The organism is Asticcacaulis sp. P2_C5 (assembly GCF_056404555.1).
In genome coordinates this window covers 461,058-516,267 of record NZ_JBFUDU010000003.1, presented here as the reverse complement: position 1 = coordinate 516,267, position 55,210 = coordinate 461,058, and the positions used below count along the sequence as shown (strand labels likewise).

The window sequence follows — 55,210 nt, the reverse complement described above, 5'->3', positions numbered from 1 at the left end:
AAACTTATCGTGCCCGAAAATATCACCCTGATGAAATTGCCACCCTATTCGCCAGAGCTAAATCCTCAGGAAAATGTCTGGCAGTATCTACGACAGAACTATCTCGCCAATCGGGTCTATGAAAATTACGAAGCCATTGTCGAAGCTTGTTGCAACGCATGGAAGGCTCTCATGGAACAGCCAGAACGCATTCGATCAATCGGAACAAGGGAATATGCACAGGTCAGAGTTTAACGCCGTTGGTATTACACAAACCCACGGAACGGCTCAAAGAGGTTCAGCGACGTCTTGCAAAATTACTGGGGCATTGCCTAACTGAGATTGAGGGAGAGTTGGGCATAGACGAAAACTGTGCGCTTGCGCACGGGTTCCATTCAAAGCGCTCTATTATAACGAATGCGCGCCGCCATCGCAGACGCCACCATTTGTTGAACGTAGATCTCAAAGATTTTTTTGGCTGTGTTAACTTCGGTCGCGTTCAGGGATACTTCCATAAGAATAGGTATTTCCAGTTGGAAAAGCCCCTGGCAACTATCATTTCGCAAATTGCGTGCTTCCAAGGACGTTTGCCACAAGGCAGTCCGTGTTCGCCCGTTATCACAAACTTGATTTGCCAGGTCATGGACGTGCACTTGGGTAAGCTTGCTGCAAAGAACGGTTGCACATACACGCGCTATGCCGACGACCTTTCGTTTTCAACGAACAAAATGCACTTTCCCGCGGCTTTGGCAGTGGCCAGCACTGAAAACCCCAATCAATGGATCATAGGGGATGAACTACGCTCCCGCACTTACCGGTCGGGTTTTGAATTTCAGCATACCAAAACTAGGATGCAATACCGCGACAGCCGTCAAACGGCCACAGGGCTGATCGTCAACGAAAAGCTCGGAATACCGTCAGAGTACTACAAAACAACAAGAGCAATGTGTAACCAGCTATTTGTCAAAGGCACCTATTATCTGCCCGACGATAAAGCTCGTGCGGGGCGACAGGCAAAAAATGGTATGCCGCAGCTTCGGGGCCGGCTTGCGCATATCTTCCATATAAAAGGTCTGGAGACAGACTACAAAAAATACCCTCACGACAAACGCCCTGGTCACGCCCGAGAGTATAAAAAATTCTTGGATTTCATTGGGTTCTACCGGCTTGAGCTTCCAACAATAATTTGCGAAGGCAAGACCGACCCGATTTACATTCAGAATGCCATCAAAGCCAAGGCGGCCAAATATCCGGAACTTGTGTCGCCAGTCCAAAAGGGCATTAGCGTCAATTTACGTTTCTTCGGCTATTCCAAGACGACTGCCGCTGTGCAAAGTCTGTCAGGCGGTGCAGGGGAACTGGCTCAGTTTATCACGCAGTATGCGTCATCGCTGAAGCCTTTTAAAGTTCCAGGCAAAGAGCACCCAGTGATCATTGTTATCGACAATGATGGGGCCTCAAAGCCGATTTTTAGCGCTATCAAATCTGCCGCGAAACTCCCGGCTACCCCTGACGGCAGTGCGCCGTACTACCATGTCTGCGAGAACTTGTATGTTGTGCCAATCCCGAAGATTGCTGGAAAAGACACTGCCATCGAGGATCTATTCGACGCAGCCGCGCTCTCGATGGATCTGAATGGAAAAACTTTCCATGCCCTAGGCACGGGATTGATACCAAGGTTCATATTGGAAAAGCGTTATTCGCTGAGCACATTGTGCAAAAACGCCGAGCAGTAATAAATTTTGACGGGTTCGACCCGGTAATTGACGCCATAATTGCGGTGCAGACACACTACTCGGCGACAGTTGCCGCGGCGACAGCGGCGAAGGCCGTGCCATAATGTTAAATTGCAAGCCTCAGTCCAGCAATACGTCTGCTTGCTGCGCGAAGCTATTGATCTGGCAGAAAGTTATTATGCGGGGGCGGGAATCGAGGACGTGATACGGAATCCCCAAACGTACGGGGCTTTTTTTTGAAACGAGTATTAATACGTTCAAAGACATTGGTCTTGCTGATATCGCCGTTCAATAACAATCCGAACGACTAACCCAGCCGCGTGGCGTTCGGAAAAGGTATATTGATCCGCCGTCGCCGATATTCAGTTTCCCCTTGTCCGTCGAATTGATCTGAAGGCAAAACTCAGCTTCGTCCGGCCAGCGGCTGTCCTGGATCCAGTTTGGCCAGCCACCCAGCTTTACCGGGCAGGTTTCGTACAGCGCTTCGGCTTGCACCGCATATTGGCTTTCAAAAAACCAAACCTCTTCGTCGGATTGGGCAACGCTATCCGGGATTTCAAGCGCGATATCGTCCCAGACCGGTTGATCCGAAACCGGCCCATGCCACAGAATTGGAAAGGAAGGCCGGTCCTTGTTTACCTGAGGCGGCGGGCCGATGGGCACAAGGCCGTCGAGCGAGGCATAGGTGCGGATAGCAAAGCCGGTTCCGGACGCGTCATAGTCGCCGAACACGGCTTTCACGTCGATCCAGATACTGAACAGCGCAATGCCTTCAAGGAAGGCGGGGGTGTCCGGCAATTCATCGGTCCGAATCTGCACGAGGGGACGCATCGGCCGGCCCGTGCCCTGGCAAACAGGAATTGCCTCGCCGGGCAGGCCCCAAAACTGTCCGCCCCAGCGACTTGTCGGCGGATGGTCGGGCGATGGCGTTTGGCCGCCGATTTCGCCGAATATGGCCGGTTTGACCATCTGATCCAGACGATCGCATGCGGCTTGCATTTCGGCTTCCGTCGGCGGGGGCATTGTGGGCCTTCTGCCACCGATGAACGATCTCAGCCAGTTCAGAAACCCCATCTGCCACCCCATTGCGTCGAGTATCCAGTGTGGCAGGAACGGGCTTTGATGTCGACCTTGGCAGAAGCCCCCACATGCCAGCCTTTGGCCTGCGGCTCGGGTCATTTCGCCGCCTCGGCCTCGGCGACGATCCAAACGGTTGAAGCGCGTTCTTTGGAACGATCCGGCGACCGGCGTAATGCGCCACGCCGACGCCGGATACGATATCGCCCTGACCTGCGCGCGGGGGAAGGGGTTGGACCTGCCGGGGATAGTGTGAGGCGGCGCTGAACGAAATCCCGATTACGACAAGGAACCGGAGTGAGCATCTATTTTGTGCCGTTCGAATCAAAGTTTTATGGGTTTGGTTTGCGAGCAAACCGATTTTTCGCTTCTTAGCCACTAGGAAATGAAAATACGCGTCGTATGTCCCACCCGGTTGTGCATATAATATTGATTTCTATAAGTTGCATATAAGTGCAATTTCTGATGTAAGCTTTAGCCGGTTAATATGCGTTAAACATAAATCATTCGCATTTCCAGCCCCTGAGAATAAGCACAGCATCGCTTGTGATCATCTTCAAAATCAGAGGTCTGGCGCGAATCTCAAGGTGGGTGAGAGCGAACATGCCGACGATCAAGATTGGTGATGGAGTAGCGATAGACACCGGGCAAGCATTAAACATTTCTATCGGCCCCCGTCCGCGTATCGGCAGGCGAGCCACTAATATTGAGGCGCCGGATCCGTTAATTGACAAAGTGCTGTCGGATGCAGAATTCCAGATTGCAAGTGACATCCAGCTAACTTCGGGCAAGGCCACTACGTCAGGGGCAAGGCGGCTAACCCGACAGGCTGCTCCAGCCACCATTACCGTCGATGTCGATGACAGTCAGGACGCTGTCTTACTGATTGAAGGTGACGGAGGCGTTGTCTATTGGCAGTCGCCCGATGAATCATCGGTTGCCGCTACAACGCGTGGTGCCACGACCTTACGTTTTACGCTCCCCACCGATCTGCCAAGTAGACCTGGCCGACGCCGAAGCGTTCTCGGCGGCGCAGTAATTGGCTGGCTTTTTGGCTCGGTTCGGGTGCGAGTTCTACGTTTTGTCGCTCAGGCGACGATAAGTCTAGCCGTCAATCACATTGAAGGCCACCTAACTCCTGGGTTGGTTGATATGTCCGGTCCGCCGGGCACATGGAAAGCACCTTTTCGCCCGAATGGGCCGTTTAATCAGCCGCTAAATGTGCTTTTGATGGTGCACGGCACTTTTTCAACTACGGCAGGCAGCTTCAGCCACCTTGCCGCCGTTCGCGAGGGACAAGCCTTTCTGGAAGGTGTCCGACAGCACTATGATATGGTCATCGGTTTCGACCATCCGACATTGGCGGCTGATCCTGAAGCAAATGCCGAGGCATTATTGGCGGCCTTAAGTTTTCTTCCCAACAGCACACGTATCGATGCAGTTGCGTACAGCCGTGGCGGACTTGTTTTGCGGGTTTTCACCGAAAAGCTAGCAAAGGATCGATTCGTTTTCGGCAAATGCATCTTTGTCGGATGTACTAATGGCGGGACGGTCCTGGCCGATCCAAAACACTGGTACGATTTTGTCAACCGTTACACCAATGCCTTGTTGGCAGCAGCACGTGCCTTGACAATTTTAACAGGAATGGCGATGGGCGCCGAAGTCATCGCTCTTCGAACATTGGCGGAATTTGTCAAATTATTGCCTAGGCTGGCAATCGAGGAGAACAGGGTTCCGGGACTACAGGCCATGATGCCTGAAAGTCGCTGCGTGAAAGAACTCGATCGTGGTGGCGGCAATGGGCGCGACTACTATGTGATTGCTTCGGATTATGAACCACGTCTGGACCTGTCACGCGGCGTAAGTCATGAATTGGTGCAATATCTAGTCAATTCGGTTGCCGACGATCTGCTGGCCGAAGCGAACGATCTTGTTGTCCATACCGCCTCGATGGCACAGTTTGGGCCGCAACTTGTTCTGCAGCCGGAACGCATCGAGACTCTAGATCGAGACCTCTCTGTATACCACACGATATATTTCCAGACGCCGCAAGTAGCAAAAAAGCTTTATCTATGGCTTATACTTCATGATTTAACCCTCGGCGTTATTCCTAATATTGGGAGGTCGAGGGTGCCAAGAAGTATAAATTTTAATGAAAACTTAGGCGAAAATCGTGATCTGAGCCAACCTGGGGTCCGCACTCGGCCAACACGTGGACGGCGGTCGCGTATATCGGACGAAGGCGGACCGATGGAATTACTAGAATCCTTGCCTCCGATAGAAGCCACCATGGGCGTGCCAGAGTCCTCACCTTTGGAAGAAACAACAGCCGGAGCGTCGGTCGGCTGTCATTTTGCAGCGGAGATTGCGGCGTCGATTGCGTTAGAAGCGGCTGCACCATTGTTCGTCACTATATCAGACTCCCGGATAACAATAGTGTCAGGTCGAGGGGCCGCTACTACTATTACAGCGATACCGGTCGAGCCGACAGAGGCACTTGGAATTGAGGTCATCGCTCTCAAGAACTGTCAGGTCGCTTATGACGGCGAGAAACCCGACTGGCAAAGTAGCGTCCGGCGCGATGTTCAAATCCCCAAAGCTTCGATATCTTATCGCTTTCTGGTGAAGGGTAGCGTGCCCGGCGAGGCAATCTTGCAGATTGAGATACTACAAGCCGGGCGTCCCTTGACATCCTTACGGCTGTCACCGGTCTTTGTCGATGGATCACAGGACAAGCTCGTGGCTTCTAAGTCGATTGTTCTGACGCCGTCATCTGATGCTCCGGCAATCATGCGTATATTTGAAATCCACCAGCCGGACGGAACACTCAAGATTCGCTATGATCTTGCCTGTGCCGATCCTGAAATCGCCGTTTGTCAGGAGATAACACTGGCCGCAGGCTTCGATATCGGCGCCTTCGTAGGTGATTTCTACGCTCGCCTCGAGGACGCCTATGCACTCGGCGAGAACAACTATCAGACTTTCGTGCGTAATCTAGCCGATTACTCAGTCGACAAGACAAATGGTTTAGTGCCCGAAAAGGTTCGCAAGGCGTTGTGGGAGAACCGTAAACAAATAAAAGCTGTTCAGGTTATTTCCGACAGCCCACACATTCCCTGGGAGTTGCTTTACATCGACGATCCAACGGCAGACACGGACGATAATAAGGGCTTCCTATGCGAGTGGGGGCTCGTGCGGTGGATGTATAATGCCCGCTGGCCCGACGCGAAAATGCAGTTACGCGGTGACCGCATACGCTACGTTATTCCCGACTATCTCAATGACAATCATGATTTGCCCGGTGCCGATCGGGAACGTGAAATGCTTGTGAGCCGTTTTAGGGCCGCTGCGGAGGTGGAGGCCAACAGCGAAGCCGTGCGGAATTTTCTAAAGTCGGAGGCCCGAGGTTGCGATCTATTACATTTTGCCTGTCACGGCGAGGCGCAGCAAAAAGCCGTATTGATATCGCAATTGATCCTCCGCGAAGGTGAGGAAGCTAACGGCGAGACTTTCGACGATACCCTGACCTTCGAAACCGTAAAAAGGCATGCCCGATTCGCCGATGACGGCTATGGGATGGTCTTCATCAATGCGTGCCAAACAGGGAGGGGCGGCAAGGGCATTTCAGGCGTTGCTGGCTTTGCCGAAGCTTTCTTGCGTCCTGCTTCTGGAAAGGGTGTCGATGCCTTTGTCGGGGCTCTTTGGTCTGTCGATGATACACTTGCGCTTAATTTCGCTACCGAATTTTACGATCGCCTTATCGCCGGGAGTACGCTCGCGGAAGCTTCGCAAGCCGCGCGCGCTGTTTGCCATGCGAAGGGTGATTTCACATGGCTAGCTTACTCGGTTTACGGAAATCCGTTCGCACGCCTTGAAAGATTTGATCGTGAGGACATCCTATGAAGGTTCTATATGTCGCGTCCCAGGCGCCTGAGGGAGAAAGCCTTGAACTTGAAAGAGAAATAACTGCGCTCCAGGCGCGCTTACCATCTACCATTGTGGAGGCCGCGCAATTTACGTTTTTGCCCGACGTAAAGCTTGAAGACTTCGTGCTCGAGATTTCCAAGTATCGACCAGACGTGCTCCATATCTCTGTTCATGGATCGAAAGGAGGACTGTGGTTCGGCACTAGCGACGGGCGGGCCGTCGAACTTCTCGCATGCGATTTGAAAGAGATACTCCCGCCCAATCATCGCCCTAAGCTGATACTGCTAAATGCCTGCGATTCCGATAAAATTGCAGAATATTTGGGCCAATTCGGCATGGTAGCTATGGGAACCACAGCGCCGATTACCAATCAAGCCGCCATCACTGGCGCTACCACCCTTTATGATCGCTTGCTGCGTGGCAGTACAATCCGATCAGCTTTTCTCGCGACTGATGCCTTCGTACGGACGCTGGAGGAAGGTAAACTTGCCTTCAGGATGTTCAGCGCGGATCCTGAATTGCCAAACGCTATACTGTATCATGTTCCGCAGATAGTGGCCAAACTCCCTTCGGATCAGTCAACTTTCAATAAAAAGGGCGATGCAGTGCGCATCTATATTGGGCTCAACGGTTGCCCTCCTAGCGCCGGCCAAGTCGTCTTTTTTACGGACGATCCAAGCTTCATAAAAGACGACGAAGATTTGGAGAATGGCCTGACGGAAGTTATTCGCGACCAGCCCCGCCGAGGAGAGGTCTGGACGGAAACGACGTGGGAGGTTGACGGAGATTCCCGCGTTGCAGCATGCGGCCTAACTGGATCTGGAGAGACCTTTGCAGCCTGTTCGTCAATTGCGGATGCATTGGAACGTTATGTGCAGATCACCGAAGCACCCCAACCCTATCTGGATGCCCTGCCGGCAGTGACGAAGTTTTTGCGGGATAGAGATGGATCAGGCCTGCGCGACTGGAAGCCTTACCAGCCTCGGACGCCCGGTTTGCCTCCAGGTCAATCGGTACGCCCTCGCATAAGAAAATAGCGGAAAAATTGGAAACATTGGTGACACCTCTGTTCTGGCAATTCGATTGCGTTGCATGTCCCGTTATTGAAACGAGTCTTAAAAGGGTCCCGTAAAAAAAGGCACTTCAATAGCTGTCCGAACGGCTGGCCCAGCCGCGCGAGGTTCGGAAAAGGTAAAACGATCCGTCGTCGCCAATATTCAGTTTCCCCTTGTCCGTCGAATTGATCTCAAGGCAAAACTCGGCTTCGTTTGGCCAGCGACCGTCCTGAATCCAGTTTGGCCAACCACCCAGCTTTACGGGACAGGTTTTACGCGTCAGCTTGCGCCGCATACTGGCTATCAAAAAGCCAAACCTCTTCCGGATTACGCGACGCTATCTGGGATTTCGAAGGCGATATTGTCCCAGCCCGGTTGATCCGGCACCGGGCCACGCCACAGGGTTGGAAAGGCGGGCCGAGCATTGCTCACCAAAGAGTCGCGCCGACGAGATTGTTTACGCCACGGCGTCTACCGTCCGCTTGGCAGTCGGGCTGCTGCCGGCGGAGGCGATGATGACTAGGCCGATGGCCAGCCACTGCCAAAGCGTCAGCCGTTCGTGCAGCATGACCAGGGCCGCCAGGGCGGCGACCGCCGGCTCCAGGCTCATCATCAGGCTGAAGGTCTTGGCCGGAATATGATTCAGGGCCAGCATTTCCAGCGTATAGGGAATAGCACCCGACAGGACCGCCACGCCGAAGCCTAGCAGCAGGTAATGCGGCTGCCAGAGAACGCTGTTCACGGCGCCGAGCAAGGCGCCGTACAGGAGCACCAGTATCCAGTCCTGGCGGTTCTGCGGCCTGCCCTTCCACGGTTGGAAAAGGGCAAACAGGACAAGGGTCGAGAAGCCTTGGCGCATGGCGGTGACGCCTTCGGCGCCCAGGGCGGGAAACAGTTGCTTGGCGAAAGACGCGCCGACCTGCACCGAAACGATCGAGATCAGCACAGCAATGCCGACAATAACTTTCCGGCTCGGGCGCCATGCGAACGTTCGCCTGGCGCCCGAGCCGGAAATTAGACCGCCATTATAACGGGTTGGCTATGCGAAACGAAGTTCGGCGAAACCAAACGTGCTGCACACCTTGCCGGATTGCGCTCTGGCTACTTTAGTTCTTGTAATGCCGCTTGCCGTTGTCATCCACCCAGTAACTATTGCCATTGCCATCGCTGTAAAGTTCACGCTTCTTGCCCTGCTCGACAACGTATCCGATTACGGCGCCCGCGACGGCTCCGACCGCTGCGCTCTTGACGACGTCATTGCCGGTCGCAGCGCCTACGGCAGCACCGCCGACGCCCCCGATAAGCGCCCCGGTGCCAATGCCGTCGGTTGCACAACCGCTCAGCAACACGGCGGAGGCCAAGACTAATATGGCGATTTTCATAGCGTATCCCTTTTCGTCAGAAGCCGAGCGTAAGGTGCTTTGGGCACCCGCCTGGTCGCTTGACTATAGCCAACGGGAGCTCTTTTTCTGATCGGGAATTGCCTGCGAATTGTAAATATAAGGCAATGGCCTGCAGCAAGAAAGTCGTCGGGTGGACACGCAGTGGGCCGAGATAACGGGTGCCTGCCGACGGCTCAGGGCAAGTAAAAGTCGCATCCCCGCGTTTGCCTGTTATGTGCTGTCCTTCATGGAGAACGACATAAGCTTGGCACCGTGTCCGGTTTTACTGGACTTCCTCAGACTTAAGTTTACTCCGCCACGGCGTCCACCGTCCGCTTGGCGGTCAGGCTGCTGCCGGCCGAGGCGATGATGACCAGGCCGATCGCCAGCCACTGCCAAAGGGTCAGCAGTTCATGCAGCATAAGCAGGGCCGCCAGTGCGGCAACCGCCGGCTCCAGGCTCATCATCAGGCTGAAGGTCTTGGCCGGAATGTGCTTCAGGGCCAGCATTTCCAACGTATAGGGAATGGCACCCGACAGGACCGCCACGCCCAAGCCCAGCAGCAGGTAATGCGGCTGCCACAAGACGCTGCCGGCGACGGCAATACCGATCGGCACGGTGAAGATGCTGGAAAAGGCCATGCCGAGCGCCACGGCCTTGCCGCCGTTCATCCGGTCGCTGATCTTCTGGCCCAGGATGATATAGACGCCCCAGCACACGGCCGCGATGGCGGCATACAGCAGCCCCATTGGGTCGAGTCCACCCGGACCGGGCTTCAGCGGCAGCAGGATCAACAGGCCAGCCACGGCGCACAGGACCCAGATAAAGTCCGTCCATTTGCGCGATGACAGGATGGCGACCGTCAGGGGGCCGGTGAATTCAAGCGCCACAGCGATACCCAGGGGCAGGCGCGCCACGGCCATGTAAAAGGTCAGGTTCATGACGCCGAGCAAGGTGCCGTACAGCAGCACCAGGAGCCAGTCCTTACGGCTCTGCGGCCCACCCTTCCACGGTTGGAAAAGGGCGAACAGGACAAGGGTCGAGAAGCCCTGGCGCATGGCGGTGACGCCTTCGGCGCCCAGGGCGGGGAACAGCTGCTTGGCGAAGGACGCACCGACCTGGACCGAAACGATCGAGATCAGGACGGCGATGGTCGACAGGGTGCCGACGGGTATCCGGGTTTTGGAAAGCATAGACATGACAAGGCTCCGGGTTGCGTCGTCTTGTCTTGACCGGGTACGGCGCACCTCGTCCGGAGATCATCTGGCGGCAAAATAGCCATTTCCCGCCGTGAGCTCAATACCGCAGTGCAAAAATCGGATTGGTCTTATTGAACATGACCAAGGGCAGTGCCAAGGTAAGAAAAACAGACAGGGAAACGACCATGATCCGCCGCCTCGCCGCTGCAACCCTCGCCCTTGCCATGCTCGCAAACCCCGTCTTCGCCAAGGAAAAGCCGGCGCCCGTCGTTATCGGCTACCTGCCGACCTTCAAGGATTTCCGCCCTGCCCTGGCCAGCGTCAATATGCGCCAGCTGACCCATATCAATATCGCCTTCGTCAACCCCGATCCGCAGGGCCGGATCGTCAATGGCGATGTCCTGGCCTGTTCCGACAATGCAACGGGCGGCATGGTGCCGGCCCAGGACATCCGCGATATCGTCAAAAAGGCCCATGACAACGGCGTCAAGGTCCTGGTCTCATTAGGCGGCGGCCAGATCCCGACCTGCTCCGGATCGTGGGTCGACCTGCTGAGCCCGGAAAAGCGCGGACAATTGGTCGCCAATCTGCTGCAATTTGCCGACGACTTCGAACTCGACGGAATCGATGTCGATCTCGAATGGGACGTGCTGACAGCGATCGACCGTGCCGGCGAATACGTGCCGTTCGCGGCCGAGCTGGCAACCGGCCTGCACGCCCGCGGCAAGCTGCTGACCTGCGCTACGGCTTCGAACGAAGACGGCATGATTCCGACCGGCTCCATCGCCAGTTTCGACTATATCAATATCATGTCCTATGACGGCGTCGGACCGACCTGGGGCCACGCCGGCGACGAACATTCCACCCTGCAGATGGCCAAGGACGATATCGCTGTGTGGCGGGCGCGCGGAGCGTCAAAGGACAAGATCGTGCTGGGCGTGCCCTTCTACGGTCATGGCTTCGGCGACTACGCGCAGTGGAACGACTATCGCCAAATCCTGGTGCGATTCGGTGCCCAGGCTTCGGAGAGCGATGTCCAGGGCACGCGCTGCCCTGGCTGTTCCTACGTCACCTATAATGGCCGCCCAACCCTGCGCGCCAAGGCCAGGCTGGCAGCGAAGAAGACTGCCGGGATCATGATCTGGGAGCTGACGGAAGATGCTGCGGCGCCGGACAGCCTGCTTGAAGTCGTCCATGATAGCCTGACCAATCCGTAACTGTAACCTGCACAAACATGCAGCATTTTATATGATTTATTAGACGGACCCTTCGGAAATTTTTGCGAATTTGGCCGCCTCTTGCAAGATTTGACATAAACGTCAAATTCACGTTTGACCCTTAATGTGAAATTTAGTACGTTGAAAATCAACAACAAGAGAAACGCCACAATGCCCGCCGCCGTTTGCACTGCCGCATTTCAGGGAAAAATGCTGCACTTTTTGACCGCAGCATTTCCGTGTCGGCGCTTCGCTTGTCCGTACCCCAGGTCCATATAAAAATATAAGACGAAAAGGCATTTGGCCATGCGCAATCCCCTGTTCGATTACACCTTGCGTCTCGGTGACGACGCCCTCATTCTCGGTCAAAAGCTGAGCCAGTGGTGCGGCCACGCCCCCTGCCTGGAGGTCGATCTGGGCCTGTCGAGCCTGGCGCTCGACCTGGTAGGCCAGGGCACGGACTGGCTGCAACTGGCGGCCCGGATCAGCGATGACGGCCGCGACGCCGACACCCTGGCCTTCCGCCGCGACGCCAATGACTTCCGCAACTGCCGCCTGGTGGCGCAGCCGAACGGCGATTTCGCCCAGACCCTGGCGCGGCAGTTCCTGTTTTCCAACTGGCAACTGGTCCTGCTGGAAGCCTTGCGCGGATCGTCCGACAAGATGGTCGCTGAAATCGCCTCACGCGCTGCCCGCGACGTCGCCTATCATGTCGACTTTGCCCGCGACTGGATGATCCGGCTGGGCGACGGCGCTTGCCTTAGCCACACCCGCCTGGTCAAGAGCCTGGACGATATGGCGTGCTATATCGACGAACTGTTCGTCATGGACGATGTCGATGAGATGCTGCTCGACAAGGGGATCGCTGTCGACAAGGCGCGCCTGCGCGAAGAGTATGACGCCCGCATCATGGCCGTGCTTCAGGACGCCGGCCTGACCGCGCCGCGGCCGCAATATGCGCCGAGCCAGGCTAACGAAATGCAGTTCAATTCACGCGAAGGCGACCGCCGCTGGGGGTTTTAGGACGGCTTGCCGGGTAATCCCGCTAGCTCTGCGCTATCGTGAATAGACATCACGAAATCCCGAAAAGGCAGTCCTCCACCGTAGCCCGCAGGGCGTTACGGGGGAGGACTGCTTTTTTAATAAGACCCGAAGCATAGCGCACACCAACAGCTTGGCGGGTGGCTGGGTGTTGGTGTATAACCACCGTCCGGGGGATGCGGACAGCGGGGGGAACAATGACGAAAAAGCGTAAAAGCCCAAAGGCATGGATCGCCGGAGGCCTGGCCCTGCTGGTCGGGTTGATGACCCTGTTCTGCCTTTACAATGGCGTGCCGGGAGTCGGCTATATCTGTCACAGCAAGAGGCTGCCATTGGCCTGGGTGTTCGGCGACCAAGGCAAGGCGCGCCTGATCCCCGGCCTGCGCTGTTCCCCGGACGCCCATGACGGCCCGGACACGTGGCAACCCATGACCCTGGCAAGCCTGAACATCGACCGACGCGGCCTGTGTCACACCTATCGCCATGCCTACAATTACAAGCAGGGCGCGTCGGCGACGAATGGCGATTTCAAACTCGACACCCTGCAGGATGAGCCCTTCTTTCGCGGCGCCCCCGCCTATGTCGAGAACTTTTCCCAACGAAAAGCCTATTGCCTCGATCCTGCCAACAACCGGGACTGCCAGGTGCAACTGATGCCGGTGTGCCGCGAACCGGGCAAGCCGCAGACCGTTTTCGACGGCATTGTCGGCGACGGCACGCAGATCCTGACCTCGTGCGGGCGTAACGATCTGCGTCGCGAAATCGGCCTGCCGCGCGACGACTATGAGGACATGGCCGGGTTCGCCCTGGCCGAAGAGGCCGCGGCGCACAGTCGCGGTTTCCGCTATTCGCTGCGCAATGATTTCGGCTTTCCGTCCGGCACCGTGGTCATGGTCGAGGGCAACTCCGGCAAGCTGCGCTGCTATTACGACGCTACGCGGCATAGCGGGGACAAGAACCGGCCAGCGACCATCGATGAAGGCATCAACACCTGCATGGATATCCTGGCCGATCCCAATCGCTATTGCGAAGGCGATGGCAGCAATCCCGGCCCTAACATCTATTGACCCGCTTAGCGGAACATGACCTGAGGTATCCGGATATTAAGGTTATTCGTGCAGGGTCGGGCGTTCTGCCAGACCATACGAGTACCCCTCCATGCCCATCGCCCCCATGGCTATCGATTGGCCCCGGCTCAGCCGGCAACTGGGTGTTGTCTGCCTTGGCCTGGGCCTGGCCGTCCTTGCCGGATGGCAGTTCGATATCCTGATCCTGCGCGCGATCCTGCCCGGCCTGATCAGCATGCAGCCGCCGACCGCCATCGCCTTCGTCCTGCTGGGCAGTGTCCTGGCCTTTCCCGACGCCCCCCGCCCCTATCGCATCGCCGCCAGTTGCCTGGCCCTGGCCATGGGCGCCATGACCCTGTTCGCCTTTGTCATGCGCACGCCGTTGTTTCTCGATACCTTGATGTACAGCAACGAGGTCCTGCAGCAACTGCCGCATCCACGCCATCCCGGCCGCATGTCCGAAGGCGCCGCGCTCAGCCTGACCGTCCTCGCTGCCCTGCTGGCGACACATAGGATTGGTCCAAAAGCCATGCCGGCGCGCCTGCAATTCTGGCTCGCTATCGCGCCGTTGCTAATCGGCGCGATTTCGCTGATGGCTTATCTGCTGGGCGTCAAAAGCGCGCGCGGTGTCATCGGCTACACTGACCTGGCCCTGCATACCGCCGCCGGCGTCTGCCTGCTGTCCGTCGCCACCCTGGCGCTGCGTCCCGAGGTCGCATGGCTGAAGGTCATCGGCGAAGGCCGCGCCACCGGCCGGATGATGCGCCGTATCCTGATCCCCATTGTGGTCCTGCCCCCCGCCCTCTCGTTACTAACCCTGAAAGCATCGCAGATTGGCTTGATCACGCCGGAATTGCGCCTGGCCCTGGTGACTCTGGGCACCATGATCGGCCTTACCGTCCTTGCCCTGATGTCATCGCGCCGGATGAGCGAGGCCGAGGCCAGCCTGGAAGCCGAAAGCGCCCGCGCCCAGGCCAGCGAGGCTCGCCTCGCCACACTGATCGCCAATGCGCAGGAGGCCATCGTCTCGGCCAATGCGGATGGTCGCATCACCGGCTGGAACAGCCAGGCGGCCACCATCTTCGGCTGGATGGAGGCCGAAGCGCTCGGCCGCCCGTTTGTCGACATGTTGATCCCCGAAAGGTTCCGCGCCGCCCATAACGCCGGCCTGACGCGCTTTCTTCAATCGGGTCAGCCCACCGTTATCGGCCAGCGCCTGGAATTGCCTGCCCTGCGCCGCGACGGCAGCGAATTTACCATCGAAATGGCGCTCAGCGCCGGGCGATATGGCGACTGCTGGCAGTTCACCGCCATGATGCACGACATCACCGCCCGCATCGCCCAGACGCAGTTGTTCGAAACAGCCTTCGAGCACGCGCCGATCGGCGTCGCCCTGGTCGGGCTCGACGGCCGTTTCCTGAAGGTCAACGGTGCCCTGTGCGCTCTGGTTGGCTATGACGAGGCTGAATTGGTCGCCTCGGATTTCCAGAAAATCACCCATCCCGACGATCTCGATCGCGATCTGAGCCTGCTGGACCAGTTGCACGATAGCGCGATCCCGGATTACGAGCTGGACAAGCGTTATATCCGCAAGGATGGCAAGGCGGTGTGGGTCAATCTGTCGGTATCGGCGGTGCGCGAACACAACGGCCGGCCGAAGCATTATATTGCCCAGGTCATCGACTTGACCGAGCGGATGGAAGCCGAGGCGCGCTACCGGCTGATGACCGAAAACAGTAGCGACATGATCGTCACCACGACTCTGGATGGCCGACCGCTCTTCGTGTCCGCCGCCAGCCGGACACTTCTGGGCGTCAGCGCCACCGAAGCCACGGAACGCAATCCGACAGACTATATCCACGCCGACGACCTGCCCGGCCTGCGCGACGTCTTTGCCCGCACCGCCCATGGCGAGACCGGCTTGCGGGTACGCTGGCGCGCCTGGCACGTCCGGAACAAAGCCTGGACATGGCTGGAATCGAGCCCATCCCTGCTGGTCAACGGCGATGCCGCGACCGCCGCCTTTGTTGATGTTATCCGCGGTGTCGACGCCCAGGTCGCCCAGGAACAGGCTCTGGAGGCGGCCATGCGGGAGGCCGAAGCTGCGGCGGCGGTCAAGGGCGACTTCCTGGCCAATATGAGCCACGAGATCCGCACCCCCCTGACCGTCATCATCGGTTTTTCCGGTCTGTTGCAAGACCACGCCGACCTGTCCGACGAAACGCGGCGCTATGCCGGGCGGATTGCAACGGCCGGCAACGCTTTGTTGTCCGTGGTCAATGATATCCTCGATTTCTCAAAATTGGAGGCCGGCGAGCTCGATATAAGACTGTGCGCCGCCCACGCCGTCGAGATGTCGGAAGAACTCCTGTCGTTGCTGCAATTGCAGGCCGAGGCCAAGGAAATCCGCCTGAATTTCGAAGTCGAGGGCGCCATCCCCAATACGCTGCTGTTCGATCCCGAATGCTATCGCCAGGTGCTTCTCAACCTGCTCGGCAATGCCATAAAATTCACCGACAGCGGCCATGTCACCCTGCGGCTCGACTATCGCGACGAACAGCTCTCTGTCGAGGTCGAGGATACGGGCTGCGGCCTCACGCAAGATGATCAAGCCAAGCTGTTTCAACGCTTTTCACAGGTCGACGGGTCGTCGACGCGCAAGCATGGTGGCACCGGTCTGGGCCTGGCCATCTGCAAAGGGCTGGTCGAGGCCATGGGCGGCGCGATCGGCGTGACCAGCCAGGTGGGCCAAGGGTCGACATTTCATTTCCGCCTGCCTGCCCCCGCCCTGGACCCGGCGACCTTGAGCGGTGAGGAGCGCCACAAGCAACGCCTCGACGGGATGCGAATTCTGGTCACCGACGACAATGCTACCAATCGTGAACTGGCGCGCGCCCTATTGGAAAGTGCCGGCGCTGAGGTCTTGGAAGCCTGTGACGGCGTGGCGGCGGTCGAAGCGGCACGGCTCTGTCCTTTCGACGCCATATTGATGGACTACCGCATGCCGAACCTCGACGGCGTCGGCGCCATGGCGCAGATACGCAGCCAGCCCGGGCCGAACCGGTATGCACCGATCCTGGGCTTCTCCGCGACCGACCGGGTGCAACTTTTGAAGCTCGGGTTCGATGGCGCCGTGGTGAAACCGATCGTGCAGGCGGCATTGATCGAGGCCGTGATAACGGCGATCGAAGACGAAACCGGCCACGGTCACGTGGCCTTCGGCTAGAGCGCAATCCAGCGCTTACCAGACGATATGGCTGAGAAAGCTCGCTTCTGTTGCTGACGCATTGAGCACGGTGATGATGTTACCACCGCCGAGGTCGATGATCGCATTGCTTCCAGACTGCGACAGGATCACGCCGCCACCGCCGACCACGCCGTTGGAGATGGCGTGGATGTTGATCCGATCGTTCTGAGTGGCGTGGAAGTCGCTGATCGTGTCCTTGCCGCCCAGCGTTCCAAACTGGAAGATATCCGCGCCGCTGCCGCCAATCAGGATGTCATTGCCACCGCCTCCGATCAACAGGTCGTCACCACTGCCGCCGTCCAGGGTGTTGGCAGCCGCATTACCGGTCAGTGTATTGGCAATCTCGCTGCCCGTGCCGCCAATCGCCGACGTGCCGATCAGGGTCAGACTTTCAACAAAGGATGTCGCGCCCAGCAGGTAGGTGACAGAGGCATAGACCAGGTCGGCGCCCTGCCCGCTCAGCTCCTTGACCAGATCTGCGGCATTGTCGACATAGTAGGTATCATCGCCCAGCCCCCCTTGCAGGGTATCGGCGCCAACCTTGCCATCCAGGACATTGTTGCCGCTGTTGCCAGTGATGAAGTTGGCCAGGGTGTTGCCGGTTGCGTTGATATGGGCGGACTCGGTCAGGGTAATGTTTTCGACATTGACACCCAGCGTGAAGCTGATGGCGGCCAGGACCAGATCGGTTCCCTGGCCGGCGGCCTCGACCGCAGAGTCGGTTGTGCTGTCGACGACGTAGGTGTCGTTGCCCAATCCACCGGCCATGACGTCGGCGCCCTGGCGGCCATCGAGTCGGTTGTTGCCACTGTTGCCGTTGATCGTATTGGCCAGGGCACTGCCGCAGCCGGTGAGGTCGCTCGTGCCGGTCAGGGTCAGAACCTCGATCGACAAGGTGCCGATGTCGAAACTGATCGCACTGTTGACCGCATCGGTCCCCTGTCCGGCGATCTCGACAATAACGTCGCCCGCAGCGTCAATCGCGTAGGTATCATTGCCGAGCCCGCCGGTCAGGGTGTCCGTGCCGCTGCCGCCATTGAGGCTGTTGGCGCCGGCATTGCCGTTCAGCACATTGTTGCGCCCGTTTCCGGTCGCGTTGATATTGGCGGTACCGAGCAGTGTGATGTTTTCGATATTGGCGCCCAGTATGTAGCTGGCGGCCGCCTGGACCAGGTCCGTACCCTGGCCATCGGCTTCGGTTACGATATCACCGGCATTGTCGACAATGTAGGTGTCGTCACCCAGACCGCCCTGCAGGGTATCGGTCCCGCCCTTGCCATCCAGGACATTGTTGCCGGCATTGCCGACGACAAGGTTGCCCAGGGTATTGCCGGTGGCATTGATACTGGCCGACTCGGCCAGGGTGATGTTGTCGACATTGACGCCCAGCGTATAGGTGACGCGCGTCAGCACCAGGTCGACACCCTGGCCGGCGGCTTCGTTGGCCACGTCCCCGATGTTGTCGACCAGGTAGGTGTCGTTGCCGAGCCCGCCTGCCATGATGTCGGCGCCCTGACGGCCGTCGATCAGGTTCTTGCCGCTATTGCCGGTGATGGTGTTGGCCTGGGCATCGCCATAGCCATTGATATCCAGGCTGCCGGTCAGGGTCAGGACCTCGATCGACAAGGCGCCGATGTCGAAGGTGATGGCGCTGTTCAGCGTATCCGTGCCCTGCCCGGCGATTTCGACGACAACGTCTGCGGCCGTGTCAATCGTGTAGGTATCGTTGCCGGTGTCGCCGGTCATGGTGTCGGCGCCGCTGCCGCCGCTCAGATTGTTGGCGCCTGTATTGCCGGTCAGCACATTGTTGAGCGCATTGCCGGTGGCGTTGATATTGGCGGTACCGAGCAACGCGATGCTCTCGACATAGGCGCCCAGGCTGTAGCTGACCGCGGCCCTTACCAGGTCGCTACCCTGGCCGTCACCTTCGGTCACGATGTCACCGGCATTGTCGACATAATAGGTGTCGTTGCCCAGGCCACCCTGCAGGGTATCGGCACCGACCAGGCCGTCCAGGACGTTGTTGCCGGCATTGCCATTGACAAGATTGGCCAGGGCATTGCCTGTGGCATTGATGCTGGCCGACTCGGTCAGGGTGATGTCGTCGACATTGACGCCCAGCGAAAAAGTGACGCTTGACAGTACCAGGTCGACGCCCTGGCCGGCCGCTTCGACCACGACGTCCCCCGTGTTGTCGACGACAAAGGTGTCATTGCCCAGCCCGCCGGTCATGGTGTCGGCGCCGGCGCCGCCATTGAGCTTGTTGGCATTGGCATTGCCGGTCAGACTGTCCTTGCCTGTGCCGCCGATGGCCGTGTCGATCATGGTGCCGTAGGCGATGAAGATGTTCTCGAGTGCACCATTGACACTGCTGAACGTCCCGTCGACCAGGCTGACCGTCGAGTTCAGGCTGTAGCCCGAGAGATCGAGTGTATTGCCTGTGCCCCGGTCATACAGGGTGACGACAGGATGGCGGTTGACAGCGAAGTTGAAGAAGATACCGGCCGCGTCCTCGATATTGCTGTTGAATCCGAAGACCTCGCCGCCATTCAGAGTCGTCGTCGCCGGCGCACCGTAAAGACGCTGGACGGCCAGTATATCCAGGCCCATCGGCGTTGTCGGCTCGTAGGCATAGCCCTGCGCCGTCCGGCCCCAGTTGGCGTCCTTCACCGGATAGGAAGAGGCGTATTTGACGGTTTTGTCGCTGGGGTCGATATAGGACATGATCGACCAGAGGCGCATGTCATAGGCGGAAAATTGGTCTGTCGGCAGGTAGTTGCCGTTGTAGGTTCCGGCGTGGCCCAGGCCCAATGCATGGCCCGTCTCATGGACGATCGTCTGCCAGACATAGCCGCCATAGGTGTCGAACTGACCGTCTATCGGCCCGAAACCCGGTTGGCTGGTGTCAACGGAGATGATGACACTGTTCAGGGTGTGAAGATTGGTCGAGCCAACGGCGACTGCCCCACCGGACTGGCTGGTGACCTGTTCATAGGCGCCGCCATCATGCCCCCGGACAAAGCGGATCTGGGCCGCTCCGGCATCGTCTGTCAGGACAAATTTGATATTGGCCACATCGGACCACAGGGTCAGACAGCTGATGAAGACCTGCTTTTCGGTCGCAGACCAGCCGGACGCAACATCAAAACCGAAGCTCACCGTCCCACCGGCGCTGCCGATCGCCGCGGCGCCCCACTTGGCACCCTGGCTGGTGGAGCCATATCCTGGGTAGGTCTGGTTCCAGAAGCTCTGCGCCGCCACGTGGCCGGTCGCGTCAACACCGCTGATAAAAGAAATCTCGCCGTTTTCAGCCGCGGGAAGCACCAAGGCGGCGGTGGCGGCGCCCAGGCTCGCGGAACCCAGTGTCGCAGAGCCCAGTCCCGCATTGGCCTGTACAGCTATGGCCGTGTGCTCCGACAGGATGGGAGCCAAAAGGGCTGACGTCGAAGCTATTGGGGCTGACGCAATGCCTGTGGAAAGCCACAAATCTGTGCGATCTTCGAAGGCTGCCACCCTGTGAAATCGACCGGAGCCGTCGTCGCCAAAGGACGACTTTACAACGCCAAATCCATCGAGGTCACTTAGATATCGGGTCAATATCGGTTCTTTCAATTCACGCCTGGGTGAATTGATACCGAAGGTTGTTGAAGAAGTGATTTGTTAAGATGTTGAATAAAATATTAATTTTTCGGAGACGGAAATTCGAGGCTGCGACGTCCTCAAGTCCGTAATCACATTTAATATCAGTTGTAACGACTTTGCCGCAGGTGTAAGAGAAGGCGCCTAATTATGCGGAGGGTCGCCGATGCGCGCTGACTTCTATTCCCGGGTCGATGATACCCTTGCCGACATCGTCACGCGCGGCCTGCAAAAGCCCGAACACGTCATCAGCTCGCCCCAGAGCCCGGCCCTGCGCCTGAGCGACGGCCGCGAGGTCATCAATTTCTGCGCCAACAACTATCTCGGCCTGGCCAATCACCCTGAGGTCATCGAGGCCGGGCGCGAAGCCCTGCTGCGCTACGGTTCGGGCATGGCCAGCGTGCGCTTTATCTGCGGTACCCAGGACCTGCACAAGCAGTTGGAGGCCAGGATCGCCGCCTATCTCGGCAAGGAAGACGCCATCCTCTACGCCGCCTGCTTCGACGCCAATGGCGGCGTGTTCGAGCCGCTGCTGGGGGCCGAGGACGCCATTGTCTCCGACAGCCTCAACCACGCCTCGATCATTGACGGCGTGCGGCTGTGCAAGGCGAAAACCTACCGCTTCAAGAATGCAGATCTCGACGACCTGGAAAGCCAGTTGAAAGCCGCGCGGGCCGCCGGCGCGCGGACGGTCCTGATCGCCACCGACGGTGTGTTTTCGATGGACGGCTATTTCGCGCCGCTCGACGGCATTGCCGAACTGGCCGGGCGTTACGATGCGCTGATCATGGTCGACGATTGCCATGCCACGGGCTTTGTCGGCCCGAAAGGTGCCGGAACCGCGGCGCGACTGAAGGTCAGCGATCAGATCGATATCCTGACCGGCACCTTCGGCAAGGCGCTGGGCGGCGCCATGGGTGGCTATGTAGCGGCGAAAAAGCCGGTGGTCGACCTGCTGCGGCAGAGATCGCGGCCCTATCTGTTTTCCAACGCCCTGGCCCCGGCTGTGACCGCGTCGTCACTGAAAGCGATCGATCTTGCCGAGGCTGGCGACGATCTGCGCACAGCCATCGACGCCAATGCGGCGCGGTTTCGCGATGGTCTGAGTACGGCCGGGTTTCGCCTGCTGCCCGGTAGCCATGCCATCATCCCGGTCATGCTGGGCGAAGCAAAGTTGGCGCAAGAGCTGGCGGCGAAGCTGCTCGACGAAGGCATCTATGTCATCGGCTTTTCCTATCCGGTCGTGCCCGACGGCCAGGCGCGCATCCGCACCCAGATGTCGGCGGCGCACAGCTTTGCGCAAATCGATGCGGCGATTACGGCCTTTACCAAGGTTGGCCAGTCTTTGGGAGTGATCCAATGAGCGACGATGTGAGACCCCTGACCGTGGATGCAACAACGACCAAGACTATGACTGCATTGGCCAAGCTGAAGGCCGAACCTGGCATGTGGCAGACCACAGCGCCGGTGCCGGTGTGCGGGCCTGACGAGGTGATCATCCGTATCACCCATACCGCCATATGCGGCACCGATATCCATATCTATAACTGGGACGACTGGGCGGCGCGGACCATTCCCGTGCCGATGATCACCGGCCACGAATTCGCCGGCGAGATTGTCGAAATCGGATCGCGCGTGACACGACCGCTAACGGTGGGCCAGCGTGTGTCGGGCGAAGGCCATATCATCGACATGGACAGCGAAGCGGCGCGAATGGGTCGCTTCCATCTCGATCCCAATACCCAGGGTATCGGTGTCAACCGGCCGGGCGCTTTTGCGCAATATCTCGCCCTGCCGGCGTTCAATGTCGTGCCGCTGCCCGAACGCGTGTCGAACGAACTGGGTGCGGTGCTCGATCCGTTTGGCAATGCCGTTCATACCGTGCAGCAAACCGACATGGTCGGCGCCAATGTCCTGGTGACGGGCGCCGGGCCGATCGGCATCATGGCCGCCGCGGTGGCGCGGTTTGTCGGGGCGCGGACGGTGACGATCACCGATATCAATCCGTATCGGCTGGAACTGGCCGGACGGGTGGCAGATGTGCGCACCGTCGATGTATCGAAGGAAGACCTGCACGATGTGCGGCGCGAATTGGGCGTGGTGAACGGCTATGACGTCGCCATGGAGATGAGCGGCGCGCGGCCGGCCATCCCCCAGGCGATCGAACACCTGCGCATGGGCGGGGCCCTGACTCTGCTGGGCATCCCGGCGGGTGAAACCACGGTCAACTGGTCCGATGTGATCATGAAGGCGTTGACTGTGCGCGGTGTCTATGGCCGCGAAATGTTCGAAACCTGGCGCAAGATGCTGGGGCTGATCGAGGCCGGCTTCCCGCTGGAACGGATCATCACGCACCGTCTGCCGATGGCAGAATTCCAGGCTGGCTTCGATGCCATGCGCTCGGGCCAATCCGGCAAGGTTGTGTTGAGCTGGTAAGGGGTAGAAAGAGCGGGTTCGCTCTTTATTTGCCTCTTCCCGTCACTTTACGGGGAGAGGCCGGCGAGCTTGCGAGCCGGGTGAGGGGCAAATTCCACTGTCGAGACGGCGTCTACGCACGTGCAAATTCAAGCATTTGATATGACCTATGAAAAGTTTCAGAGGGCGGAGGCGGCCATGAACGCTTGACTATCCACCACCGACTGAGTTGTTGCATCTGATGTGGAATTTGCCCCTCACCCGGCGCTTCGCGCCGGCCTCTCCCCGTAAAGTGACGGGAAGAGGCGGATTCAAGAGCAAGCCACGATCTGCGGAGTTTGAAACCTACCTCAAAGCTATAGCCGCCGCTGCCAGGTCCTGGGCTGCGTCGCCGACGCTCTTGAACAGGGTGATGGTGGTTTCGCGATCGGCAACCGCCGCATGGCCGCACAGGTCCGACAAGGTGCCCCGGATATCTTCATAACGGATAATGCCGTGCGACAAGGGTTGGACTAGGTCGCCGGCCTCGCTCATGGCGGCATGGGTATCGACCCAGATACGGGCGCTCTTGATGGCAGCGTCATCGGCTTCGCGCATGTCGGGCGTATAGCCGCCGATCAGGGCGACATGCTGGCCGGGCCTGAGCATCTCGCCGCGGACCAAAGGCTGATGGGAAAGCGTCGCGCAGGCGATGATATCGGCATGCTGCACGCCGGCCGCCAGGTCTTCGCAGACCGCTGCAGCAAAACCGTTATCGCGCAGTTTGTGCGCCAGGGCCGCCGCATTGCGCTGGGTCGGACTATAGACCGCCGCCTCGCGGATATCACGCACAGCGCGGTAGGCAAACGCCAGTTCCGAAGCGATACGCCCAGACCCGATCAGCAGCAATTTATGGGCATGCGGTACAGCCAGGCGATCGGCGGCCACGGCGGCGACCGCGGCGGTGCGGCGGGCGGTCAGTTCACCGCCATCCAGCAAAGCCTTATGTTCTCCGGTCACCGCATCGAACAGCAGGTAGCTGGCGGTCACGGCCGGCAGGCTGCGCGCGACATTGCCGGGCGTGACATTGACGATCTTGACGCCGCCCATGCCATGGCTCCAGGCCGGCATAAGCAGCAGGGACGCGTCGGGTTCGCCGGCCTGGTGCAGGGTATGGATATGACGTTGTGGGGCATCGGTTTTGCGCAGCAAAAGCGGCGGCAGATCGCGCGTCAGGACGTCGTAAGGCAGGGCCTGGATAAGGTCGTGCGCGCTAAGAATGTGCATGGGGGTGGCTCCCGGTTTTTTCCGAGTGGTAGACCGCTGCGCGGAGGGTGGCAATGGGATTTACGTCCGATCCGCCGCCGTCTCGGCACGAATCCAGTCGCGAAAGGCGACCAGCGGCGGATGGTCGCCGCGCCCCACCGGCCAGGCAAGAAAATAGGCCTCGGCGTTTTTCATGGCGCCACCATCGTCGATGTCGAGCGCCGGCACCAGCTGGCCGGTGCGCAGTTCCTCCTCGATCAGGAAGGTCGGCAGCAGGGCGACACCCAGGCCGGCGCGGGCGACCTGGGCCACGGTGGCGAACTGGTCGAACAACATGCCCTGGACGTGTTCGGCCGGTGCATTGTGCAGGCGCAGCCAGCGTTCCCAGGCATCCGGCCGCGTCGTCAGGTGCAGCAAAGGCGCCTGGCGGACATCGGCAGCGTTCGCAAAAGCATATTGCTCGCGTAAGGCCGGGCTGCAGGCCGGGATGACATATTCGGTGCGTAACAGGATGGTCTCGGCGCCGCGCCATTCGCCGTTACCGTGGTGGATGGCGGCATCGACCGCTTCCAGGGCAAAGTCGAAACGTGTCAGGCGGGTGACAAGGTTGAGGGTAATGCCCGGATTGTTGTTGAGAAAGGACGGCAGGCGCGGCGCCAGCCAGCGCGTGCCGAAGGTCGGCAATATGGCCAGGTTCAGCGTCCCACCCAGCGGATTGGCGCGCAGGTTCAGCGAGGCTGTGCCGATCTTTTTCAGGGCGTCGCGGATGTCGCGGGCATAGGCCTCGCCGCCCGGTGTCAGGCGGATGGTCTGGCGCTCGCGGTGAAACAGCTCGACCTCCAGCTGCTCCTCCAGCGCCTTGATCTGCCGGCTGACCGCGCTTTGCGTCAGGTTCAGTTCGCGCGCCGCCAGGGTGACGCTGCCGGTGCGGGCGGCGGCTTCGAAGGCCTGGAGGTGCGACAGCGATGGCAGAAAGCGGCGTGGAGCGAGCATAGGTAATTCCAAAATGGAATGAAGTCTTGCCTAAATAGCGCTATATTGCGCGAAAATAGCAAGGTACATATACCGAAAAAGAATAACACACCTTTGCGAGTCCAACCTTAAAGGCCAATGCCAATCCATGTCCGTACGCCCCACAACTCACGGACTTTGGGACATGTCAGCCCCGCCCGCGCCCGTCACCACGGCGCTGGGCGGGGCTATTTCGTGTGACGTCGCCATTGTCGGCGGGGGCTTTACCGGTAATTCATGCGCCCTGCACCTCGCCAAACGCGGGGTCAAGGCCGTCGTGCTGGAAGCCAAGTCGATCGGCTTCGGCGGCTCGGGTCGCAATGTCGGGCTGGTCAATGCCGGCATGTGGGTCATGCCCGACGAACTGCCCAGGGTACTGGGTGAAGTGCATGGCCAACGCCTGCTGGAATTGCTGGGCGACGCGCCCTCGGCCGTCTTCGGCATTGTCGACGCCTATGGCATTGCCTGCGAGTTGCAGCGCCATGGCACCCTGCATTGTGCGGTCGGCCAATCGGGGCTCGAAGAATTACAACAACGCGAGGCGCAGTGGCAGGCGCGTGGTGCGCCGGTCAGGTTACTGTCGGCCGAGGAAACGGCGCAGCGCGTCGGCACGAAGGCCTATTCCGGCGCCCTGCTCGATCTGCGCGCAGGGACGATCCAGCCCCTGGCCTATGTCCGCGGCCTGGCGACGGCGGCAATATCCGAGGGCGCGGTCATTCATACCGACAGCCCGGTAGTGGATGTGACGGCCGACGGCACCAAATGGATTGTACGCACGCCTGAGGGTTCAGTGACGGCCGACTGGGTGGTCATGGCGACCGACGCCTATACCCAGGGACCATGGGAAATTATCCGCCGCGAGCAGGTCCACCTGCCCTATTTCAACTTCGCCACCGAACCTCTGAGCGACGCCGCGCGCGCCAGGATATTGCCCGGCCACGAAGGTGTCTGGGACACCAAGGAGGTTCTGTCGTCGTTCCGCATGGATGCGCGCGGCCGGCTGGTCTTCGGCAGTGTCGGCGCCTTGCGCGGCATGGGTGAGGCCGTGCATCGCGGCTGGGCCTTGCGCGCGCTAAACAAGCTGTTTCCGGGTCTCGGCGAGGTCAGGTTCGAGGCCGAATGGTACGGCTTTATCGGCATGACCGACGATAATCTGCCCAGGTTCCACAAGTTTGCCGATCGGGTTGTCGGGATCAGCGGCTATAATGGCCGGGGAATCGCGCCGGGCACGGTCATGGGCCGGACCCTGGCCGAACTGATCGCCGGAAACCGGGGCGAAGAGGATTTGCCGCTGCCTGTGACGGCGCCGCGTGAGGCGAAGCTGCGGGTGGCCAAGGAAGTTATGTATGAAGTTGGTGCTCAGGCCGTGCATTTGGCCGGAGCGCGTTTTTAAACCATCTGAATTCTGTAGACACCATGCCAAGGCCGAACGTGACATAGCCCCTCCACCGCTTCGCGGTCCCCCTCCCCATCACCCTGCGCCTTCGGCTTCGGGATGACAGGGAGGAGGGAGATTAGCCACCCTCCTCCCTGTTCCGAAGGAAGGGGGAGGTGGCGCGAAGCGTCGGAGGGGTCATCACGGCCGACCACACACCAAAGGACGAAGACCATGATCACTGAAAAAACCCGTACCGGCGAGGACGTCGCCAAGCTGTTGAACAACCTGGGTGTTGACGCCGCCACCTATATCGGCGGAAGCATGACCGTACATTCGCCGGTCGACGGCGAGACCATCGCCCACGTCGTCGAGACGCCGGCTGCCGACGCCGTCAAGGCGATCGATGCCGCGCACAAGGCTTTCCTCGACTGGCGCGTTGTACCGGCGCCCAAGCGCGGCGAACTGGTCCGTCTGTTCGGCGAAGAACTGCGGGCGCACAAGGCCGAACTGGGCAAGCTGGTGTCGATCGAAGTCGGCAAGGTGACCTCGGAAGGCCTGGGCGAAGTCCAGGAAATGATCGACATCTGCGATTTCGCGGTCGGCCTGTCGCGCCAACTGTACGGCCTGACCATCGCCACGGAACGCAGCAGCCACCGTATGATGGAAACCTGGCATCCGCTGGGCGTCGTTGGCATCATTTCGGCCTTCAATTTCCCGGTCGCCGTCTGGGCATGGAATGCGGCCCTGGCCCTGGTCTGCGGCAATGCCATCGTCTGGAAGCCATCGGAAAAGTCGCCCCTCACCGGTTTGGCGACCCACGCCCTGTTCGAACGCGCGCTGAAGCGTTATGTCGACGACGGTTATGACGCCCCGGCCGGCCTGTCGGCCCTGATCATCGGCGCCCGCGACATCGGCGAAGTCATGGTCGACCACGACAAGGTCGCCCTGGTTTCGGCCACCGGCTCGACCGCCATGGGCCGCGCCGTCGGTCCGAAGCTGGCGGCGCGTTTCGCCCGCTCGATCCTGGAACTGGGCGGCAACAACGCCGCCATCATCGCGCCGACGGCCGATCTCGACCTGGCGCTGCGCGGCATCGCCTTCTCGGCCATGGGTACGGCTGGCCAGCGCTGCACCACCCTGCGCCGCCTGTTCGTCCACGACAGCATCTACGACACCCTGGTTCCGCGCCTGAAGAAGGCCTATGCCTCGGTCAAGATCGGCAATCCGATGGAGGACGGCGTCCTGGTCGGGCCGCTGATCGATAAGGCGGCGTTTGACGGCTTTGAAAAGGCCCTGGCCGACGCCAAGGCCGCCGGCGGCACGATCGACGGCGGCGAGCGCGTCATGGTCGGCGGGGCAGACGCCTATTATGTCCGTCCGGCGATCGTCGAAATGGCCGCCCACGAAGGCCCGATGCTGCGCGAAACCTTTGCGCCGATCCTCTATGTCATGCGCTACAGCGATGTCCGCGAAGCTGTGGCCCTGCAGAACGCCGTTGGCGCCGGCCTGTCGTCGTCGATCTTCACCAACGACATCCGCGAAGCCGAACTGTTCATGTCGGCAGCCGGCTCCGACTGCGGCATCGCCAATGTCAATATCGGCACCTCGGGCGCTGAAATCGGCGGCGCCTTCGGTGGCGAAAAGGAAACCGGCGGCGGACGCGAATCCGGTTCGGATTCGTGGCGCGCCTATATGCGCCGGGCGACCAACACCATCAATTACGGCACGCAACTGCCGCTGGCCCAGGGCGTGAAGTTCGATGTCTGAGTTTGTTTGGGACGATCCGTTTCTGCTGAGCGAGCAGTTGTCGGATGACGAACGCATGATCATGGAGGCCGCGCGCGACTATGCGCAAAGCGCCCTGATGCCGCGCGTATTGAAGGCCTATGGCGAGGAATATACCGATCGCCATATCTTCAATGAGATGGGCGAACTGGGTCTGCTGGGCGCTACCCTGCCGGAGCAATATGGCGGCGCGGGTGCCTCTTACGTCGCCTATGGCCTGGTGGCGCGCGAGGTCGAGCGCGTTGATTCCGGCTACCGTTCGATGATGAGCGTGCAGTCGTCCCTGGTCATGTACCCGATCCACGCCTACGGTACGGAAGACCAGCGGATCAAATATCTGCCCAAGCTGGCCAGCGGCGAATGGGTCGGCTGTTTCGGCCTGACCGAGCCGGATTCGGGCTCGGATCCTGGCTCGATGCGCACCAAGGCCGAAAAAATCGACGGCGGTTACCGTCTGACCGGCACCAAGATGTGGATTTCCAACTCTCCCATCGCCGATGTGTTTGTCGTGTGGGCCAAGTCGGACGCACATGACGGCCAGATCAAGGGCTTTGTGCTCGACAAGGGCATGAAGGGCCTGACCGCGCCGAAGATCCACGGCAAGCTCTCTTTACGCGCCTCGATCACCGGCGAAATCGTCATGGAGGGCGTCGAGGTTTCGGAAGACGCCCTGCTGCCGAGTGTCAGCGGTCTGAAGGGGCCGTTCGGCTGTCTCAACCGGGCGCGCTACGGTATTGCCTGGGGCGCCATGGGGGCGGCCGAGGATTGCTGGCATCGCGCGCGGCAATATGGGCTGGACCGCAAGCAATTCGGCAAGCCCCTGGCGCAGATGCAGTTGTTCCAGAAGAAGCTGGCCGATATGCAGACCGAGATTTCGCTGGGACTACAGGCGGCTTTGCGCGTCGGACAGTTGTTCGACGCCGGAAAGGTCGCGCCGGAAATGATCTCGATCATCAAGCGCAACAATTGCGGCAAGGCGTTGGATATTGCGCGCCAAGCGCGTGACATGCACGGCGGCAACGGGATTCACGAAGAATTCCACGTCATGCGCCACGCCCAGAACCTGGAAACGGTCAATACCTATGAAGGCACGCATGATGTGCATGCCCTGATTTTGGGCCGCGCACAGACGGGCTTGCAGGCGTTTTTCTAAATCATCTCAGACGTATCGACGCCCTTCCCTTCTCCCCACCTGAGGGGAGAAGGTGGCCCAACGGGCCGGATGAGGGGTCAACCCCAGCGTCTGTAAACCCCTCACCCGGCTCGCAAGCGAGCCACCCTCTCCCCTCAGGTGGGTAGAGGGGGAAGTTAGAGGCACGTCTTGAAACCGCTCAGTGGTTTGAAAGTGTTAGAACTGGCGCGGATACTGGCCGGGCCATGGTGCGGCCAGTTGCTGGCCGATCTCGGCGCCGAGGTCATCAAGATCGAACGCTCCGACGTCGGCGATGACACACGCACCTGGGGGCCACCGTTCGTCACCGATGTCGAAGGTCATCCATGGGGCGCTGCCTATTTTCATAGCTGCAACCGCGGCAAGTCGTCGGTCGCCGTCGATTTCGAAACGCCCGAAGGCCAGGCCATCGTGCGCGAACTGGCGCTTGAGGCCGATATCCTCATAGAGAACTTCAAGGTCGGCGGCCTGGCAAAGTACGGGCTGGACTATCAAAGCCTGAAGGCGATCAATCCGCGCCTGATCTATGCTTCGATCACCGGCTTCGGCCAGGACGGGCCCTATGCCGCGCGCGCCGGTTACGACTATATCATCCAGGGGATGAGCGGATTGATGGACATCACTGGCGAGCCCGAGCGCGAACCGCAAAAGGTCGGCGTGGCCGTGGTTGATATCTTCACCGGTGTCTATGCCTCAACCGCCATCCTGGCCGCCGTGCGCGGACGCGATATCAGCGGCGAAGGCTGCCACATCGACATGTCGCTGTTCGACACCGCGACCTCGATCCTGGCCAACCAGGCGGCCAACTATCTGGTGTCGGGTAAGTCACCGTCCCGCCTGGGCAATGCCCACCCCAATATTGCGCCGTATCAGGTGTTTCAGGTGGCCGACGGCCATGTAATCGTCGCGGTCGGCAATGACGGCCAGTTCCAGAAGCTGTGTGGTGCCCTGGGAGCCGAAGATGTTGCACGGGATGCACGGTTCACCACCAATGCCTTGAGGGTGGCCAGCCGGGGCGCCTTGCAGGATATATTGCAGCCCTTTCTGTTGCAGCATGATCGCACCGAACTGTTAGCCTTGCTGGAAAGTCACAGCGTTCCGGCTGGCCCCATCAACCGTATCGAAGACGTTTTCGCCGATCCGCAAATCGTTCATCGCGGCATGAAGCTCGACCTGGTCGCGGTCGACGGATCACACGCGCCGGGCGTGGCCTCGCCTATCGTTATCGACGGTCAACGCATGGCCGCGACCTCCCCTTCCCCCATGCTTGGCTCGGGCCAACCCAAATGGACTTCGTAATATGAGATCTGGTGGAAAAATTCTTGTCGATCAACTCGTTATCCAGGGTGTCGAGCGTCTGACATGCGTGCCGGGCGAAAGCTATCTGGCGGCGCTGGACGCCATGTACGATGCCGATATTGATGTGCTGATCTGCCGCCACGAAGGCGGAGCCGCCATCATGGCCGAGGCCTATGGCAAGCTGACCAACCGGCCGGGAATCTGTTTCGTGACGCGCGGACCGGGCGCGATGAACGCAGCTCACGGCGTGCATATTGCGCAGCACGACTCGACGCCGATGATCCTGTTTATCGGCCAGGTCGAACGCGCCATGCGCGGACGCGGCGCCTTCCAGGAGATGGAATACGAGGCCGTCTTCGGCTCGGTCGCCAAGTGGGTGGTCGAGATCGACGATCCGAAACGTATCCCCGAGATCATGGCGCGGGCCTTTCGCATTGCGACCCAGGGCCGTCCCGGACCGGTAGTCATCTCCCTGCCTGAGGATATCCTGACCGAGGTGGTCGAGGTCGCCGATGCCGTCCGGGTCGAGCCTGTGCGGCCGGAGATGTCGATCGCCCAGTTCCAGCAGTTTGAGCAGATGTTGCTGGCGGCGAAACGTCCACTGATCGTGCTGGGCGGATCGTGCTGGAGCGATGACGGTGTTGCGGCCATCGCCGATTTTGCGCAAAAATTCCACATCCCGGTGGCGACCGAGTTCCGCCGCGGCGCTTTGTTCCCGGCCCTGCATCCCTGTTACGCCGGCGATCTGGGCTTTGGGCAGAATCCGAAACTGTCGCAGCGGGTGAAGGATGCCGACCTGCTGATCCTGCTGGGGGCGCGCATGGCCGAGGTGCCGTCGGCCGGCTATACCCTGATCGATCAGCAAACCGTGGTGCATGTCTTCCCGGACGCCGGCGAGATCGGCAAGGTCTATGCCCCGGCCTTAGGGATTGTCTGCGCGCCGGATTTGTTTGCCGGGTCGCTGGCGTGGCTCAAGGTGCCCGCCAATATTCCGTGGCGCGAGCAGGCACAGAACGCCCATATGGATTTCCTGATGTGGACGACCACACCGGCCAGGATTCCGGGCGATTTCCAGTATGGCGAGGTCATGGTGTGGCTGCGTGAAACACTTCCGGCCGACACCATCATCTGCAACGGCGCCGGCAACTACGCCATCTGGGTCCATCGCTACTGGCGCCACAGCGTGCCGCGGACACAGATCGCCCCGACCTCCGGCAGCGTCGGCTATTCCGTACCGGCCGGCGTTATGGCCAAACGGCAATGCCCCGACCGGACCGTGGTGGTGTTTGCCGGCGACGGCTGCTTCCTGATGCATGGCAATGAATTCGCCACGGCGGTCCAGTACGATATTCCGGTCATTGTGATCGTGGTCGACAATGGCATGTACGGCACGATCCGCATGCATCAGGAACGCGACTATCCGCATCGCGTGGTGGGCACTGATCTGAAAAATCCAGATTTCGCGCACCTCAGCCGGGCCTTCGGCGGCCATGGCGAGACGGTACGGACCACCGCGGAGTTCGCGCCGGCCCTCGAGCGCGCCCAGTCCAGCGGCAAACCGGCGATTATCCATTGCTATATCGACCCGCAGGCCATCACCCCGGCCAAGACCCTGGATCAGGTTGCGGCCGGCAAATAATTCTGGAAATGATTTCCAAAATGGGGGTAAATAAGGGCCAAATCAAAGGCCAGCAGCATGGAAAAAGCACGTCGTCCTAGAGGCCGGCCAAAAGAAGACAAGGCAGAGGTCAAGACCAACCAGTCGCTTGAAAAGGCGCTTGGCCTGCTGAAAGCCGTGTCGGCGCATGATGGCATGACCCTGACCGACCTGTCGCAGGCGGCAAACCTGCCGCCGTCGACCGTGCATCGCCTGCTCGGGACTTTGGCGGCGCACGACCTGGTGGCGTTTGACGAGATCACCCAGACCTGGACCATCGGCATCGAATCCTTGCGCATCGGTATGGCCTTCCAGCGCCGCAACAAGCTGCTGGTCGCCGGGCGCCCGGCCATGACCGCGCTGATGGAAGCGACGGGCGAAACGGTCAATATGGCCATGCTCGACAGGTTCCAGGTGGTGTTCGTCGCCCAGGTCGAGTGCGAGGCGCCCATACGCGCCTTCTTCCGTATTGGTGAGCGCCGGGCGGCCTATGCGTCCGGCATCGGAAAGGCTTTGCTGGCCCATCTCCCGGAGCAAAAGCTGGAGAAGTTTTTGCGCAGCGAAACCCTGGTCCGTCTCACCGAAAAGACGCTGTGCGAACCCGCCATGCTGCGCAGCGATCTGGAACGCGTGCGGCGACGCGGCTGGTCTTTGGACGACGAAGAGGCGACACCCGGCATGCGCTGTGTCGCCGCGCCGATCTTCAATGAATTCGGCGAGGCACGTGCCGGGATATCATTGTCGGGGCCAGCGTCACGCATTACGCTTGAACGGGTAGAGGCATTGGCGGCACAGGTGAAATCCGCTGCCGACGCCATCTCGGCGTTGATCGGTGGCGGGTTGCTGACGGGATGATTAAACCGGGAGGCTACACGACACTTGCCCGGACAGCGCGCGATATGCACGGCCGCATCGAGCGCTATCGCGGCCGTGATCTGCCTGCGGGCATGGTGTATCTGCTGCGACGGGCCGCGGGCGAATCCGACCACAACAATCGCTTCGTGATTTTGGGCTTGGTCCTTGCCGAAGCGAGTCTGCACTCCCGGTTCGATCTCCAGGTCAAATATGCCCGGTATATGTTGTCGCAGTATCCGGGAATCGTATCGCGGCTGGCTCTGGCCGAAAGCCTGTGCGATGACGGCAATTTTCGGCAGGGCGTGGCCCAGGCCCGGCGGGCCTTTTTGCAAGCCGTGGCTGACCGCATGATGACCAACAACGCCAGTCTCACCTACCTGCAACTGTGCATAGATAGCCGTCATGTCGAGCGGCTGAATCGGGCGCTGAGGCTGATTGGCCGCACCTATATCCGCGGTAAACCCGACTGCGTCTGGTCTTGGGACTGGCTCGATGCGGCTTGGGAGTTGGGCGCCAGCGCGCCCGCCATCGACCGGGTGGTCGAGTTGCACGGGGGCTATGCGGAAGACTAGCCGTGTCCGCGACCGACCGGGGCGCCTTTGACCTTTGCAGCCGTGAAATGCGGCAGCGGACGAAGTGAAAAGATCGGTTGAAGCTCAAGGTCATCGACGTCGTTGTAACCTAATGCCCGTCCCCAGCGCGTCGCCTGCATCTGCCAAGCGCCGCTATCGTCCTTCCAGACCCTGGCGTCGAAGGCAAGTCCTTGTACTAGAAGGCGTTCCCGTGGATGGTCCACGGTGAGATCCTGCAAGCAGGTTACGGTCAGATGCGTTGCATCCTGCCAAGACAGAGCCCGGCAACTGGGCCGAAAACGGGCTACGACCCTACGTAACGGCCAGTCATAAACAGTAAAACGGTTGTGGCCATCCGTCGCATCCCAGCTATTGCTGCCCGTAGCCAACTGGTGGCCGTCTGCTGATGCCTGGACGCTGGCGACGTCCCAACGGCCGCCATCCGGAAGGGCGAGAAAACGTCGGTCGAATTCGCCGAAATGGCAGACGATTTCCGGTAGCTTTTCCAAGGCTTGGGAGGATGGATCGTAAACTGAGATCATGTGATGGGCATGATAGGCATCACAGGCTTCGATCGTACCGTCGGGTTCAACCGGACTTAGCCGGCTCACCAATTGACCGCGGTAGAAGATCGCCAGGCTATCACCTTCGCGGGCGACCACGCCCGGATTTTGACGCAATAGATCGGCCTCGACCAATCGTTGCTCGCATTCCCATCGCGAGCCCTTGAAGGCGTTGCCGGTAACCGGAATTGCCGCGCATTCTGGCGCATCGTGCTGTCGGAAGGCTTGATAAGCGCGCGGCGGCGTGCCGTAGGCGATCCAGGCGCAGTAGCCTGTGTAGGCTATGGCCGCCAATAGCGTAATCAACAGCAGTGTAGTGATGATTTTGCGCATACCTGTGCCCCCTTATGCAGGAAAATAGCACAGACTAGGCATAGTGTCAGGGCCAGCGTCACGCATCACGCCTGAACGGGTCGAGGCGTTAGCGGCATAGGTGAAATCCGCCGCCGACGCCATCTCGGCGCTGATCGGTAGCGGTTTGCTCGCTTAGACGGCACTGTCGAAATGTGGCAGCGGGCGCAATGAGAAAACCGGCGTATTCATGATATACCCATTCTCGATCTTGATAACCCGGTTAGCATCTAACCATTGGGTCGCCTGAAGCTGCCACCTGCCGCGCTCATCCCGCCAGACCCGGGCGTTAAACGCGTATTTGCCGCGACGTTTTCCCCGGCACGAACTGGCCGTCAGGTGGTCAGCATCCTTCCACGCCAACGCATCGCAGTATACCGGGAAGTAAGCCACAACATTCCGCCTGGGCCAGTCGTATATGGTAAGGCCTAAAGGCACAGCCGGACCATCGGGCATGCCGCCTATCCGACGTCCATCGGAAGAGGCTGCCGGGCGGCTGAGCCACCATGGCGTGCCATCGGGAAGGACCAGGACATGTCGACTCACTTCCCCGACATGACATACGACATCCGCCACGTTTTCGGTTTTGGCCGTCTCGCGATCGTAAAGCGCCAGAACTGAACGAATGTCATAGCCGTTGCAGGGGCTTGGTTTGTCACCCCACTGCAGCATCTGAAGCCGGGTTACCGGCAGACCGCGATAGAAGATGGTCAAATTCCGACCTTCACGTATAGCGAGGCCGGGATGGGCCTTAAGTCGGGCGTCCTCGCGTCGCAGCTGCTCACATTCCATGCTTGTGCCGTGGTGGACGGTCCAGCTTTCCGGTGGCAACGATCGGCATTCCGGCCTTATGGTTATCTTTGAAACCGCGATGGACGGCGAGCCGAAAGCAGCCAGCGCACAACCGCCCGCATATGCAGCCCCAATTACCGCCAAGCCGGCCAACACGCTGATAATGGTCTTGCGCATTCCGCCCCTCCCCACTTCACTGAGCCTAACATATTCGCAGGCCCGCAAAAAGCCGGGAGGTTTGTCAGAAAGGCTTAAACCGTCTGAACATCCGCCATATGCATCAGTTTCAGGTTCTTCTCGAACGCCGCCACGGTCATCGATCCGGCGGGTCTGAAATGCACTACGGCCGTCTCGCCCGGCAGGATGTCGAAATAGTTGTCGCTGAACCTGCCGTCGCCCGCTTCCAGGCTGAGATAAAGGTTCTTGACCAGCGCGTTCGACGTCACGGCCACGACGATATCGCCGCCGACCTGTTTGACGCTCTTGACAATAGCGGGTTTGGGCAGGGCCAGGTCCTTGACCGGCTTGAAATAGACCGTGTTCTCCGACAGCACCTTCCCGCCATCGAGCAAACGCACAGACAGTACGGAAGTTTCGGCCGCAGCACCCGCCAATAAGGCGTCGGCCGTCTGGGTCTGGACCAGGCTCGCCGTATTGGCCTTCAACACGATCGGTTGCGAAGATTGCGACAGAACTTTCCCCGAAAAATCGAGCAGGCGCAGCGACAGAGTTGCCTGCTTATCTTTCAGCAGGTCGCTGACGACATAGAGACTGACCTTGCCATTATCGAGTTGCGGCGAGACCAGCACCGTATCATAGGCCTTGACGGCGAAATATTGCTGCGCCTTCCAGCGGCCGTAATAGTCGATGCTGCTCCATGAGGCGACGGGCCAGCAGTCGTTGATCTGCCAGAACATCGAGCCCATGCAATAGGGCATGCGCGAGCGATGGGCTTCCATGGCGATCTTGATGCCCTCGGCCTGCAGGACCTGGCCGACATAGAGGAATTGGCGGAAGTCGGCCGGGACCTTATAGTCGCGCTCCATATAGGTCTTGATGATGGTGTTGCCGTCATTGGCGCGCTGGTGCGACAGCATGACCTTGGAAAAGATGTCGTAGTCCTCCGGCGCCGCATAGGTCTGGACGGTCCGGAATTCCGGGAAGGACTGGAAGCCGTATTCGCTGACGAAGCGGCTGACGTGGGTACGGTATTCGCTGAACGGCTTGCGGCCGCCCCACACCTCCCAATAGTGGGTGTCGCCCGTCTGGATGGCAGCACTGACGTCGGCGTGCTTCAGCCCGTCCTTGCCGTCCCAGGCCGCCAGAGGTGACGACGGCCAGTAGAAGCGCCCGCTGTCATACTGCTTGACGACGGACGGCAGGATGTTGTGGAAGATGGCCTTGTAGGCGTCCCAGATCTTCGCCTTTTGCGCGTCGTCATATTGCGGTTTCCAGCCCCAGCCGCCATTGGGCACATCATTGGCCCAGGCTGAATCTATCTCGTTATTGCCGATCCACAGGGCAATCGACGGGTGGTTGCGCAGGCGCTTGACGTTGTCGATCGTCTCCTGGCGGACGCTGTCGAGAAAAGCCTTGTCGCCCGGATACATCGAACAGGCAAACATGAAGTCGTGCCAGACCAGGATGCCGTTCCTGTCGCACTGGTCGTAGAAATAGTTGTCCTCATAGACCCCACCGCCCCAGACGCGCAGCATGGTCATATGGGTGTCGACCGCCGAACGAATGACCTTGTCATAGATGTCGTGGGTCACACGCGTCAGGAAGTTGTCATTGGGGATGTAGTTGGCGCCCTTCATGAAGACGGGCACGCCGTTCAGCTCGACATAGAAGCTGCTGCCGCCGGCATCCGGTGTCTGGACGATCTTGACTGTGCGCAGGCCAACCCTGACCTGGTGGGTGTCGAGGACCGCGGCCGGCGTGCTGAGCCGGCTGTTCAGCGTATAGAGGAAGGCCTCTCCCAGGCCGTTGGTCCACCACAGCTTCGGATTGACGACCGTGATCGGCAGTTCGATGCGGTTGACACCGGCCCTCAGGGCGATCGGCGACGTGACGTGGATCCTGGCGTCCGTCGGGCTGGAAATATCGAGCATGGCCGAGCCGTCATGGTCGGCGATGATTTCGAACACCGCGGTCAGGCTGGCCCGGTCCGGCGACAGGCTTTCCTGGACGATCTGGACATTGTCGATGCGCGCCGTGTTCCAGGCGCGCAGATGGATCGGTCGCCACACACCCGAAGTGACAAAGCGCGGGCCCCAGTCCCAGCCGTAGTGATAGCCGGCCTTGCGCGTAAAGACGCTGTACTTGTCCTTGCCGACCTCGCCGTTTTCGCTCTGGTCGTTGGCCGCCGGCAGGTTGAAGCCGTACGCATCCAGCTTCTTCTTGCCCTCCATGATGGGCGAGCGGAAATAGATGCGCAGCGCATTGGCACCGGTCTTGATATGCGGCTTGATGTCGGCCGTCCATTCGCGGAACATGTTGTCGGCGGTCAAGACCTTCGTGTCGTTGACATAGACATCGGCATAGGTGTCGAGACCTTCGAACCACAGCTCGACATGGTTGCGGGCGAAGGTCGCGGCGTCGACCGTGAAGGTCGTCGCATATTCCCAATCCTTCTTGTCGATCCACTGCTGGTCGTGTTCGTTGGTGCGGTAGAAGGGGTCTTCGATCTTCTTGTTGGCCAGCAGGTCGGTATGGACCGTGCCCGGCACCGTCGCCGGCAGCCACTCTGTGGTATCGGCCTGACGGAAGGTCCAGCCGGTGGCGATCTGGCGATCGATCAGCGACGATGTGCGTTGAACGGCCTTGCGTTTGCGGCCCTTGGCTTCGGCGGTATCAGATAGGGTCGCGGAGGTGGCCAGGACCAGTCCGGCGCCGGTTGCCTTCAGCAGGTCGCGTTTTTTGTGATCGAAAGCTGCCATGGGGATGTCCTCTGCGCCGTTTTTTGGGCCGTGGCAGGAATCGTTTCCGCCATGGGCCAGGTTTGTGATCTTGCCCCCCATACTACGAAACTTACGCCCGGCACCATGTCTTGACGGCCACACAGTTTGGCTGATACCGCTACCAGCAACAGCGCCGGCAAGATGCGCGTCCCACCTGCCGAGGAAATGCCCATGAACCGCTCTCCCCTATTTTCGGGACGCCTGATGGCGTCCGTCGCCACTTTTGCGCTTCTTGGTGCCCTGCTGTCCTTTGCAGCACCGACCATGGCCGCAACACCGCCTGCCTGTGCCGATGCACCCTGCCCTTTTCTCGACGCGACCCTGACACCCGAGGCGCGGGCAAAGGACCTGATCGGCCGCATGACGCTGGACGAAAAGGCGCACCAACTGGGCCATACGGCGCCAGCCATTCCGCGCCTGGGCGTACCGGAATATAACTGGTGGAACGAAGGCCTGCACGGCGTGGCGCGTGCCGGCATCGCCACAGTCTTCCCGCAGGCGATCGGCATGTCGGCGTCGTGGGACCCGAACCTGCTGCACCAGGTCGGCGATACGGTCTCGACCGAATTCCGCGCCAAATATGCCGAGCGCGTTCACCCCGACGGCGGCACCGACTTCTATCGCGGCCTGACCGTGTGGTCGCCCAATATCAACATTTTCCGCGATCCACGCTGGGGTCGTGGCCAGGAAACCTACGGCGAAGACCCCTACCTGACCGGCCGCATGGGCATCGCCTACATAACCGGCCTGCAGGGTGATGACCCGGCCCATCCCAGGACCATCGCCACAGCCAAGCACTTCGCCGTCCACAGCGGCCCGGAAGACGGCCGCCATCGCCAGGATATGAAGCCGTCGCCGCACGACCTGGAAGACACCTATCTTCCGGCCTTTCGCGCCGCGGTAACCGAAGGCAAGGTCGATTCCGTCATGTGCGCCTATAACGCGCTCAACGATGTACCGGCCTGCGCCAGCACCGCGTTGATGCAGGCCCATCTGCGCGACGCCTGGGGCTTCAAGGGCTATGTCGTGTCGGACTGCGGGGCCGCCGCCAATATCTACCGCGAAGACAGCCTGCACTACACCAGGACGGCGCCCGAAGGCGTCGCCCTGGGCTTCAAGGCGGGCATGGACCTGATCTGCGGCGACTATCGCAACAACATGACGACCGAGCCCGACACGATCGTCGCCGCCGTCAATCAGGGCCTGCTTCCTTCGTCCGTGGTCGATACGGCCTTGCTGCGCCTGTTCACGGCGCGCTACCGGCTGGGCCTGCTCGACCCTCTGGCCGCCTCGCCCTATGCCGGGATCACCGCCGCCGACAACAACACGCCGGAGCATCGCGCCACCTCGTTGCAGATGGCGCAGGAATCGATGGTGCTGCTGAAGAACGACGGCGGCGTGCTGCCGCTGGCTGCGCCCAAGACGATCGCCGTCATCGGCCCCAATGCCGACAGCTACGACACCCTGGTCGGCAACTATTACGGCCGCCCGACCGAGCCGGTCACCGTGCTGGACGGTATCCGCGCCCGGTTCCCCGACGCGAAGATTGTCTATGCCGAGGGGACGGGCCTGATCGGACCGGCCCAGCCGCCGGTGCCCGACGCCGCCCTGTGCCTGGACGTCAAATGCGCACAGCCCGGGCTGAAGGCCGAATTCTTTGCCGGCCACGATCCTGCGGGGCAACCAGTGGAGAGCAAGACCGCCGCCAATGCCGCCACGGCGTGGAGCGGCATCGACAAGGACGAATCGTCACGCTGGACGGGCTTTATCAAGGCGCCGGACAGCGGTGAGTATAGTTTCAGGTTTGCCAGCGAAGGTGGCTATCGCATCTGGGTCGGGGATAAGCTGGTCATCGACGAGTGGGGCGTCGGCGATGCGCCGTCGATCGCCTCGGGCAAGATCGCGCTGCAGGCCGGCACTGTCTATCCGCTGAAGGTCGAGGCCTTCCAGAACGGCGCCACCGGCGATCAGCGCCTGGTGTGGAGCACGCCCAGTGAGAACGGCGACGACGCGGTGGCTGCGGCCAAAAGCGCCGATGTCGTGGTCTTTGTCGGCGGCCTGTCGGCACGGATCGAGGGCGAGGAGATGAAGGTCGAGGCGGCCGGTTTCGCCGGCGGCGACCGAACCAGCCTGGACCTGCCGGCGCCGCAGCAGGCCCTGCTTGAGCGGGTGTCGGCCACGGGCAAGCCGGTCGTCCTGGTGCTGATGAACGGCAGCGCCCTGAGCATCAACTGGGCCAAGGACCATGTGCCCTCCATCGTCGAGGCCTGGTATCCCGGCGGCTTTGGCGGCAAGGCCGTGGCGGGCTTGCTGGCGGGTGATTTCAGCCCGGCCGGGCGCCTGCCTGTCACCTTCTATCAGTCGGCCAGCCAACTGCCGGCCTTCAACGACTACGGCATGAAGGGCCGGACCTATCGTTATTTCGACGGCCCGGTGCTGTTTCCGTTCGGCCATGGTCTCAGCTACACGACGTTCAGCTATGGCGACGCAGCCCTGTCGGCGGCGAGTATCAAGGCCGGCGATACGGTCACGGCGTCGGTTAGGGTGTCCAATACCGGCGCGCGCGACAGCGACGAGGTCGTCCAGCTTTATGTCGCCAAGCCGGGCGACAGCGCCCACCCGACCCTGGCCGGGTTCAGCCGCGTCTACCTCAAGGCCGGCGAGACCCAAATCGTCACCCTGCCCCTCGATCCGCGCCGCCTGTCCCAGGTCGACGCGGCCGGCGCGCGCAAGGTCGTGGCGGGCAGCTACACGATCAGCCTGGGCGGCGGCCAATCGGCCTATGCCAAGACAGTGTCGGCGGTGCTGACGGTGAGTGGTGAGGCTGAGGTGGCGAAGTAGGACATCCGACTGCCCTTTTGGGGTATTTGGGCGACGTGAAAATTTTCGAGATCATTGATGAAGTGTTTGCCAGTTGCATCCTAAGGTGGGGCTTGATTCTGACGTGAATCCGCGCAGCCCTGGATCCTCAGCGAGAACATTGATGCGATATCGCAAGCTTCTGGCTGTTGCACCTTTGCTTCTGGCTTTATGGGCCAGTTCGTCTACGGCTTGCATCATCTCGATGCCCTATCGACCTGAAGATGTCCGAACGGCCGATTTTGCAGTGATTGGGCGAATTACGAACTATCGGATCGTGCAAAACCCCGAGTTCAGTTTCATCGACAGACTTGGTGCGAGATTGAGCAAAGGCACCAAGACCTTTCCCGGCGATTATGCGCGCTTCGATATTCTGGTCGACCAGGTCCTGGTTGGCAAGGGACCGCGAAAACTGTCAGCGATCTGGTTTCCAGAGAATTATGGAATACCGGATTCCATGTCAGTTGGCGCCTACGTGATAGCGTTGCGCAAGCCCGCTTCGCAGTATCCACCATCTCGCGACCCAAACATGGCCAATCCACTCGTCTCCGAGCCTGGAACCCTTACGGTGATGCAGGGCGTGTGCTCTCCTGCCTTCCTCTTCGAAGCAAATAGCTTCCAGGCCAAAGCGGTGGAACGTTTCTTATCCAACCCAACGCCACCATCTGCCCCCTCCAGGGCAGACTAATTCATGCGTTTCGTGGCTTTATGAGGCGGCTGATTCAGCCTCGTCGAGCCGCCAGTTTGGCCGAGTGCATTTTATGAATCGCTCAGGGTGCCATCGCGAAATCGATAATGAGTCTGCCTCCTTTTACGACCCGGCTCTGAGAAAAATCCGGCCGCGGGTTATTTGGTCGTAAAGTCTGATAATCAGGCGCATAAACGGGTAAAATAATCTTCCGCTAATAAAAGCAGGGAAACAGCCATGACAGACATAGACCGCCGTATGCTGCTCGTCGGCGGCGCCGCAGCGCTTGCTGTCCCTGCACAGGCATCGGCGGACCCGTTTTTCCAGGGCACCCCGCCATCCGGCCCCTTTCAGCCCTATTGGGAGTCGCTCAAGTCTTACAGGTCGCCCGATTGGTTCCGTGACGCCAAGTTGGGTATCTGGGCCCACTGGAGCCCGCAATGCGTGCCGGAACAGGGCGATTGGTACGCCCGCAACATGTATATCCAGGGCATGGCGCAGAATGGGTTTCATACGCGCACCTATGGCCATCCCTCTGTCTTTGGTTACAAGGATGTCTGCAATCTGTGGAAAGCTGAACGCTGGGACCCCGAGTCCCTGGTCAAGCTTTATAAGGCCGCCGGCGCCGAATATCTGGTCTCGCTGGCGACGCACCACGATAATTTCGATTGCTGGGATTCAGCGCACCAGCCGTGGAACAGCGTCAATATCGGGCCAAAGCGCGATATCGTCGGTGGCTGGGCGAAGGCGGCGCGCTCTAACGGTTTGCGCTTCGGCGTCAGCTACCACGGCACTCCGCACCGTACCTGGGACGAGTTCCTGCCGGTGCGTTACAAGAGCGATACGACCGGACCGCTCGCGGGGGTCCCCTATGACGGCATGCAAACCAGCGCCGACGGGCAAGGGAAATGGTGGCAGGGCCTGGACCCGCAGTTGCTCAACGGCAAACCGCACCTCAAGAACACACCATGCCCCGATTTTGTCCAGCAATTCATGCTGCGCGTTCAGGACGTCATAGACAAGTATGACCCGGACATGCTGACCTTCGACGATGGTGTGAAGTTCGATTACGACGCCGGCGGCCCGTTCGCTCCGGACCTCGGCGTCTGGCTCGGCATACCGGATCTGGCGCCGCAGATCATGGCCTATTTCTATAACCGCAACATGGAGCGCCGCGGCGGACGGCTGGAAGGCATTGTCAACCTCAAGAATGTGCCCGAACCGATCTGGGGAACCCTGACCCGCAGTTTCGAGATGCTGTTTGCGGATAAGATCGAGGAAAGTCCCTGGCAGACCGAGGCCTGTATCGGCGACTGGCATTACAAGCGCGCGCTGCTGACCGAGCACCGCTATCGTAAACCAGCCCTGATGATTCCGCTGTTTGTCGATATCGTCAGCAAGAATGGCAATCTGTTGCTGGGTATTCCGCTGCCTGGCCACGGGGAACCCGACAGCGACGAAATCGCGTTCCTGCAAGCCTTCGCCAATTGGCAACAGGTCAATAGCGAAGCGATAAAAGGCTCGAGGCCGTGGAAACTGTTTGGCGAGGGGCCGTCGACGGAAACGAAGGTCGAGGCCTATCAGCTTGAGAAATTACGTTTCGATCACCGCGATATCCGCTTTACCACCAAGGGCGATGTTCTATACGCCATCGCGCTCGGTTGGCCCAGCGACGGGAAGCTCGTGGTGCGATCTTTGGCAGCGGGTTCGCCACTCTATCCGCAACAGATCGGCAAGGTGGAGATGCTGGGCTCCCATGCAAAGCTGAAGTGGACGCGAACCGCGAATGGCCTGGAAATTACCGTGCCGCACAAGGCGCCCTGCGAACATGCCGTCTCATTCCGCATTCAGGCGGCTTGATCATGTCGTGAGGACAGTTTGTTTGTTGGGGTGACGGACTATAAGGCAATAGAGACACCGCCCCCGTTTCTCCTACAACCAAAATTTACCCGCACGCCGTCGAAACTATGATAGCGGTAACAAAAAATAACGTCCCAGCCGTACGCACGCTGGCACGCTTGGTAAAGAACAGGGACCAACCTATGACTTTTCGTAACCTGCGCGGGCTTTTTCAGAATTTTGGCCGAGCGATGACCATTCTGGTGCTCGCCTCCGCGGCCCTCGCCTTGCCAAATGTCGAGGCGCAGGCGCAAAACACGGCCGATGCCGCCGTGGGCGCCCCAGTTGCCCTGCCGTTCGTTAGCCCTATCTTCGGCGACAACATGGTCATGCAGCGGGACAAGGCCAATGTGATCTGGGGTTGGTCACAACCGGGTGACCTTGTCCGAGTCGAAATCGGTGGACACGCGGTCCAGACAAAAGCGGACAAGGACGGGCGATGGCAGGTGAAGCTGCAGCCGCCGACGTCCGCCGGCCCCTGGGTGATGCGCATTTCCGGCCATTCACAAACAATCGAAATCAAGAACATCCTGGTTGGCGATATTTGGATCGGCGGCGGGCAATCCAATATGGGCCTGCCACTCAAGTTCGCCAAGGACGGGGACGCCGAGGTCAGAACGGCAAACGAACCGGAGATTCGCTACTTCACGGTATCCGGCCATGCCGCCTATCATCATACGGACATCATCCAGGGTTCGTGGAAAGTCGTCTCGCCCGAGACGGCCGATTCGATATCCGCGGTCGGATATTATTTTGCTCGCAAGCTGCATGGCGAACTGCATACGCCAATTGGTCTGGTCATCGATGCGGTGGGTGGCACCCCGGCCGAAAGCTGGACCAGCGCGCCGTCGCTCACGCCGCTCAAGGATTTCGATGCGGAGCTGGCGGAGTTGAAGCGCGTGACCGACAGCGGCGCACCCGAATACGGCAATTTCGTCATGCACTGGTACGATCAGTACGATATCGGCCTCAAAGGGAACTGGAAAGAACCTGATCTTAACGACGCGGGCTGGAAACCGGTGACCATTCCGGGTGGCTTCGCCGAGCTGGGCGTGCCAGATGCCCCCGCACTTGTCTGGTTCCGCAGGGAGATCACCCTGCCCGATCCGGTACCCGCCGGACCTTCGGTGATCGCCCTGGGATCGATCGAACGCATGGACACGGTTTATATCAACGGCGCAGACGTGGGGAGCAGTGCGTGGGTCGAAAACCCTCGCCGCTATTTCATTCCTCCAGCGGTTCTGAAGCCTGGCCGCAATGTGATCGCTGTCCGGGTGCTGAAAACCAAGCCGACAGGCGGATTTCTCAGCAAGCCGGACGACCTGTATCTGAAGCTGGGCGACGGGTCTCAGATCGCGCTGGCCGGCGCGTGGAAAGGCCAACTTAGCATCGACGCCCGCCCGCCGCAGCCCCTGCCTTTAGCTTACGAGAACTGGCCCGTCATGCCGGGGGTACTTTATGAAGGCATGTTGGCGCCGATCGCGCCGCTTACGGTGCGCGGCGTCATCTGGTACCAGGGCGAACAGAACTCCGGGCGCGGCTATCAATACCGCAAGATTTTGCCGATCATGATCAAGGATTGGCGCAACCTGTTCCAGCAGTCGGACCTGCCGTTTTACGTGGCGGGCCTGCCGGCTTTCCAGGCGCGGCAGGCCGATCCTACGGATGACGGCTGGGCGGACCTGCGCGAATCCCAGGCCCTGACCGTGGCGTCAACGCGCGATACCTGCCTTGCCGTGACGATCGACACGGGCGAAGCGGACAATATCCATCCGAAGGACAAGCAGCCGGTCGGCGATCGCCTGGCGGCCTGCGCCCTGGCAGGCACCTATGGACGGCCGGTTGTGGCTTCCGGTCCGACCCTGGCTTCGGTTGACCGGCTTCCGGGCGCCCTGCGCCTGCATTTCACCCATGCGGATGGCGGTCTTGTGGCGAAAGGCGATACGCTGGGCGAGTTTTCGGTCGCTGGCGAGGACGGCCAATGGGCGTGGGCAACGGCGAAGATTGACGGCGATACGGTCGTTGTATCATCACTCAAGGTGGCGCAGCCGGTGGTCGTGCGCTACGCCTGGCAGTCCAATCCGATGGCGACCCTGTATAATGGCGCCGGTTTTCCTGCCCAGCCGTTCCGCACGGACAGCTATCCTTTGGTCACCCAAAAGGCGGGCGAGTGAGGCGCGGCGACGATGCGTAGCTGCGAAAGCTGGCAAGATTGCCGTAATTGCCCTGTGACACCCGATGAAACAGGGTGCCTTCACCAAGATGGATCGAAGGCCCAAACCTTCGCTCTATCGTGTGACGCATGACCATATCTGTGCTGTTCGCTCGCTGGCAGGCTCGGGGTATCCGGCGTCACAGCGTCACGACTTGTCAGATGTGACGGCCGGTGACGCCCTGCCCTTGCCGACATCCCGAAGCGTCACAACTGTCACACGCCCCCTATAGGGGTGTGACAGTTGTGACGCTGTGACGGGACCACCCAAAAATATTTCTGTCTTAAGGGCGTTAAACCGGACAGGTTGCGTGTTATCTCTGCCTGACCGTCCAACGATGGACAGGTTTGGGTTATCGAATGCGATAATCCTGCGTAGCCCTGAGCGCCCGGCGCCCATCCGCAAGAAGTAACCTGCAAAATCCTCCTCTTCCCGTTTACGGGGAGAGGCGGGGCGCCCCGTGGCGTGGCGCGAAGCGCCGGGTGAGGGGCATTCCACCGTCAAAACAGCCTGTGCGACCGTGCAGACCGGAGCTCCCGCTGTCGACGATGAGATGAAGAGCTTCCCGCCATACAGGAAATCAACCGGCCACTGACAGAACCGCTGCGTCAGCAGTGGAACGCCCCTCAGGCTCGCCGCCGGGCACCGGCTCGCAGGCTCGCCACGCCACGGGGCGCCCCGCCTCTCCCCGTAAACGGGAAGAGGAGGATTTAAGCCCTTTCCGCCGCCAACATCCGTCCAATCCTGAGGTGAAGCCATGAACGCCATGACGTTAAACCTGGCCAGTGTCGAGGTCGAGCAGGCCCTGTGCGGGGCCTGCCTCAACATCCCGGCCGCCGTCAACAACGCCCACGGCGTCACGGCAGACCACTTCGCTTCCCCCGTCCTTGGCCGGATGTGGCACCTCATCCAGGACCTGGCGCTAAATGGCGGCGATATCGCGCCTTCGGTCGTCGTATCGCGCCTGAAGGCCGATCCGGAATTCGCCTCCCTGGGCGGCAAGAGCTACCTCGCCGACCTGATCGACCATGCCCCACCGGCGAATACCGTGCCCATCCTGGCGGCGGAATTGATCGAGACGTGGAAGGCCAGGCAAGGCGCCCTGCTCGGTGACCAGATGGTGCGCGAACTGGCCAAGGGCGGACCGGTCGACCATGTCCTGGCCTATTACGGCGCCGAGCTCGACAAAATCCAATCGCTCGATATCAAAACCTCACGCTACAATCCCGAGCCCTTCGCGGCGGTCGCACCCGTAGCCTCGCCCTGGCTGATCAAGGGCGTCCTGCCGTCGAAAGGCGTCGGCTTTATCGTCGGCCAGACCAAGGCCGGCAAGAGCTTCCTGGCGCTGGATACCTGTCTGCGCCTGGCGGCGGGCGCACCGAAGATCTTCGGCGCAAAGGCCCGCCGCGCCGGTGTCGTCTATATCGCCGGCGAGGACGACAATGGCTGCCGCGCCCGCGTCCTGGCCTGGCGCTGGAAGCACCACCGCGCAACACCCATGCCGTTCGAGCTGATCGGCCAGGGGCTGAACCTGCTCGACCCTTCCGCCGTGCACGACCTGAAAAAGACCCTGCACGCGGCGTCCGATCGCTTCGGCGCCATCGGCAGTCACTTGGGCGTTGTGGTGATCGACACCCTGTCGCGCTGCGCACCGGGGGCCGATGAGAACAGCTCCGCTGATATGTCGCGCGCCTTCCACGCCCTGGAAGACATAACCCGATCGACCGGCGCATTGGTCCTGGTCGTCGCCCACTTCGGCAAGGCCGGCGCCGACAAGGGTATCCGCGGCTGGTCCGGCTTGGACGCCAATTCGGACGCCACCCTGACCGTGGAGCGTTCGACCGATGACGACGCCGTACGCGTCGTCACCTTTGCCAAGGTCAAGAACGGCGTCGACGGCGGCCAGATCGCCTTTCGGCTGGAAGAGGTCGGGCTGGGCATGCTTGATGACGACGGCGACGAACTGACCTCGTGCGTCGTGGCCTTTGAACCGGTGTCGGACAGGCCTGAACGGCAGAAGCGGTCACGGGCTCTGAAGCCTCCCGAAGCGCTGGTTTTGACCGCCGTCAGGTATGTGACCGACAACGAGAAGACGCTCCTCCTGCCCGCCGCCATCGAAGGTCAAAAAACATGGATGAAGGCTGTGACCCGGGAGCAGGTTCGACTGAAATCCCTGGCCATGGGACTAGCGGAAGACACCAAATCCAGCGCCGCCAAGATGCGCTTTTCCCGTGCCCTGGAAGGCCTTTGCGCTGCCCGTAAGCTCAGGATCGAAGGCGATTTGTTATGGCTGATCTAGGGTCACAGGGTCACCTCAGGTCACGTGCGACCGGCCGTGACGTCTCACATCTGCCAACCCGTCTGCGGTCACAACAGTCACACACTCCCTATAGGGGTGTGACTGTTGTGACCAGATGACGCCGGTCATGGTCTGAAAAGACATGGAGTGGATAACGAGTCTGACCCGCCTATTCGCGCCTCCTGACGCCTCCTGATGTAGATGTGGCATTTCAACCAAAGAATGATTTATGCAATTAGTAAGGCGTCCCCGAAATCGATATCGCTGGCGGTACCTCAGATATAAAGGTGCATAAATATAGCTTTATTAAATTTAATGGTGTATTTAAGCGCCATTATGAAAAAAACGAACCTCCCGTCGATACGGGCTCAAAACGAACTCAAAAAGCTGGGCGCTGATATTGCCGCTGCCCGAAAGCGGCGCAGAATCACTCAGGCACGGCTCGCCGAGGGCGCCGGGATCAATGTTTCCACGGTGCGCAGGCTTGAGTCTGGCGATCATGGTATCTCCCTCGGCGTCGTTGCCATGGTTTTGGTCGTGCTCGGTGAGCCCTCGCGTCTCGGCAACCTCCTCGATGGCGCGAAGGATGATGTGGGTCTGATGCTCGACACTCAGAACCTGCCTCAAAGGGTAAGGTCAGCCACGAAGAAAGCCGCAAAGCCGTCTATTCCAACAGCCAGTGCATCACCTGATGAGAACGGGGAGGCCTTCTAATGGTCCAGACAACACTTTCGGTTTTCATGGGCGACCAGGGCCTCGAAGTCGGGCAACTTATATTCGAAGCCCAAGGCAATCGCCAATTCAGCCGATTCCAATATGCCCTTGCCTGGCTCGAAAATTCGCGAAGTTTTGCCCTTGCCCCCTCCATGCCGCTGCGCGAGGCCCCATTCTACTATCGACCGGAAGGAGACCGTGGCTCGCCCCTCCCCCCTCCTCTCGCGGACACGACACCCGATAGCTGGGGCCGCAATATCATCCGCCGCGATGCCCGCGAAACCCGCGACGACACCCGTCCGCTCAACGAGTGCGATTTTCTGACGGCCGTCGATGACTTTTCCCGGATGGGTGCCCTGCGTCTGCGCAGTCCCGACGGCGGAGATTTTCTGGCAAGTTTGCCGGGCGGCCTCCATGACATCCCACCACTATTGCAATTGAACGAACTCGGTCGAACCATCGCCAGCCTCGAACAACAAGAGCCAATGACTGCGAAAGCGCTCCAACGCCTTCGCCAGGTCGGCAGTGCCCTCGGCGGCGCCCGCCCCAAATGCTCGGTCCTCGATGGTGACCAACTCTTTATCGCCAAGTTCACCTCGCGCCTCGACACCCAGAGTGTTGAGCTTGTCGAAGTACTTACCCTGCAGCTGGCTCAACTTTGCGGTCTACGTGCACCGGCTGTTCGGCTCGACCATAGTGACGGCCTTGCCGTTGCCCTCATCCAGAGGTTTGACCGCAGCGCCAATGGACGGATTCCGTATATTTCGGCCCAGACCATGCTCGATTTGAACGATGCCAATGGCGGGACCTATACGGCAATGGCCGAAGCGATCCGGACCCACTCCGACGCGCCGGACCGTGATCTACGGGAGTTGTTCAAACGCATTGGCTTCTCGATCCTGGTGTCGAACACGGACGATCACCTGAAGAACCATGGCTTCCTATATGCCGGCAATAATCAGTGGCGCCTGTCGCCTCTTTTCGACGTCAACCCTTCTCCGGATCGCCATAGAGAACTGAAGACCGCCATCTCGGAGATTTCAGGCACGGCCGCCAGCCTCGCAACGCTATTGGAGCACGCCACCTTCTTCGACGTCCCCGTCGCCGATGCGACCGCAGTGTTCAAGGACATGGCAACGATGATTCGCAAAAATTGGCGCTCGATGGGGCAAACTTTAGGAATGACGCGGCTTGATATCGACGTCTATCGTTCGACGTTTGAACATGAAGACACGGTACTCGCCCTGCACCTTTGATAAGGCGGGATCGGCACATGAAGGGGGGAACGACCGGTAAGGCTGCCCGGCACCTCGCCTGAACATAAGGAACCTGTATTTGGTAAGCCGTCGATGAACCTGTAGGGTGTCCGTCCGACCCGCCGCACAGGCCAGGTCATAAACCCAGGACATACACCATGAGCGTTGAATCCCTTATCATTTGGCTGGTCATCGGTGCGGTTGCCGGCTGGATCGCCGGCTCCATCGTCAAGGGCGGCGGTTTCGGCCTTATCGGCGATATCGTCGTGGGTATTGTCGGCGCCATCATCGGTGGCTGGCTGGCCGGTGTCTTGGGGATACATATTGGCGGCGGCATCATCGCCACCATCATCACGGCAACAGGTGGCGCCGTTGTCCTGCTGTTGCTGGTGCGACTGATCCGACGGGGTTGACCTGGATTAAACTCGACACCAGTGGTGGAAGCGTACTAAACGCAGCATGTCTTCAACAGGTGCAGCGCATGGCTCAGTCCGACCCCACCGCTGCACAGCTTGAAGATCTGGGGTGGGGCCCCTTTTTCGCCGATCAGGTCTCGTCCGGCGAAATGGACCTCGTTCAGGCCCGCATTACCGAGGTCCATCGCACCCGCCTGACGGTTATCTCTTCCCATGGCACCACGGCGCTCTCCCTGACCGACGGCGAGACGACGGCGCAGTATGCCGTCGGCGACTGGGTCCTCGTCGCCCCCGATCCGGCACGGCTTATCCGCCGGCTGGACCGGATGAGCGTGCTGCAGCGTCGCATTGAAGGCCGGGACGAACCGCAACTGGCCGCCGCCAATGTCGACACGTTGTTTATCGTCACCTCGTGTAACGCCGACTTCAACCCGGCCCGGCTGGAACGCTATCTCGCCATGGCCAATGAATCGGGCACCCGACCGGTTATTGTCCTGACGAAAACAGACATGATCGAAGATTCGAGTCCGTTCGAGGACCAGGCCAGGGCGCTCCAGCGCGATCTGGCCGTGGTCGCCGTCAATGCCAAATCCGCCCGGGCCGTGGACCTCTTGTCGCCATGGCTGGGACGCGGTCAGACTGTGGCGCTTGCCGGGTCGTCCGGCGTCGGCAAGTCGACCCTGGTCAATGCGCTGAGCCGGCACGATGAGGCTACACCGCAAGCCACGGGCGGTATCCGGGAGAACGATGCCAAGGGTCGTCACACAACGACCGCCCGCTCACTTCATGCGGCCACAGGCGGCGGATGGATTATCGACAACCCCGGTATGCGCAGCCTGCATGTCAGCGACGTCGCCGGAGGGATCGACACAACCTTTGCCGAGATTGTCGACCTGGCTGCCAGTTGCAAGTTTCGCGATTGCAGCCACGCCCATGAGCCCGGCTGCGCGGTCAGGGCCGCGGTGGCGAGCGGAAACCTGACGGAAGGCCGCTTGGCCCGCTGGCGCAAACTCCATGAGGAGAACAGCAAGAGCACGCCGCGGCAAACCGGACCACGCGGCAACAAGATCGCTGCCAAAACGTTTAAATGACCAGGAGCCCCGCATAATGAGCGGCATCTGGATTTTCGGGGAACGCCCTATTCGATGTAAATCTGGTCGTCCGGGCGCTGAGGCAGGTGGGTTGCGCCCAGTCCGCTCAGAAACGCCGTCTTGTCGACGGCAAGAAGCCAGTTCACCGCTTCGTGGTAATCCATAAAGGCACACATCGTCTCGTTTGGGAACAGAGGGGAAACGGCAGCGACCCGAAAGCTCGCCAACGGGTCCAGGCTAACGACCGCGACATGGGCGTGGTAGACTTGGCCATCCACGACCTTTGCCCAGCGCCTTGCGATCTCGTCGCGCTCTTCCTGACTGAGTCTGCCTTCAAACCGCCGGACGTCGACGACCCGGTTGTAGGTCAGGAGGTCATCCACGCCCGCATAGAACTCGAACATTTTGTCCACGAAATAGCTACCCGGCATGTAGCCAATCGGCCGAATCGTGAGGATCTTTCGTTCCGTGTCGATAAATGTGTTGAACCTGTACTCGCGAGACATCTAGGCACTCCCTGGATGACGCATAACAGAGTTCCATTTAAAAAATTCTAAGCGCCGGTTTCCGGTCGCATTGCACGGCACGACACGCTTTACCGAGTTGGATTGCGGTGATGCTATTGCCGCAGGATCTTCGCCATCGCCTTGCCCTTGGCGAGTTCGTCGATCAGCTTGTCCAGATAGCGGATTTCGCGCATGCTTGGCTCTTCGATCTCTTCGATCCGCACACCACAGATCACGCCGGTGATCAGGGTTCGAGCAGGGTTGAGCCTGGGCGCTTCGGCAAAGAAATGTTCGAAATCCGTCTTCGCCGCTAGCAGGCCTTCAAATTGCGCCTGGCTGTAGCCGGTCAACCAGCGGACGATCTCGTCGACCTCGGCTTTGCTACGCCCCTTCTTTTCCGCCTTGGCAATATAGTGCGGATAGACGCTGGCGAAGCTGACGGAATAGATGCGGTGTTGGGTCATGGGGCCTCCGGTCCGGATACCATGATGACGCGCTCCATCGCCAATTGGCAAGACGGGTCCGAACGATCACGGAAAGCAGACGCATCGAAATTTTGCACATATTCGGCTAGGTTTATGGCCTTCGTGGAGGTCAAACCATGCCCAAGATACTCGAAACATGGACCGTTTTGCCACATGGGTCCCTAACCCTGGTCGATGATGGCATCTGGACGGTCACCGGCGAACTGCATATGCCGCTGACGCCGCTGGAGCGCCGGATGACGATTGTCCGCCTGAAAGACGGCGACCTGATCATCTACAGCGCCATTGCCCTGGATGAACGGCAGATGCAAAGGATCGAGGCCGCGGGACGGCCAGCCTGGCTGGTCGTGCCCGGGGACCATCATCGCACCGACGCCAAGATCTGGAAGGATCGCTATCCGGATATCAAGGTCGTGGCGCCGGCGGGCGCCCGCAAAGCCGCCGAAGACGCGGTCCACGTCGATATGACCGAGCCGGATTTTCAGGACGATGAGGTGAGCTTTGTCACGGTCAGGGGTTTGGCCGGCCATGAGGCGGCGCTGATCGTGCGGCGCAAGGCGGGTACGACCCTGATCGTCAATGATATTATCGGCAATATGCCCAGGGGCTCGGGGTTTGTTTTGCGCCTCATGGGATTTGCCGGCGACGAACCGCATGTCCCGGGCCCCGTCAAATGGGGGCTGAAGGACAAGGCGGGTCTGCGCCAGCAATTGCTGAGTTGGGCCAGCCAGCCCGCCCTCAGGCGGATCATCATGTCGCACGGCGAACCGGTCGTGGTTGCGCCGGGAGATGCGCTTCGCAAACTGGCCGATACGCTTGGCTAAGGCGGGTTGCGGTATAGATACACGTCCGCCGCCCCGCTCGCGAGGTGGTACAGGGGTTACCCTTGTCATGCTCCCGCCGCCTGAAAATTCGCACGCCCCTGATTAAGCGATTGGAAATGCAACCCGTGTAGCATGACCGACAAAAGTACCCTTTACGTGACGGTCCGGCAGGTTCGTCATGCGTAGTGCAGGAAACGGGCGTGGCGATAAATCAGGGACGAACAGACGGGGACCAGATTGGCGACCCGAACAGGGCGATCGACATCCTGTTCGAGCGCAATCCTATCCCCATGTGGATTTTCGATATCGCGACCCTGCATTTCGTCGCGGTCAACCCCGCGACCTGCGCGCTGTACGGCTACAGCAAGGATGAGCTTATCGGCAAGTCCATCCTCAAGGTGCATCCGAGCGAAGACTGGGCGGCGGTTCGTCACAATGCCACGGCGTTGGATACCTTTGTCGCGCCGGAACAGTGCTTTACCCACGTCAAGGCCGACGGGGACAGGATTCAGATCGTCCTGTTTGCCCAGCGTATCGACTATCTGGGCAGGGATTGCGGCGTCGTGTGGAATATCGACGTCACCGAACGCCAGCAGGCCTCGCTCGAACTGAAGGGCACGCAGATCTTCCTCGACGCCGTTGTCGAAAGCATTCCCTCCATGGTGTTCGTCAAGGACGCCCAGGATGGCCGCTTCGTCCTGCTGAACAAGGCGGGTGAAGAGCTGTTGGGCATCCAGCGCAACGATCTGATCGGCAAGACGGACTTCGATCTCTTCGATGTCGCGGATGCGGAACGGTTCCGCCGGGCGGATCAGGCCGTCGTCGCTTCCGGTGAGCTGATCAGAATTGAAAATGAGCCGCTGAGCACGCCCTATGGCATGAGATCCCTGCGAACGCAGAAAATCGGCGTGCCGGGTATCGACGGCAAGCCACGCTATCTGCTCGGAATATCTGAGGACGTTACGGAAAAGCTCCGCGTCGAAGAGCGCAGCCGGCATCTCGCCCTGCACGACGTCCTGACCGACCTTCCGAACCGCCTGAAGTTCCAGAACCTGCTCGATCACCATATGGACGGTACGCAGTCGCGCGAAGATTTTGCACTTTTGCTGCTCGACCTGGATCGCTTCAAGGCCGTCAATGACAGCCTCGGGCACCACGCCGGCGACGATCTGCTGCGCCAGGTCTCGGGGCGCATGCTGGCCCATATTGGACAAGACGACATCGTCGCCAGGCTGGGCGGCGATGAATTCGGGGTCATCCATCGCGGCCCGATCAGCGAGGACAGCGCCGCGCAACTGGCGAAGCGCCTGATCGCTGCGCTCTGCGAACCCTTTGTGCTT

At 60.1% G+C, this 55,210-nt stretch carries 40 protein-coding genes, 1 pseudogene and 1 riboswitch (1 of these 42 running past the window's edge); of the genes and pseudogenes, 29 read left to right on the top strand and 12 right to left on the bottom strand.

The features are described from left to right. The coding region (locus tag AC1DXO_RS08175) for a transposase (protein ID WP_476977627.1) at positions 1–234 on the top strand (234 nt) is incomplete at its 5' end. Next, positions 159–1,715: a retron Ec67 family RNA-directed DNA polymerase/endonuclease gene (locus AC1DXO_RS08170; RefSeq protein WP_476977626.1), complete on the top strand. Its 1,557-nt coding sequence runs from the start codon at positions 159–161 to the stop codon at positions 1,713–1,715. The genes AC1DXO_RS08175 and AC1DXO_RS08170, both read left to right, overlap by 76 nt. A gap of 288 nt (positions 1,716–2,003) precedes the next feature. On the opposite strand, the gene AC1DXO_RS08165 is transcribed toward AC1DXO_RS08170, so the two are convergent. Then, positions 2,004–2,894 (bottom strand): YwqG family protein, encoded by an 891-nt coding sequence (locus tag AC1DXO_RS08165; protein ID WP_476977625.1) that lies wholly within the window; start codon positions 2,892–2,894, stop codon positions 2,004–2,006. A gap of 25 nt (positions 2,895–2,919) precedes the next feature. Here AC1DXO_RS08165 and AC1DXO_RS08160 point away from each other — a divergent pair. The 3 genes and pseudogenes from AC1DXO_RS08160 to AC1DXO_RS08150 all read left to right on the top strand — a co-directional run. Then, positions 2,920–3,048, top strand: a pseudogene (locus AC1DXO_RS08160) (hypothetical protein); the annotation flags it as partial. A 347-nt stretch (positions 3,049–3,395) separates the two neighbouring features. Further along, the gene (locus tag AC1DXO_RS08155) at positions 3,396–6,695 is read left to right on the top strand and encodes a CHAT domain-containing protein (protein WP_476977624.1); all 3,300 of its coding nucleotides are present in this window, start codon (positions 3,396–3,398) and stop codon (positions 6,693–6,695) included. Further along, positions 6,692–7,756, top strand: a complete 1,065-nt coding sequence (locus AC1DXO_RS08150) for a CHAT domain-containing protein (protein ID WP_476977623.1) — start codon at positions 6,692–6,694, stop codon at positions 7,754–7,756. Before AC1DXO_RS08155 ends, AC1DXO_RS08150 begins: the two co-directional genes overlap by 4 nt. Positions 7,757–8,231: 475 nt before the next feature. Here AC1DXO_RS08150 and AC1DXO_RS08145 read toward each other — a convergent pair whose 3' ends face one another. The 3 genes from AC1DXO_RS08145 to AC1DXO_RS08135 all read right to left on the bottom strand — a co-directional run bounded on the left by AC1DXO_RS08145 (position 8,232) and on the right by AC1DXO_RS08135 (position 10,355). After that, entirely contained in the window at positions 8,232–8,720 is a 489-nt protein-coding gene (locus AC1DXO_RS08145) for an EamA family transporter (RefSeq protein ID WP_476977622.1), read from the bottom strand. 160 nt (positions 8,721–8,880) lie between these two features. Beyond that, positions 8,881–9,156: a hypothetical protein gene (locus AC1DXO_RS08140; RefSeq protein ID WP_476977621.1), complete on the bottom strand. Its 276-nt coding sequence runs from the start codon at positions 9,154–9,156 to the stop codon at positions 8,881–8,883. Positions 9,157–9,464: 308 nt separating this feature from the next. Continuing rightward, positions 9,465–10,355, bottom strand: a complete 891-nt coding sequence (locus AC1DXO_RS08135) for an EamA family transporter (protein WP_476977620.1) — start codon at positions 10,353–10,355, stop codon at positions 9,465–9,467. A gap of 13 nt (positions 10,356–10,368) precedes the next feature. Then, a riboswitch (guanidine-III (ykkC-III) riboswitch) is annotated at positions 10,369–10,432 on the bottom strand. A gap of 108 nt (positions 10,433–10,540) precedes the next feature. On the opposite strand from AC1DXO_RS08135, the gene AC1DXO_RS08130 reads away from it, so the two are divergent. From AC1DXO_RS08130 to AC1DXO_RS08115, 4 genes are all read left to right on the top strand, one after another. Beyond that, the gene (locus tag AC1DXO_RS08130; RefSeq protein ID WP_476977619.1) at positions 10,541–11,572 is read left to right on the top strand and encodes a glycosyl hydrolase family 18 protein; all 1,032 of its coding nucleotides are present in this window, start codon (positions 10,541–10,543) and stop codon (positions 11,570–11,572) included. A 306-nt stretch (positions 11,573–11,878) separates the two neighbouring features. Then, on the top strand, positions 11,879–12,595 hold the full coding sequence (paaC, locus tag AC1DXO_RS08125; protein ID WP_476977618.1) for a 1,2-phenylacetyl-CoA epoxidase subunit PaaC: 717 nt from the start codon (positions 11,879–11,881) through the stop codon (positions 12,593–12,595). Positions 12,596–12,810: 215 nt separating this feature from the next. Next, positions 12,811–13,680, top strand: a complete 870-nt coding sequence (locus AC1DXO_RS08120; RefSeq protein WP_476977617.1) for a hypothetical protein — start codon at positions 12,811–12,813, stop codon at positions 13,678–13,680. A gap of 91 nt (positions 13,681–13,771) precedes the next feature. Continuing rightward, positions 13,772–16,906 carry a PAS domain-containing hybrid sensor histidine kinase/response regulator gene (locus tag AC1DXO_RS08115; RefSeq protein WP_476977616.1) on the top strand — a complete coding sequence of 1,045 codons (3,135 nt, stop codon included), beginning with the start codon at positions 13,772–13,774 and terminating at the stop codon, positions 16,904–16,906. Positions 16,907–16,921: 15 nt separating this feature from the next. Here the strand turns inward: AC1DXO_RS08115 and AC1DXO_RS08110 are convergent, their stop codons facing one another. Then, positions 16,922–20,359, bottom strand: a complete 3,438-nt coding sequence (locus tag AC1DXO_RS08110) for a M10 family metallopeptidase C-terminal domain-containing protein (protein WP_476977615.1) — start codon at positions 20,357–20,359, stop codon at positions 16,922–16,924. A 373-nt stretch (positions 20,360–20,732) separates the two neighbouring features. Here AC1DXO_RS08110 and kbl point away from each other — a divergent pair, with 373 nt between their 5' ends. Further along, the gene (gene kbl / locus AC1DXO_RS08105; protein ID WP_476977614.1) at positions 20,733–21,929 is read left to right on the top strand and encodes a glycine C-acetyltransferase; all 1,197 of its coding nucleotides are present in this window, start codon (positions 20,733–20,735) and stop codon (positions 21,927–21,929) included. Next, positions 21,926–23,002 (top strand): L-threonine 3-dehydrogenase, encoded by a 1,077-nt coding sequence (tdh, locus tag AC1DXO_RS08100; RefSeq protein WP_476977613.1) that lies wholly within the window; start codon positions 21,926–21,928, stop codon positions 23,000–23,002. Before kbl ends, tdh begins: the two co-directional genes overlap by 4 nt. Before the next feature lie 324 nt (positions 23,003–23,326). Here tdh and lhpI read toward each other — a convergent pair whose 3' ends face one another. Together lhpI and AC1DXO_RS08090 are read right to left on the bottom strand one after the other, a co-directional pair. Further along, on the bottom strand, positions 23,327–24,247 hold the full coding sequence (gene lhpI, locus AC1DXO_RS08095) for a bifunctional Delta(1)-pyrroline-2-carboxylate/Delta(1)-piperideine-2-carboxylate reductase (protein WP_476977612.1): 921 nt from the start codon (positions 24,245–24,247) through the stop codon (positions 23,327–23,329). 60 nt (positions 24,248–24,307) lie between these two features. Beyond that, positions 24,308–25,219 (bottom strand): LysR family transcriptional regulator, encoded by a 912-nt coding sequence (locus tag AC1DXO_RS08090; RefSeq protein WP_476977611.1) that lies wholly within the window; start codon positions 25,217–25,219, stop codon positions 24,308–24,310. Between the two features lie 163 nt (positions 25,220–25,382). On the opposite strand from AC1DXO_RS08090, the gene AC1DXO_RS08085 reads away from it, so the two are divergent. From AC1DXO_RS08085 to AC1DXO_RS08055, 7 genes are all read left to right on the top strand, one after another. Beyond that, positions 25,383–26,630 (top strand): NAD(P)/FAD-dependent oxidoreductase, encoded by a 1,248-nt coding sequence (locus AC1DXO_RS08085; RefSeq protein WP_476977610.1) that lies wholly within the window; start codon positions 25,383–25,385, stop codon positions 26,628–26,630. Positions 26,631–26,846: 216 nt separating this feature from the next. Next, entirely contained in the window at positions 26,847–28,382 is a 1,536-nt protein-coding gene (gene amaB / locus AC1DXO_RS08080; RefSeq protein ID WP_476977609.1) for an L-piperidine-6-carboxylate dehydrogenase, read from the top strand. Further along, complete coding sequence (locus tag AC1DXO_RS08075) at positions 28,375–29,553, top strand: acyl-CoA dehydrogenase (protein WP_476977608.1); 1,179 nt, start codon at positions 28,375–28,377, stop codon at positions 29,551–29,553. The genes amaB and AC1DXO_RS08075 overlap by 8 nt, the downstream gene beginning before the upstream one ends. A 168-nt stretch (positions 29,554–29,721) precedes the next feature. Next, positions 29,722–30,870 (top strand): CaiB/BaiF CoA transferase family protein, encoded by a 1,149-nt coding sequence (locus AC1DXO_RS08070; protein WP_476977607.1) that lies wholly within the window; start codon positions 29,722–29,724, stop codon positions 30,868–30,870. A gap of 1 nt (position 30,871) precedes the next feature. Then, complete coding sequence (locus tag AC1DXO_RS08065) at positions 30,872–32,509, top strand: thiamine pyrophosphate-binding protein (protein WP_476977606.1); 1,638 nt, start codon at positions 30,872–30,874, stop codon at positions 32,507–32,509. A 57-nt stretch (positions 32,510–32,566) separates the two neighbouring features. After that, positions 32,567–33,382: an IclR family transcriptional regulator gene (locus AC1DXO_RS08060; protein WP_476977605.1), complete on the top strand. Its 816-nt coding sequence runs from the start codon at positions 32,567–32,569 to the stop codon at positions 33,380–33,382. Next, a complete protein-coding gene (locus tag AC1DXO_RS08055; protein ID WP_476977604.1) occupies positions 33,379–33,954 on the top strand; it encodes a hypothetical protein in 576 nt (191 codons plus the stop codon). The genes AC1DXO_RS08060 and AC1DXO_RS08055 overlap by 4 nt, the downstream gene beginning before the upstream one ends. On the opposite strand, the gene AC1DXO_RS08050 is transcribed toward AC1DXO_RS08055, so the two are convergent. From AC1DXO_RS08050 to AC1DXO_RS08040, 3 genes are all read right to left on the bottom strand, one after another. Next, positions 33,951–34,850 carry a hypothetical protein gene (locus tag AC1DXO_RS08050; RefSeq protein ID WP_476977603.1) on the bottom strand — a complete coding sequence of 300 codons (900 nt, stop codon included), beginning with the start codon at positions 34,848–34,850 and terminating at the stop codon, positions 33,951–33,953. The two genes, AC1DXO_RS08055 and AC1DXO_RS08050, sit on opposite strands and share 4 nt — an antisense overlap. Positions 34,851–35,003: 153 nt before the next feature. Next, a complete protein-coding gene (locus tag AC1DXO_RS08045; protein ID WP_476977602.1) occupies positions 35,004–35,837 on the bottom strand; it encodes a hypothetical protein in 834 nt (277 codons plus the stop codon). A 74-nt stretch (positions 35,838–35,911) separates the two neighbouring features. Then, entirely contained in the window at positions 35,912–38,599 is a 2,688-nt protein-coding gene (locus tag AC1DXO_RS08040; RefSeq protein WP_476977601.1) for a beta-mannosidase, read from the bottom strand. Between the two features lie 192 nt (positions 38,600–38,791). Here AC1DXO_RS08040 and AC1DXO_RS08035 point away from each other — a divergent pair, with 192 nt between their 5' ends. From AC1DXO_RS08035 to rsgA, 9 genes are all read left to right on the top strand, one after another. Continuing rightward, a complete protein-coding gene (locus AC1DXO_RS08035) occupies positions 38,792–41,461 on the top strand; it encodes a glycoside hydrolase family 3 protein (RefSeq protein ID WP_476977600.1) in 2,670 nt (889 codons plus the stop codon). A 142-nt stretch (positions 41,462–41,603) separates the two neighbouring features. Further along, on the top strand, positions 41,604–42,167 hold the full coding sequence (locus tag AC1DXO_RS08030; RefSeq protein ID WP_476977599.1) for a hypothetical protein: 564 nt from the start codon (positions 41,604–41,606) through the stop codon (positions 42,165–42,167). A gap of 237 nt (positions 42,168–42,404) precedes the next feature. Then, positions 42,405–44,027, top strand: coding sequence for an alpha-L-fucosidase (locus AC1DXO_RS08025; RefSeq protein WP_476977598.1), 1,623 nt, complete (start codon positions 42,405–42,407; stop codon positions 44,025–44,027). A 182-nt stretch (positions 44,028–44,209) separates the two neighbouring features. Beyond that, entirely contained in the window at positions 44,210–46,240 is a 2,031-nt protein-coding gene (locus AC1DXO_RS08020; RefSeq protein WP_476977597.1) for a sialate O-acetylesterase, read from the top strand. Positions 46,241–47,036: 796 nt separating this feature from the next. Continuing rightward, the gene (locus AC1DXO_RS08015) at positions 47,037–48,578 is read left to right on the top strand and encodes an AAA family ATPase (protein ID WP_476977596.1); all 1,542 of its coding nucleotides are present in this window, start codon (positions 47,037–47,039) and stop codon (positions 48,576–48,578) included. A gap of 336 nt (positions 48,579–48,914) precedes the next feature. Beyond that, positions 48,915–49,292 carry a helix-turn-helix domain-containing protein gene (locus tag AC1DXO_RS08010; RefSeq protein ID WP_476977595.1) on the top strand — a complete coding sequence of 126 codons (378 nt, stop codon included), beginning with the start codon at positions 48,915–48,917 and terminating at the stop codon, positions 49,290–49,292. Continuing rightward, the gene (locus AC1DXO_RS08005) at positions 49,292–50,548 is read left to right on the top strand and encodes a type II toxin-antitoxin system HipA family toxin (RefSeq protein WP_476977594.1); all 1,257 of its coding nucleotides are present in this window, start codon (positions 49,292–49,294) and stop codon (positions 50,546–50,548) included. Before AC1DXO_RS08010 ends, AC1DXO_RS08005 begins: the two co-directional genes overlap by 1 nt. A 158-nt stretch (positions 50,549–50,706) precedes the next feature. After that, complete coding sequence (locus tag AC1DXO_RS08000) at positions 50,707–50,961, top strand: GlsB/YeaQ/YmgE family stress response membrane protein (RefSeq protein ID WP_476977593.1); 255 nt, start codon at positions 50,707–50,709, stop codon at positions 50,959–50,961. Positions 50,962–51,029: 68 nt separating this feature from the next. After that, positions 51,030–52,055 carry a ribosome small subunit-dependent GTPase A gene (gene rsgA / locus AC1DXO_RS07995; protein WP_476977592.1) on the top strand — a complete coding sequence of 342 codons (1,026 nt, stop codon included), beginning with the start codon at positions 51,030–51,032 and terminating at the stop codon, positions 52,053–52,055. A gap of 47 nt (positions 52,056–52,102) precedes the next feature. On the opposite strand, the gene AC1DXO_RS07990 is transcribed toward rsgA, so the two are convergent. Together AC1DXO_RS07990 and AC1DXO_RS07985 are read right to left on the bottom strand one after the other, a co-directional pair. Next, positions 52,103–52,561 (bottom strand): hypothetical protein, encoded by a 459-nt coding sequence (locus AC1DXO_RS07990; protein ID WP_476977591.1) that lies wholly within the window; start codon positions 52,559–52,561, stop codon positions 52,103–52,105. Positions 52,562–52,674: 113 nt separating this feature from the next. Beyond that, a complete protein-coding gene (locus AC1DXO_RS07985) occupies positions 52,675–53,025 on the bottom strand; it encodes a DUF2200 domain-containing protein (protein WP_476977590.1) in 351 nt (116 codons plus the stop codon). A gap of 137 nt (positions 53,026–53,162) precedes the next feature. On the opposite strand from AC1DXO_RS07985, the gene AC1DXO_RS07980 reads away from it, so the two are divergent. Both AC1DXO_RS07980 and AC1DXO_RS07975 read left to right on the top strand, forming a co-directional pair. Further along, positions 53,163–53,870, top strand: a complete 708-nt coding sequence (locus tag AC1DXO_RS07980) for a hypothetical protein (RefSeq protein WP_476977589.1) — start codon at positions 53,163–53,165, stop codon at positions 53,868–53,870. A 200-nt stretch (positions 53,871–54,070) separates the two neighbouring features. Continuing rightward, a protein-coding gene (locus AC1DXO_RS07975) for a putative bifunctional diguanylate cyclase/phosphodiesterase (protein WP_476977588.1) crosses the window boundary here: on the top strand, positions 54,071–55,210 show its 5' portion. Its footprint extends 957 nt past the window's final position; the window shows 1,140 of its 2,097 coding nt (coding positions 1–1,140); it begins with the start codon at positions 54,071–54,073; its stop codon lies off the right edge, out of view.

Bases quoted from the DNA above. Each gene is read 5' to 3' on its own strand.
- AC1DXO_RS08165 (WP_476977625.1), bottom strand. From the start codon at position 2,894: ATGACCCGAGCCGCAGGCCAAAGGCTGGCATGTGGGGGCTTCTGCCAA.
- AC1DXO_RS08005 (WP_476977594.1), top strand. From the start codon at position 49,292: ATGGTCCAGACAACACTTTCGGTTTTCATGGGCGACCAGGGCCTCGAA.
- AC1DXO_RS08030 (WP_476977599.1), top strand. From the start codon at position 41,604: ATGCGATATCGCAAGCTTCTGGCTGTTGCACCTTTGCTTCTGGCTTTA.
- AC1DXO_RS08060 (WP_476977605.1), top strand. From the start codon at position 32,567: ATGGAAAAAGCACGTCGTCCTAGAGGCCGGCCAAAAGAAGACAAGGCA.
- AC1DXO_RS08115 (WP_476977616.1), top strand. From the start codon at position 13,772: ATGCCCATCGCCCCCATGGCTATCGATTGGCCCCGGCTCAGCCGGCAA.
- AC1DXO_RS08065 (WP_476977606.1), top strand. From the start codon at position 30,872: ATGAGATCTGGTGGAAAAATTCTTGTCGATCAACTCGTTATCCAGGGT.
- tdh (WP_476977613.1), top strand. From the start codon at position 21,926: ATGAGCGACGATGTGAGACCCCTGACCGTGGATGCAACAACGACCAAG.
- AC1DXO_RS08075 (WP_476977608.1), top strand. From the start codon at position 28,375: ATGTCTGAGTTTGTTTGGGACGATCCGTTTCTGCTGAGCGAGCAGTTG.
- AC1DXO_RS08085 (WP_476977610.1), top strand. From the start codon at position 25,383: ATGTCAGCCCCGCCCGCGCCCGTCACCACGGCGCTGGGCGGGGCTATT.
- AC1DXO_RS08140 (WP_476977621.1), bottom strand. From the start codon at position 9,156: ATGAAAATCGCCATATTAGTCTTGGCCTCCGCCGTGTTGCTGAGCGGT.
- AC1DXO_RS08170 (WP_476977626.1), top strand. From the start codon at position 159: ATGGAAGGCTCTCATGGAACAGCCAGAACGCATTCGATCAATCGGAAC.
- AC1DXO_RS08130 (WP_476977619.1), top strand. From the start codon at position 10,541: ATGATCCGCCGCCTCGCCGCTGCAACCCTCGCCCTTGCCATGCTCGCA.
- AC1DXO_RS08015 (WP_476977596.1), top strand. From the start codon at position 47,037: ATGAACGCCATGACGTTAAACCTGGCCAGTGTCGAGGTCGAGCAGGCC.
- AC1DXO_RS08150 (WP_476977623.1), top strand. From the start codon at position 6,692: ATGAAGGTTCTATATGTCGCGTCCCAGGCGCCTGAGGGAGAAAGCCTT.
- AC1DXO_RS08120 (WP_476977617.1), top strand. From the start codon at position 12,811: ATGACGAAAAAGCGTAAAAGCCCAAAGGCATGGATCGCCGGAGGCCTG.
- AC1DXO_RS08055 (WP_476977604.1), top strand. From the start codon at position 33,379: ATGATTAAACCGGGAGGCTACACGACACTTGCCCGGACAGCGCGCGAT.
- AC1DXO_RS08090 (WP_476977611.1), bottom strand. From the start codon at position 25,219: ATGCTCGCTCCACGCCGCTTTCTGCCATCGCTGTCGCACCTCCAGGCC.
- AC1DXO_RS08010 (WP_476977595.1), top strand. From the start codon at position 48,915: ATGAAAAAAACGAACCTCCCGTCGATACGGGCTCAAAACGAACTCAAA.
- AC1DXO_RS08025 (WP_476977598.1), top strand. From the start codon at position 42,405: ATGACAGACATAGACCGCCGTATGCTGCTCGTCGGCGGCGCCGCAGCG.
- AC1DXO_RS08050 (WP_476977603.1), bottom strand. From the start codon at position 34,850: ATGCGCAAAATCATCACTACACTGCTGTTGATTACGCTATTGGCGGCC.
- AC1DXO_RS07990 (WP_476977591.1), bottom strand. From the start codon at position 52,561: ATGTCTCGCGAGTACAGGTTCAACACATTTATCGACACGGAACGAAAG.
- AC1DXO_RS08155 (WP_476977624.1), top strand. From the start codon at position 3,396: ATGCCGACGATCAAGATTGGTGATGGAGTAGCGATAGACACCGGGCAA.
- amaB (WP_476977609.1), top strand. From the start codon at position 26,847: ATGATCACTGAAAAAACCCGTACCGGCGAGGACGTCGCCAAGCTGTTG.
- AC1DXO_RS08020 (WP_476977597.1), top strand. From the start codon at position 44,210: ATGACTTTTCGTAACCTGCGCGGGCTTTTTCAGAATTTTGGCCGAGCG.
- AC1DXO_RS08045 (WP_476977602.1), bottom strand. From the start codon at position 35,837: ATGCGCAAGACCATTATCAGCGTGTTGGCCGGCTTGGCGGTAATTGGG.
- AC1DXO_RS08035 (WP_476977600.1), top strand. From the start codon at position 38,792: ATGAACCGCTCTCCCCTATTTTCGGGACGCCTGATGGCGTCCGTCGCC.
- kbl (WP_476977614.1), top strand. From the start codon at position 20,733: ATGCGCGCTGACTTCTATTCCCGGGTCGATGATACCCTTGCCGACATC.
- AC1DXO_RS08000 (WP_476977593.1), top strand. From the start codon at position 50,707: ATGAGCGTTGAATCCCTTATCATTTGGCTGGTCATCGGTGCGGTTGCC.
- lhpI (WP_476977612.1), bottom strand. From the start codon at position 24,247: ATGCACATTCTTAGCGCGCACGACCTTATCCAGGCCCTGCCTTACGAC.
- AC1DXO_RS08135 (WP_476977620.1), bottom strand. From the start codon at position 10,355: ATGTCTATGCTTTCCAAAACCCGGATACCCGTCGGCACCCTGTCGACC.
- AC1DXO_RS07985 (WP_476977590.1), bottom strand. From the start codon at position 53,025: ATGACCCAACACCGCATCTATTCCGTCAGCTTCGCCAGCGTCTATCCG.
- paaC (WP_476977618.1), top strand. From the start codon at position 11,879: ATGCGCAATCCCCTGTTCGATTACACCTTGCGTCTCGGTGACGACGCC.
- rsgA (WP_476977592.1), top strand. From the start codon at position 51,030: ATGGCTCAGTCCGACCCCACCGCTGCACAGCTTGAAGATCTGGGGTGG.
- AC1DXO_RS08040 (WP_476977601.1), bottom strand. From the start codon at position 38,599: ATGGCAGCTTTCGATCACAAAAAACGCGACCTGCTGAAGGCAACCGGC.
- AC1DXO_RS07980 (WP_476977589.1), top strand. From the start codon at position 53,163: ATGCCCAAGATACTCGAAACATGGACCGTTTTGCCACATGGGTCCCTA.